This window comes from Mycolicibacterium canariasense (assembly GCF_002101555.1).
In the GTDB taxonomy this organism is placed as follows: Bacteria; Actinomycetota; Actinomycetes; order Mycobacteriales; family Mycobacteriaceae; genus Mycobacterium; species Mycobacterium canariasense.
Genome location: NZ_LQOL01000019.1, coordinates 115,344 through 157,288 on the forward strand (window position 1 = coordinate 115,344; position 41,945 = coordinate 157,288).

At 68.2% G+C, this 41,945-nt stretch carries 40 protein-coding genes (1 of these 40 only partly in view); 18 read left to right on the forward strand and 22 right to left on the reverse strand.

Annotated elements, in window-relative coordinates; genetic code table 11:
* A protein-coding gene (locus AWB94_RS02470; RefSeq protein ID WP_062658863.1) for an FAD-dependent oxidoreductase crosses the window boundary here: on the reverse strand, positions 1–473 show its 5' end (the start). 886 nt of this gene lie to the left of the window's left edge; 473 of the gene's 1,359 nt are visible here — the first part of the coding sequence; its start codon is at positions 471–473; its stop codon lies beyond the left edge, outside the window.
* Positions 470–1,468: a zinc-binding alcohol dehydrogenase family protein gene (locus tag AWB94_RS02475; protein ID WP_062658864.1), complete on the reverse strand. Its 999-nt coding sequence runs from the start codon at positions 1,466–1,468 to the stop codon at positions 470–472. The genes AWB94_RS02470 and AWB94_RS02475 overlap by 4 nt, the downstream gene beginning before the upstream one ends.
* A gap of 158 nt (positions 1,469–1,626) precedes the next feature.
* Between AWB94_RS02475 and AWB94_RS02480 the strand changes: the two genes are divergently transcribed.
* Complete coding sequence (locus AWB94_RS02480; RefSeq protein WP_062658865.1) at positions 1,627–2,010, forward strand: winged helix-turn-helix transcriptional regulator; 384 nt, start codon at positions 1,627–1,629, stop codon at positions 2,008–2,010.
* Between the two features lie 59 nt (positions 2,011–2,069).
* On the opposite strand, the gene AWB94_RS02485 is transcribed toward AWB94_RS02480, so the two are convergent.
* The 5 genes from AWB94_RS02485 to AWB94_RS02505 all read right to left on the reverse strand — a co-directional run bounded on the left by AWB94_RS02485 (position 2,070) and on the right by AWB94_RS02505 (position 6,530).
* Positions 2,070–3,800, reverse strand: a complete 1,731-nt coding sequence (locus tag AWB94_RS02485; RefSeq protein ID WP_062658866.1) for a sodium/solute symporter — start codon at positions 3,798–3,800, stop codon at positions 2,070–2,072.
* Positions 3,797–4,126: a hypothetical protein gene (locus AWB94_RS02490; RefSeq protein ID WP_085122205.1), complete on the reverse strand. Its 330-nt coding sequence runs from the start codon at positions 4,124–4,126 to the stop codon at positions 3,797–3,799. The genes AWB94_RS02485 and AWB94_RS02490 overlap by 4 nt, the downstream gene beginning before the upstream one ends.
* Positions 4,127–4,247: 121 nt before the next feature.
* Entirely contained in the window at positions 4,248–5,015 is a 768-nt protein-coding gene (locus AWB94_RS02495; protein WP_062658867.1) for a LytR/AlgR family response regulator transcription factor, read from the reverse strand.
* Positions 5,012–6,211, reverse strand: a complete 1,200-nt coding sequence (locus AWB94_RS02500) for a sensor histidine kinase (RefSeq protein ID WP_062658868.1) — start codon at positions 6,209–6,211, stop codon at positions 5,012–5,014. Before AWB94_RS02500 ends, AWB94_RS02495 begins: the two co-directional genes overlap by 4 nt.
* 22 nt (positions 6,212–6,233) lie before the next feature.
* Entirely contained in the window at positions 6,234–6,530 is a 297-nt protein-coding gene (locus AWB94_RS02505) for a DUF732 domain-containing protein (RefSeq protein ID WP_062658869.1), read from the reverse strand.
* Positions 6,531–6,615: 85 nt separating this feature from the next.
* Between AWB94_RS02505 and AWB94_RS02510 the strand changes: the two genes are divergently transcribed.
* Positions 6,616–7,197 carry an HhH-GPD-type base excision DNA repair protein gene (locus AWB94_RS02510; RefSeq protein WP_062658870.1) on the forward strand — a complete coding sequence of 194 codons (582 nt, stop codon included), beginning with the start codon at positions 6,616–6,618 and terminating at the stop codon, positions 7,195–7,197.
* A 192-nt stretch (positions 7,198–7,389) separates the two neighbouring features.
* Complete coding sequence (locus AWB94_RS02515; RefSeq protein ID WP_064961369.1) at positions 7,390–7,539, forward strand: DUF1059 domain-containing protein; 150 nt, start codon at positions 7,390–7,392, stop codon at positions 7,537–7,539.
* Between the two features lie 86 nt (positions 7,540–7,625).
* On the opposite strand, the gene AWB94_RS02520 is transcribed toward AWB94_RS02515, so the two are convergent.
* A complete protein-coding gene (locus AWB94_RS02520; protein ID WP_062658871.1) occupies positions 7,626–8,642 on the reverse strand; it encodes an Rv1157c family protein in 1,017 nt (338 codons plus the stop codon).
* A 44-nt stretch (positions 8,643–8,686) separates the two neighbouring features.
* Entirely contained in the window at positions 8,687–9,328 is a 642-nt protein-coding gene (locus tag AWB94_RS02525; RefSeq protein WP_062658872.1) for a hypothetical protein, read from the reverse strand.
* 110 nt (positions 9,329–9,438) lie between these two features.
* On the opposite strand from AWB94_RS02525, the gene AWB94_RS02530 reads away from it, so the two are divergent.
* Positions 9,439–10,692, forward strand: coding sequence for a mannosyltransferase (locus AWB94_RS02530; protein WP_084395404.1), 1,254 nt, complete (start codon positions 9,439–9,441; stop codon positions 10,690–10,692).
* Here the strand turns inward: AWB94_RS02530 and AWB94_RS02535 are convergent.
* The gene (locus AWB94_RS02535; protein ID WP_036396893.1) at positions 10,637–10,921 is read right to left on the reverse strand and encodes a 4a-hydroxytetrahydrobiopterin dehydratase; all 285 of its coding nucleotides are present in this window, start codon (positions 10,919–10,921) and stop codon (positions 10,637–10,639) included. The two genes, AWB94_RS02530 and AWB94_RS02535, sit on opposite strands and share 56 nt — an antisense overlap.
* A gap of 27 nt (positions 10,922–10,948) precedes the next feature.
* Here AWB94_RS02535 and AWB94_RS02540 point away from each other — a divergent pair, with 27 nt between their 5' ends.
* Positions 10,949–11,350, forward strand: a complete 402-nt coding sequence (locus tag AWB94_RS02540; RefSeq protein ID WP_062658911.1) for a (deoxy)nucleoside triphosphate pyrophosphohydrolase — start codon at positions 10,949–10,951, stop codon at positions 11,348–11,350.
* A gap of 246 nt (positions 11,351–11,596) precedes the next feature.
* Here AWB94_RS02540 and AWB94_RS02545 read toward each other — a convergent pair whose 3' ends face one another.
* Entirely contained in the window at positions 11,597–12,727 is a 1,131-nt protein-coding gene (locus tag AWB94_RS02545; RefSeq protein ID WP_062658873.1) for a PrpF domain-containing protein, read from the reverse strand.
* A 143-nt stretch (positions 12,728–12,870) separates the two neighbouring features.
* Positions 12,871–14,265: an SLC13 family permease gene (locus AWB94_RS02550; protein ID WP_062658874.1), complete on the reverse strand. Its 1,395-nt coding sequence runs from the start codon at positions 14,263–14,265 to the stop codon at positions 12,871–12,873.
* A 198-nt stretch (positions 14,266–14,463) separates the two neighbouring features.
* On the opposite strand from AWB94_RS02550, the gene AWB94_RS02555 reads away from it, so the two are divergent.
* Positions 14,464–15,384, forward strand: a complete 921-nt coding sequence (locus tag AWB94_RS02555; protein WP_062658875.1) for a LysR family transcriptional regulator — start codon at positions 14,464–14,466, stop codon at positions 15,382–15,384.
* Between the two features lie 36 nt (positions 15,385–15,420).
* Here the strand turns inward: AWB94_RS02555 and AWB94_RS02560 are convergent, their stop codons facing one another.
* Together AWB94_RS02560 and AWB94_RS34935 are read right to left on the reverse strand one after the other, a co-directional pair.
* On the reverse strand, positions 15,421–15,687 hold the full coding sequence (locus tag AWB94_RS02560) for an FmdB family zinc ribbon protein (RefSeq protein WP_062658876.1): 267 nt from the start codon (positions 15,685–15,687) through the stop codon (positions 15,421–15,423).
* Between the two features lie 71 nt (positions 15,688–15,758).
* Positions 15,759–15,920 (reverse strand): hypothetical protein, encoded by a 162-nt coding sequence (locus tag AWB94_RS34935; RefSeq protein ID WP_165576299.1) that lies wholly within the window; start codon positions 15,918–15,920, stop codon positions 15,759–15,761.
* Positions 15,921–15,973: 53 nt separating this feature from the next.
* Here AWB94_RS34935 and typA point away from each other — a divergent pair, with 53 nt between their 5' ends.
* Entirely contained in the window at positions 15,974–17,878 is a 1,905-nt protein-coding gene (gene typA, locus AWB94_RS02565) for a translational GTPase TypA (protein WP_062658877.1), read from the forward strand.
* A gap of 60 nt (positions 17,879–17,938) precedes the next feature.
* Positions 17,939–19,822 (forward strand): ABC transporter family substrate-binding protein, encoded by a 1,884-nt coding sequence (locus AWB94_RS02570; protein WP_109762507.1) that lies wholly within the window; start codon positions 17,939–17,941, stop codon positions 19,820–19,822.
* On the opposite strand, the gene AWB94_RS02575 is transcribed toward AWB94_RS02570, so the two are convergent.
* Positions 19,809–21,059, reverse strand: a complete 1,251-nt coding sequence (locus tag AWB94_RS02575) for a chloride channel protein (RefSeq protein WP_062658879.1) — start codon at positions 21,057–21,059, stop codon at positions 19,809–19,811. The two genes, AWB94_RS02570 and AWB94_RS02575, sit on opposite strands and share 14 nt — an antisense overlap.
* A gap of 17 nt (positions 21,060–21,076) precedes the next feature.
* On the opposite strand from AWB94_RS02575, the gene mshB reads away from it, so the two are divergent.
* Both mshB and AWB94_RS02585 read left to right on the forward strand, forming a co-directional pair.
* Positions 21,077–21,952, forward strand: a complete 876-nt coding sequence (gene mshB, locus AWB94_RS02580) for an N-acetyl-1-D-myo-inositol-2-amino-2-deoxy-alpha-D-glucopyranoside deacetylase (RefSeq protein ID WP_062658880.1) — start codon at positions 21,077–21,079, stop codon at positions 21,950–21,952.
* Positions 21,953–22,040: 88 nt separating this feature from the next.
* The gene (locus AWB94_RS02585; RefSeq protein WP_062658881.1) at positions 22,041–22,478 is read left to right on the forward strand and encodes a hypothetical protein; all 438 of its coding nucleotides are present in this window, start codon (positions 22,041–22,043) and stop codon (positions 22,476–22,478) included.
* Here AWB94_RS02585 and AWB94_RS02590 read toward each other — a convergent pair.
* Positions 22,475–23,671, reverse strand: a complete 1,197-nt coding sequence (locus AWB94_RS02590) for a hypothetical protein (RefSeq protein ID WP_062658882.1) — start codon at positions 23,669–23,671, stop codon at positions 22,475–22,477. The genes AWB94_RS02585 and AWB94_RS02590 overlap by 4 nt on opposite strands.
* Before the next feature lie 186 nt (positions 23,672–23,857).
* Here AWB94_RS02590 and AWB94_RS02595 point away from each other — a divergent pair, with 186 nt between their 5' ends.
* The 3 genes from AWB94_RS02595 to AWB94_RS02605 all read left to right on the forward strand — a co-directional run bounded on the left by AWB94_RS02595 (position 23,858) and on the right by AWB94_RS02605 (position 27,621).
* Positions 23,858–26,428, forward strand: a complete 2,571-nt coding sequence (locus AWB94_RS02595) for a bifunctional FO biosynthesis protein CofGH (RefSeq protein WP_062658883.1) — start codon at positions 23,858–23,860, stop codon at positions 26,426–26,428.
* A gap of 86 nt (positions 26,429–26,514) precedes the next feature.
* Positions 26,515–26,961: a DUF2231 domain-containing protein gene (locus AWB94_RS02600; protein WP_062658884.1), complete on the forward strand. Its 447-nt coding sequence runs from the start codon at positions 26,515–26,517 to the stop codon at positions 26,959–26,961.
* A 111-nt stretch (positions 26,962–27,072) separates the two neighbouring features.
* Positions 27,073–27,621 (forward strand): YceI family protein, encoded by a 549-nt coding sequence (locus tag AWB94_RS02605; RefSeq protein ID WP_062658885.1) that lies wholly within the window; start codon positions 27,073–27,075, stop codon positions 27,619–27,621.
* A 119-nt stretch (positions 27,622–27,740) separates the two neighbouring features.
* Here the strand turns inward: AWB94_RS02605 and AWB94_RS02610 are convergent, their stop codons facing one another.
* Both AWB94_RS02610 and AWB94_RS02615 read right to left on the reverse strand, forming a co-directional pair.
* Positions 27,741–29,759 (reverse strand): NADPH-dependent 2,4-dienoyl-CoA reductase, encoded by a 2,019-nt coding sequence (locus tag AWB94_RS02610; RefSeq protein ID WP_062658886.1) that lies wholly within the window; start codon positions 29,757–29,759, stop codon positions 27,741–27,743.
* Positions 29,760–29,773: 14 nt separating this feature from the next.
* Positions 29,774–30,319, reverse strand: a complete 546-nt coding sequence (locus AWB94_RS02615) for a PadR family transcriptional regulator (protein ID WP_062658887.1) — start codon at positions 30,317–30,319, stop codon at positions 29,774–29,776.
* Positions 30,320–30,575: 256 nt separating this feature from the next.
* Here AWB94_RS02615 and fdxA point away from each other — a divergent pair, with 256 nt between their 5' ends.
* Complete coding sequence (gene fdxA / locus AWB94_RS02620) at positions 30,576–30,896, forward strand: ferredoxin (protein WP_024450890.1); 321 nt, start codon at positions 30,576–30,578, stop codon at positions 30,894–30,896.
* On the forward strand, positions 30,893–31,999 hold the full coding sequence (gene dapC / locus AWB94_RS02625; protein ID WP_062658888.1) for a succinyldiaminopimelate transaminase: 1,107 nt from the start codon (positions 30,893–30,895) through the stop codon (positions 31,997–31,999). Before fdxA ends, dapC begins: the two co-directional genes overlap by 4 nt.
* A gap of 12 nt (positions 32,000–32,011) precedes the next feature.
* Here the strand turns inward: dapC and AWB94_RS02630 are convergent, their stop codons facing one another.
* A complete protein-coding gene (locus AWB94_RS02630) occupies positions 32,012–32,938 on the reverse strand; it encodes a LysR family transcriptional regulator (protein ID WP_084395405.1) in 927 nt (308 codons plus the stop codon).
* Positions 32,939–33,007: 69 nt separating this feature from the next.
* Between AWB94_RS02630 and AWB94_RS02635 the strand changes: the two genes are divergently transcribed.
* On the forward strand, positions 33,008–36,433 hold the full coding sequence (locus AWB94_RS02635) for a bifunctional proline dehydrogenase/L-glutamate gamma-semialdehyde dehydrogenase (RefSeq protein WP_062658889.1): 3,426 nt from the start codon (positions 33,008–33,010) through the stop codon (positions 36,431–36,433).
* Here AWB94_RS02635 and AWB94_RS02640 read toward each other — a convergent pair.
* Entirely contained in the window at positions 36,430–36,924 is a 495-nt protein-coding gene (locus AWB94_RS02640) for an Rv2253 family sensor-like surface protein (protein WP_062658913.1), read from the reverse strand. The genes AWB94_RS02635 and AWB94_RS02640 overlap by 4 nt on opposite strands.
* Before the next feature lie 414 nt (positions 36,925–37,338).
* On the opposite strand from AWB94_RS02640, the gene AWB94_RS02645 reads away from it, so the two are divergent.
* Entirely contained in the window at positions 37,339–38,220 is an 882-nt protein-coding gene (locus tag AWB94_RS02645; RefSeq protein ID WP_062658890.1) for an alpha/beta fold hydrolase, read from the forward strand.
* Positions 38,221–38,302: 82 nt separating this feature from the next.
* Here the strand turns inward: AWB94_RS02645 and AWB94_RS02650 are convergent, their stop codons facing one another.
* Together AWB94_RS02650 and AWB94_RS02655 are read right to left on the reverse strand one after the other, a co-directional pair.
* Positions 38,303–39,277 carry a zinc-binding alcohol dehydrogenase family protein gene (locus AWB94_RS02650; protein ID WP_201029600.1) on the reverse strand — a complete coding sequence of 325 codons (975 nt, stop codon included), beginning with the start codon at positions 39,275–39,277 and terminating at the stop codon, positions 38,303–38,305.
* Positions 39,278–39,413: 136 nt separating this feature from the next.
* The gene (locus AWB94_RS02655) at positions 39,414–40,127 is read right to left on the reverse strand and encodes a haloacid dehalogenase type II (protein ID WP_062658892.1); all 714 of its coding nucleotides are present in this window, start codon (positions 40,125–40,127) and stop codon (positions 39,414–39,416) included.
* 336 nt (positions 40,128–40,463) lie between these two features.
* Between AWB94_RS02655 and AWB94_RS02660 the strand changes: the two genes are divergently transcribed.
* On the forward strand, positions 40,464–41,810 hold the full coding sequence (locus AWB94_RS02660; RefSeq protein ID WP_062658893.1) for a TetR/AcrR family transcriptional regulator: 1,347 nt from the start codon (positions 40,464–40,466) through the stop codon (positions 41,808–41,810).
* The last annotated feature ends 135 nt before the right edge of the window (positions 41,811–41,945 follow it).

Sequence of the window (41,945 nt, forward strand, 5' to 3'; positions counted from 1 at the left end):
GTGCTGGTGTGCACGCGAGGCGAGGTGGCCAGTCCCGGAATATCGGGAAGTGTTGGGCGCGAACCGGTCCCGATCACGATCCACTTCGCCGACACCGTGACTTCGCCCTCGGCGGTGGTCACCGCCAGGGTGTGCTCGTCGAGGAAGCGGGCCGAACCGGTGAGCACCTCGGCCGTCGGGATGCCGTCGATCATCGTGTAATTCACCGCGCGCAGGCCGGCGGTCAACTCGCCGGTCACGGTGACGGCGCGACGGTACTCGTCGGGATGGGCGGTGTCGGTGCCCAGGTGCTCGGATCGGTAGACCATCGATTTCGTCGGGACGCACCCGATGTTGATGCAGGTGCCCCCGTACATCTGCGCGGACTGCTCGATCATCGCCACCCGCCAGCCCTTGCGGCCCAGCGCGGCGGCCAGCGTCTTGCCGCCCTTCCCGAAACCGATTACCGCGAGGTCGACCTGCCGGTCACTCACCGGTGCACCACCACCTTTCCGATCATGTGCCCCGACTCGACCAGCCGGTGCGCCTCACGCAGCCCCACCGCGCTGAAATCGTCGATTGCGGTGGTGATGGTACTGCGCAGCTCGCCTCGGTCAACCAGGTCGGCGGCCGCGGCGAGCAGACGCTGCTGGGCGATCATGTCGTAGGAGTACAACGCGCGGGTGAACATCAGCTCCCAATGCCAGGCGATGCTCTTCGGTTTCAGCGCCACCAACTCCAACCCCTCGGGTTCGTCGATGGCGGTGATGTGTCCGAACGGCTTGGTGATCGCCGCGTACGTCTCGACGTTGCCGGCCGAGTGCGGGGAGAACACGTAGTCGATTCCCTCGGGTGCGGTGGCCAGCGCCTGCTTCTGCAGGTCGTGGTGGTCGATCACCACGTCGGCGCCCAGGTGCAGCGCCCAGTCCCGCGAGTCGTCCCGGCTGGCGGTGGCGATCACCCGGACCCCGGTCAGTTTCTTGGCCAGCTGGATCATGACCGAGCCGACGCCTCCGGCGGCACCCAGCACCAGCAGGTCGCCGGTGGAGTCGGCGGTCAGGCCGAACCGCTCGAACAGCGCCTCCCATGCGGTGATGGTGGTCAGCGGTAATGCGGCGGAATCCTTGAAGGACAACGACTTCGGCTTACGGGAGACGATGCGCTCGTCCACCGCATGTAGTTCGGCATTGGTGCCGGGCCTGCTGACGTCGCCGGCGTACCAGACCTCGTCGCCCACGGCCAGGGTACCGACCTGCGGGCCGACGGCTTCGATGACACCGGCCGCGTCGAAGCCGAGGATCGTCGGTGTCTCCGACGGCTGCAGGCCGCGGCGCCGCTTGATGTCGACCGGATTCACCGAGACCGCATGCACGCGGACCAGCACATCGTGTGGGCGCAGCTCGGGTACGTCGACCCGCACGTCCTGCAGGGCGTCGGGGTTGTCGATGGGCAGGGCGGTGAAAGCTGCGGTGGCTGTCATGGTGGTCATGGGCGCGACGCTAGACCCACCACCCCGGTGTCCCGCAAGGGCGGTTACTTTCCTTCGGGGAAGCTTTGCACATCAGCGGAATTGGCAGCTGTTCGCCGTGGTTGAGCCCTGAGGACGGTTACTTTCGATATGACACCGATGCAGCTCAGGAGGGTCCGATGGCCAGGCCGTGCCCGACGGGGCATCACGACAAACATGATGTGTACTCGGACAGTTGTCCCTGCCGGGCGCTGCTGGACCTGCTGTCGAACAAATGGTCCGCGCTGATCATCGGGTTACTCGAGGAGCGCGGGGCGGTGCGGTTCTCCGAGCTGCAGGCCCAGCTGCCGGGGGTGGGTGCCAAGATGCTCACCCAGACGCTGCGGCGGCTGGCGGCGGCGTCGTTGGTGAATCGCACCGTGTACGCCGAAGTGCCGCCGCGGGTGGAGTACACATTGACCGATCTCGGCGTCAGCGTGTCCGAGCCCCTAGGGCTGTTGCGGACCTGGGTGGAAGACAATATCGATCGGGTCGAGGCGCTGAACCGGGACTGGAACACTTAGCCCTCTTGGATGGTCTTCGCGCAAGCGCTCATCCGATCCGATGGTCTTCGCGCAAGCGCTCATCCGCGCGGCACACGCTCCACGCCCATGCCCAGCCGCTCCGGCACGTGCATGCGCGCGAAGATCCGCGCGACATCCGGTGTCGCTCGGGTGAATCGGCTGACCACGATCATGGTGGCGAAGGCCAGTGGCACGCTGACGGCGGCGGGATAACCGATCATCACCGCCGGCCAGCCACCGAGGACGTCGTCGTCAACTCCGCCTGAGATGGCCACCACGACCGCGCCGCCACAGACGCCGCCACCGGTGATCAGCCCGCATGCGGCTCCGGTGGCGGTCAGCCCGCGCCACCAGATGCCAAGCACCAGAAGCGGACACAACGTCGACGCAGCGACGGCGAAGGCCAGGCCGACGCTGCGGGACAACTCCAGACCCGACACCACCAGCGACAGCGGAATCGGGATCAGCCCGCCGACCACGGCGGCCACCCGGAAATCCCGCACCCGGCCGCGCAGCACGTCGGTGGCCAACGAGCCGGCGATGCTGACCAACAGACCTGATGACGTGGCCAAGAACGCCGCGATCGCACCGGCGGCCACCAGGGCGCCCAGCAGCTGCCCGGCCACCCCGCCGACGGTGGAGCCCGGAGCGAGCAGCACTGCGGCGTCGGCGCTTCCGGTGATCAGCAACTGTGGCACGTACAGCCGGGAGAACACGCCCAGCAGGATGGGGAACAGGTAGAACACCGACAGCAGGGCGATGACGGCCAGCGCGGTGCGCCGGGCGGCCCGGCCGTCGGGATTGGTGTAGAAGCGCACCAGGACATGCGGCAGACCCATGGTGCCCAGGAATGTCGCGACGATGATGGACACCACCTGATACAGCGGATGCCCGCCGCCCAGGCCGCCGCCGGAGGTGATCCACGCACTGCCGGTGCCCGGGGTGCCGGCCACCACCGGGGTGGCCGCGCCGGCGGCCAGGTTCAGTGTGCTGCCCGCGCCGAGGGTGTGGTCACCGGGGGCACCGATGCTGGCGGCGTTCACGTCTCGTCCGTCCAGCGCGCCGGTGACGGTGATTCCGGCAGGGTCGATCACCTGCACCACCACGTCGGTGTCGATGGTGACGGTGGTGTCATGCTGCACGCGCGGGGGCAGCGGGCCGCCGAGTTCTGCGCGGTCGTGCAGGAACAACGCCAGCAGGGCCAGGGCCGGGATGGCGATGGCGGTCAGCTTGAGCCAGTACTGGAAGGCCTGCACGAAGGTGATCGAGCGCATCCCGCCGCCCACCACATTGCTGATGACGATTCCGCCGACCAGCAGCGGTCCGATCCAGACCGGCACGCCGAGAAGGGTTTTCAGCGCGAGTCCGGCGCCCTGATACTGCGGTGCCAGGTAGAACACGCAGATCACCACCACGACGAGCATGGCGACCTTGCGCAGCCGCGCCGAACCCAACCGGAACTCCGCGAAATCGGGCACGGTGTACGCGCCGGAGCGCCGCAGCGGCGCGGCCACGAACAACAACAGGCCCAGGTAGCCCGCGGTGAACCCCACCGGGTACCACAGCGCGTCGGCGCCGTACTTGGCGATCAGTCCGGCCACGCCGAGAAACGATGCCGCCGAGAGGTATTCACCGGAGATGGCCGCCGCGTTCCAGCGGGGGCCGACGCTGCGCGAGGCGACCAAGAAGTCCGAGGTGGTGCGCGACAGGCGAACTCCGTAGGCGCCGATGGCGACGGTGGCCACCGCCGCGGCCAGCAGCGCGGCCGCCGTCAGCGGGGAGCCGGTCATGGTTCGCTATCGACGACGCGGACGAAGTCGCGCTCGGCTTGTTCGGCCAGCCGCACATACAGCCGGCCGACACCGTAGAGCAGCGGGTAGACCAGTACCGCCAGGATCAGCCAGTTCAGTCGCATCCCGAACACCGTCAGCGTGCCCAGGTGCGGTGCCAGCAGCACCGCCAGCGCGACCGCGGCGATCACGACCAGGCTCAGCCGCAGCGCCAAACCGAGTTGGGCGCGCACCAATCCGCGCACCAGCGCGTCACCCACCTGGGTCTGCTCCTGGACCTCCACCCGGGTGCGCACCATCCGGGCGCCGCGCCGGTGGGCCAGCACCACCCGCTGGCGTTCCGCGGCGGGCCGCGCATTCGATGAGGCGGCGGGCCGCGCGTTCGGTCCCGCGGCGGGCCGCGCGTTCGGTCCCGCGGCGGGCCGCGGGATCGAAGCGTCAGGTCGGTCACTCATCGGCGGGCTTCAGGTTGCGCATCGGATCGCGGACCAGCCGGTCGCGCAGTTCACGAGCCTGCCGGCGGCTCACCGGCAGCTCCACCGCGGGCGAGGTGCCGTTGGCGCGCAACCGGACCAGCACCGCCCCGTCCTGCGTGCGCAGCCCGGTGACCAGCCGCAGCGAAACCAGGTATGACCGATGGATGCGTTGGAAGCCGTGGTCGGCCCAGCGAGTTTCCAAGACGCTCAACGGGATTCGGACCAGGTGCGCCCCGGTGGTCGAGTGCAGGCGCGCGTAGTCGCCCTCGGCTTCCACCCAGCCGATGCTGTCGCGGGGGACCAGTTGGGTGATGCCGCCGAGTTCGGCGGGGATCACGTCGGAATCCTGCTCGCCGGGTATCGCCGTGGTCTGGGCCGTCGCGGCCCGGCGTACGGCCTCGTCGAGGCGGTCCTGGCGGATCGGTTTCAGCAGGTAGTCGGTGGCGCCGACGTCGAACGCAGCCACCGCCTTGTCGTCGTGGGCGGTCACGAAGACGACGGCGGGCCGGTGCGCGAAATTGGTCAAGACGCCGGCCAGTTCGATCCCGGACAGACCCGGCATGTTGATGTCGAGGAACACCGCGTCGATGGTGTGCCGGTTGAGTTCGCGCAGCGCCGAGGTGGCGTCCCCGGCGGTGAACACCTCTGCCACACCGGGATGCCGGCCGAGCAGGTAGGCAAGCTCGTCGAGGGCGGGTGCCTCGTCGTCGACGGCCAGCACCGTCAGCTTCGCAGTCACGCCACCCCACTTCCACTGGCCCGCACCCCGGAGCGGAATTTCGGCACCCGCATGATCACCTTGGTGCCCGCTCCGAGGGCCGTCTCGACCACCAGACCGTAGTCGTTGCCGAACGCCGCACGCAGCCGATGGTCCACATTCGTCAGGCCCACATGCGCGGACTGGTGCGTCTGCTCGGCCAGCGCGTCCCCGTGCCCCGCCCGCAGCGTGTCGGGATCCATTCCGGCGCCGTCGTCCTCGACGGTGATGACGCAATCGGTGCCGGCGTCGCGGGCGATGATCTCCACCGAGCCACCGCCCTGCCCAGCGAGGCCGTGCCGGACCGCGTTCTCCACCAACGGCTGGAGCGCCAGGAACGGCACGACGACATTGAGCACCTCGGGTGCCACCTGCAGCCGCACCGTCAGCGTCGCCCCGAACCGGGCCCGCTCCAGCGTCAGATACCGGTCGATATTGCGCAGCTCCTCGGCCAGGGTGGTGTATTGGCCGGCGGCCCGGAACGAGTAGCGGGTGAAATCGGCGAATTCCAGGATCAATTCGCGGGCGCGGTCGGGATCGGTGCGTACGAACGAGGCGATGGTATTCAGTGCGTTGTAGATGAAGTGCGGGCTGATCTGGGCGCGTAGCGCCAGCACCTCGGCCCGGTCCAGGCGCGCCCGGGATGCGTCGAGCTCGGCCAGCTCCAGCTGACTGGCCGCGTACCGGGCCACCTCTCCGATGGCACCGAGCATGCCCGGCCCCGGATTGCCGGCCGCCACCACCACGAGCGCGCCGAGTACGTCACCGCTTTCGGCGAGCAGCGGCTGGGCCACCACGGCGGTGGTGCCGTTGTTGGTCAGCACCCGCCGGGCGGCGGTCACCGATTCGCGGGCGGTGGTGGCGCAGGCGTCGTCGATATCGGGCTGCCAGATCGCGTCGTGGGTGGCGTCCCGGGCCAGCAACACGCCGTCACCGTCGAACAGCGCCACCCCGTCGGTCCCGGTCAACCCGCGCAGGAAGGGTGCGGCGGTTTGCGCGGACTCGGTGTCCAGCCCGCGTCGCAGGGCCCGCGCCGCCAGTGATGCGGTGTGCAGGGCGGTGTGCACGGCGCGTTCGGTGGGGGTGGCCACGACACGGCGGGTGCGCACGATGAACACGGCGGCGATCGCCGCCAGTGCCGCGGCGGCGGCCAGCGCGAGTGCAACGGGGCCGGACATGTGACGGTTCGTTCAGGTCGGGCTACTGAACCGGGCAGGCGTACTTCCTGGCCACGTCCATCACCCGCTCCTGCGCGCCGGGGCCGATGACGCCCTGGGCGGCCAGTTCCAATCCGATGTAGCCGGGGATGCCACCGATACAGGCCTGGTGCGCCACGCGCCAGGCGGTATCGGGGTTCAGGTTGTAGCCGTTGCGTTGCAGGCCTTGCAGGTACTCGTCGAACGCCGGCGTGCCCTGGTCCGGGATCGCGCCGGCCGGTGCGGCCAGCGCGAGGGCGGTGGCCAGCGCGGCCAGCAGGGGCGCCACCACGCGTTTCATCTCGTCTCCCAAGGGTGTGGACCGCGGTTGTCGTGTCCACGTTCGCACACTCCACCGGCCTGGCGGCGCGCTTTAAACTGACCAGATGCCCACTCTGCAGCTGGTCCAAGACCCCGCGGCCGACGCCCTGCTCGAGTCCAACCCGTTCGCGCTGCTGGTCGGGATGCTGCTGGACCAGCAGATCCCGATGGAGACGGCGTTCGCCGGGCCGAAGAAGATCGCCGACCGGATCGGCGGCGTCGACGCCCGCCAGATCGCCGAGTACAACCCGGACCAGTTCACCGCGTTGTGCTCGGAAACCCCGGCGATCCACCGCTTTCCGGGCTCGATGTCCAAGCGGGTGCAGGCGCTGGCGCAGGCCATCGTCGACGACTACGACGGCGATGTGACGGCCTTGTGGACCGCCGGGGACCCTGACGGCGCCGAGGTGCTGCGCCGGCTCAAGCGGCTGCCCGGTTTCGGCGAGCAGAAGGCCAAGATCTTCCTGGCGCTGCTGGGGAAGCAGTACGGCGTGACGCCGGCGGGCTGGCGGGCTGCCGCGGGCGACTACGGCAAGGCCGGCACGCACATGTCGGTGGCCGATGTGGTGGACGCCGGTTCGCTGCAGGAAGTTCGGGCGTACAAGAAGAAGATGAAGGCTGCCGCGAAGGCTGCGAAGCAGGCCTGAGCCATAGGTCCGGAGGCTGCGAAGCAGGCCTGAGCCATAGGTCCGGAGGCTGCGAAGCAGGCCTGAGCCATAGGTCCGGAAGGCTGCGAAGCAGGCCTGAGCCATAGGTCCGGAAGGCTGCGAAGCAGGCCTGAGCCATTGGTCCGCCAAGGTTGCGAAGTCCTGAGTCGCCCGGTATGAGATGGTGATCACATGGCGAAGACGCATCTGAATTGCCCTTGCGGCGAAGCGATCAGCGGCAGCGACGAGGACGATCTGGTGGAGAAGGCGCAGGAGCACCTCGCGCAGGCGCATCCCGGCCGTGAGTACGACCGCGACATGATCCTGTTCATGGCGTACTGATCGGGCCGCTCACGCGACGACGGTGCACCCAGATCACTCATCGGGCCGGATTTGTGATCTGAATGCACCGTCGCGGTCTGTAGTGCTTACGGCACCACCGTCGAGCCGATGGTCGGCATGAACTGGCACTGCTTCTCGGTCGTGGTCACCTGACCGAAGATCGTCGACATGATGCTGCCCGAACCGGTGTCGACGATCGCCGTCAACGTGGTCGGGCCTTGGGGATTCATGTCCGCGCGCGGCTTGAGGGTCGCGGTGCCGGACTTCCCGGTGGACAGGTTCACCCACGTCACGTTCAGCGGCAGCTTCTGCTCTGCTGCCGGGCCGGGGGTGCCGACCGCGGTGAAGACGTACGCGGTCTGGCCCGGTCCGGGGCCGGGGGTCGGGATCGCCGCCGGGCCGGCCACCGAGATCGCCGTCGCCAGCACATTGCCGCCGTCGGACAGGCAGCCGTTGCTGATCGACGGATACATGAAGTCCTGCTTGGTCGCCGCGTCCGGGCTCAGCACACCCGCCGGAGCCGGAGCCGGAGCGGGAGCCGGGCCGGGGGCTGGGGCCGGAGCGGGTGCGGGGACCGCGTCGGGTGCCGGGGCCGGCGCGGCCAGCGCTGCCGCGTCGGGCACCGGAGCGGGTGCCGGTGCGGCATCGGGCGCCGGTACACCAGCCGGAGCCGGAGCCGGAGCTGGAGCCGGTGCGGGAGCGGCGAGCGAGGCCGCGCCCGGTACCGGGCCGACGGCGTAGGCCGGGTCCACGCCGGGCGGCAGATGCGCTTCCGGTCCGGCGCCGGCCGCGGGCACATGGGCCGCCGGCTCGGCGACGAACTGGTTGACCGCCGCCGCCACATTCTTCGAATCACTGGGTGCCGCCGCGTTTCCGGCGAACGCGGCGGCGGCGGCCATGAGCATCGACGCGGCGCCGGACGGATCGGCCGCCGCCTGCTGAATCGCCGGGCCCAGCGTCTCCATGGCCGGCAGCCCCGGGGCCTGCAGGCTGTTGATCGGCAGCGGTGACGGCACCGCGGGATCAGCGCCGGCGACTCCGCTGCCCAGCACCACCAGCGTCGTGGCCGCGGTACTGGTCAGCAGCGTCCGGATCGATGACATGAATCCCCCTGGATATGTGGTGATGACGGTCGGTCAGTGCCGGGTCACGGCAATGCGGACAGTGCGTTGGTCGGCAGCAGCATCGGCACCAGTCCCGCGGCACCGGGCAGTGCGGACGCGGCCGCCGGGGCGGCAGCAGCCGCCGGGGCACCGAGCGCCGCGGGTGCGGTGGTCGCGGCCGAAGCGGCCTTGGGCAGGAGGCCCGCCAGCGGCGAGCCGGCCGGCATCAGCCCGGCCAGGGCACCCGGGAAGCCCAACTGCTGGGGCAGATCCAGGCCGGCCACCTGAGGCAGGTTCACATCGGCCTCGGGCAACAGCACATTGCCGGTGGGCGCGGGCGCGGCGGCTGCCGCGGGTGTGGCCGCCGACGCCGGGGTCACCGCGGGCAGCTGCGGCAGGGTCAGGTTGGCGCTCGCCGTCGGTGCCGGAGCCGCGGCGGGTGTCGCTGCCGCGGGTGCGGCGGTGGCGGCTCCGCCGCCCGACAGTGCCGAGGCCAGGCCCTGGATGAGCTGTGGCGCCATGGCGAGCTGGTTGGCGAACGGCACGGCGGGTGCGGCCGGCGCGGCCGGAGCCACGGGTGCCGGCGGCACCGGGTCGGCGCCGGCCAGCGGGCTCAGTGCGAGCGCAGCGGCGGCACCGGCCCCGGCAATTACGCTGGAAATAAAGGCTTTTCTGGTAGCTGGCATGGTTCTCCCCAATTCGTTGACGGCAGGCCTGCACCCGAAGGTATCCCGTTACTGGTGTTACTCAAGTGACACGTGTGGCGGTTATTCAACCGTTACGGAGGTGTGCGCCGATGGTGACCGCGCGGCGCGCCGCTACAGTCGTGCCGGTAGACACCACCTCGTCGCGCGCACCCGGCGCGCCGCTCACCCGCCTGGCGCCGGTCGCGCTCGCGCTCAGCATCGCGGCCCGGCTGGCTTGGACGTATCTGGTGCCCAATGGCGCGAACTTCGTCGACCTGCACGTGTACGTGGGTGGCGCGGCGGCGCTGAACCACCCGGGAACGCTCTACGACTACGTGTACGCCGACCAGACCCCGGACTTTCCGCTGCCCTTCACGTATCCGCCGTTCGCCGCGGTGGTGTTCTATCCGCTGCATCTGCTGCCGTTCGGCGTGGTGGCGTTCCTGTGGCAGATCGGCATCATCGCCGCGTTGTACGGCGTGGTGGTGCTGAGCCTTCGGCTGTTGGGCCGGACCGATGCGCGGCCGGCGATGGCGTGGACGGCCGTGGGTATCTGGATCGAGCCGCTGCGCAGCACGTTCGACTACGGGCAGATCAACGTCCTGCTGGTGCTCGCGGTGCTGTACGCCGTCTACAGCTCGCGGTGGTGGGTGTCAGGCCTGCTGGTCGGCCTGGCCGCCGGGGTGAAGCTGACGCCGGCCGTGTCGGGCCTGTACTTCGTGGGCGTGCGGCGCTGGGCGGCCGTCGCATTCTCGGCGCTGGTGTTCGTGGCCACGGTCGGGGTGTCGATCCTGGTGGTCGGTGACCAAGGCCGCTACTACTTCACCGATTTGCTCGGCGATGCCGGCCGCGTCGGCCCGATCGGCACCTCGTTCAACCAGTCGGTGCGCGGCGCGATCTCCCGGATCGTCGGGCATGATGCCGGCTACGGACCGGTGGTCGTGGCCATCTTGGTGGTGGCCGCGGCGCTGGCGGTACTGGCGTGGCGTGCGGTCGACGGTGCCGACGACCGGCTGGCCGGCATCGTGATCGTGCAGTTGTTCGGCTTGCTGCTGTCGCCGATCTCGTGGACCCACCATTGGGTGTGGCTGATCCCGCTGATGATCTGGCTGCTGCACGGCCCATTGCGGGAGCGGCTGGGCGCGCGGGTGTTCGGATGGGGCTGGCTGGCGTTGACGCTCGTCGGCTTGCCGTGGCTGTTGAGCTTCGCGCAACCGACCATCTGGGAGATCGGCCGGCCGTGGTACCTGGCCTGGGCCGGCCTGATCTACCCCGTGGCCACCCTGGCCACGCTGGGGTGGATGGCCGCTACTGGCCGAGAATCCGGTCGATATCGGCCGCCATCGCCAGATCCTTCTCGGTGATCCCACCGGCGGAATGTGTCACCAAAGCGAAAGTTACTGTACGCCAACGTATATCGATATCGGGATGATGGTCGGCCTGCTCGGCGAATTCGGCGACGCGGCGCACCGCGTCGATCCCGTCCAGAAACGCCGGGAACTTGACCGACCGGTGCAGGGCGCCCGCTGCCCGTTCCCACCCGGGAAGATCGGCCAGCGCGGCATCCACCTGTTCGTTCGTCAACACAGCCATGGCATCGACGGTATACCGTCGTCGGCGATGCATGAGCAGATTGTCGTTGCGGGGGCGCTCATTTCGCATGACGTCCTGCTGGTGGCGCAGCGGGCGCGCCCCGCCGAGCTGGCCGGGCTCTGGGAGCTGCCCGGTGGCAAGGTCGCACCGGGGGAGTCCGACGCCCAAGCCCTGGCCCGGGAACTGTACGAAGAACTCGAGATCCGGGTGAGCGTCGGTGCCCGGATCGGGCCGGACGTGAGGCTGCCCAACGGCATGACGCTGCGCGCCTACCGGGTGACACTCACCGACGGCAGCCCTCAGCCGCACGACCATCGCGCACTGCGCTGGGTGTCGGCCGCCGAACTCCGCGACCTACCCTGGGTGCCGGCCGATCGGGCCTGGGTGCCCGATCTGTCGGTCGCGCTGAGCGCCCCCGACCGCCGGTAGGTCCAGGTTTGCCACGCGTACAGCGGGCACACAGTAATTCCCTCGAGCCATGGGCGTGCTGGCATTCGACCGGATCGGCAGCAGTATCCCGCAGCTGGTCCAAATCACTTTTGTGGAACTGTTTTCGGTGATGCCGTTGGCCTTCTTCATCGGGAAGGTCACTGACATCCGCGGTGCCTGGGGGTGCCGGGCACCGGGTGTTGGTGTTGTTGCAGACGCCCTGACAGCCAGTGCCCCGTCGGGGTGTCACACGCCTGCGCCGACGAGCGCCGGTGCGGCGACGAAAAGCTCTGCCGCGGCGATCTTTCGGGCTGCACGGTGCAGGGTCACTGCTGTCAACGCGCCGTCTGCAGCCCTGATGAGGTCGACGTGTAGCACCCCGGCGGCGGTGCCAAGCCGAAGTGAATCGGCCACCGGCGTGCGCATACTTTGCGAGACGGTACTACCGGGTATCGTCGCCGCTGCGGCGACGGCGACGGCGGACGTGAGCCCGATGGCGGGATGCGGGGCGAGCATGGACACCATGCGCACAGAGATGTCGTACTCGTCCGCCCACACCTCGGTGCCGGCACTCGTGCGGTAGTTCCTCGGTGAGCCCACCACACCGACTTTCGGGATGGCGTGACTGATCGGCTCGCCAACCCTGCTCAATCCCATCTTCAGCGAGGCCTGGTGGCGAAGCGCCACCAACAGATCCATCCGATCGGCGATGGCGTCGTTGTCCTCGGCGCCGGTCAAGCCGAGATCGGCGGCGTCGAACAGGGCCGCCGGGGCGCCGGCCACCAGCATCGTCGCGGTGTACCTGCCGTCGGCGACCTGGACGTGGTCGACGGCGTGCCCGGTGCGCAGCACGCCTGCCGGATCGGCGTCCAGGCCGGTGAAGGACAGACCCACCGGCACCCCGAGCGCGTTGGTGCCGGGTACACGTGCGGTCCCTTCGCTCGGGATCACCCCTCCGGGGGTGGCGATCTCCGCGGTGAGGACGGCGCCGGTGTTCTCGTTGCGCATCCGGATCTCGGTCGTCGAGTCGTGGACGGCGACGAGGCCGGACTGCAGGGCGTAGAGACCGATCGCGGTGGCGCAATTGCCGCAGTTGCTTCCCCATTCGACCCGTCGATCACCGATCGCCACCTGAGCGAAGAGGTAGTCGACGTCGATACCGGGCACTTGCGAGCGCCGCACGATGGCGGCCTTCGAGGTCGTCGAACTTCCGCCACCGACCCCGTCGAGTTGGCGGGGATCGCCGGATCCGAATGCAGAGGTGAGGAGCGCTTCGAGGCCGCCGGCGTCGCTCAGTAGGGGGTCGACGTCCACGGCGTTGAACAGCCAGCACTTGCTGGTTCCGCCCCGCATCCAGGTGCCACGGAGAGTGAGCATGTCAGATCAGGCCTTTCCACACGAGAAGTGAGGTGTGATTCCACTGTGAGCGCTCCTGGCGTGTAGCACAATCACGCATTACCGGACTGTGGTTAAGTTCCGCTAAAGCCAGTCGTGCTGACGCAGCTGCCGCGAATGCGTGCTCAGAACAACGCGGGTGCGGCGACCAGGACGAGCCAGCACAGTGCCGGAGCCAGGGCGACGACGATGCCGGCGTTGAGCAACAGCTGGCGGTAGAACCTCGGTCGGGCAATCCCCTGAGCATTCGCCAGTACCAGGGCGCCGTTCGTGGAGAACGGTGAGACGTCGACGACGGTGGCCGAAATCGCCAGTGCGGCAACGACACCGACGACCGGTAGCGCTCCGGTGTGCAGCAGGGGAAGGGCCATCGGGATGATGGCGGTGAGCAGTGCGGTGGAGGAGGCGAACGCCGAGGTGACGCCGATGACGTAGCAGAGGACGGCGGCAACCAGCAGGGGTGCGCCGATGGTCATGGACATCTCGGCGAGGTGGTCGATGGTGCCGATCTCTTGCAGTACCGAAATGTAGGTGATCATGCCGGCCACGAGCAGCACGGTGGACCAGCTGATGCCGGCAATCGCCTCGTTCTGCTTGGACAGGTCGGTGAAGGCCAGAACAGCGCCCGCTGCGATGGAGATGAAACTGATCGGCAGGTGGAACACCAGCACCAGCACCAGCACCACGCCGATGAGAGCCAGCGTGAGCTTCTGTACGCGGGTCACCGGAGTGGGCATCGCGTCCAGCAGGACGCCGGTGCGCACCGGTCGGGTGAGCAGTCCGGTGCCGGTACTTCCCGAGCCGCCGACGATGGCGGTGCCGCGCGGGTCATGGCCAGTGGACACGCCTGCGGACCCGAGGTCGTCGTAATCGGGCCCTTCCGGGGTGCCGGTGGCGCTGAACTCCAGGTGGCGGACCCGGGCCAACGCGGCATATCCGACGACGGTCAGGACCGACAGCAGCAGGTTGATGCCGTAGCTGGCGAAGAACAGCGTCCACGGGTTGATGCTCAGGCCGCTCTTCTCGACGATGTCGCGCACCAGCACGCCGGACACCGAGATCGGGGAGAACGCCCCGGCGTGGGCTCCGTTGATCGTCATGATGCCCATCACCAGCGGGCTCATCTTGGTTCGTGCGGCGAACGACATCGCTGCCGGAGAGATCAACGCCACTGCCGCCGGGCTGAACGTACCGAGTGCTGTCAAGACCGAGGCGCAGAAGAAGAACACCCACGGCACCAGGGTGACGCGGCCGCGCACCCCGCGGATGCAGGCGTTGACCAGCAGGTCGATCGTGCCGTTGCGTTTGGCCATCCCGAAGAAGTAGGTGACGCCGACGATCGTGAGCACGATCGAACTGGGGAACTCGGCCAAGAGCTCCTTGTCGTCGTAGCCGAGCATGAAGTACCCGACGCCGAAGGCGCCGATGAATCCGAGAATGCCGATGTTGATGGGAAAAAATGTGGCGATGACGAACATCGCCACCAGGGCGATCAGCGGGAGTACTTCGACAGAGGTCATCGTTGGTCTCTCAGTTCCGGAGAAGGTCGCGCTGCGCGCAAACCGAGCACCGTTCCGCGCTTTCGGCGGAGCTGCGATGGTTGCGGATCACACCCTTCGTTGATCATTACCCAGATCACACTAAGAACGTGGTGACTTAACGACAATGTCGACTATGTACAGTAGGGTTCAGTTTCTCTTAAACCACGCTGGAGTGTTGTGCTCGATACCAATCGGATGTTCACGTTGCGTGAGGTTGCCACCCACGGATCCATCACCGCGGCCGCGGAGGCTCTGGGTTACACGACGTCTGCCGTCTCACAGCAGATCGCCAAGCTCGAAAAGGAAGCGGGGCAACCCCTTCTCGAACGCCACGCCCGGGGTGTCGCGCTGACCGATGCCGGCCGGTCGGTCGTCCGGCACACCGAGCGCATCCTGGTCGAACTGCATGCCGCGGACGCCGAACTGGCCGAGATCCGGGGCCTCCGAGCGGGTGTCCTGGCCATCGGCACCTTTCCCACCGCCGGCTCGTCGCTGCTGCCCCTCGTGGTCAAGGAGTTCAAGACGCGGCACCCGGGGGTTGAACTGAAGGTGTTCAGTGGCCGTTTCGACCGGCTCGTCGATGCGCTACGCCGACGGGAGACCGAATTGTCCCTGCTCTGGGACTACGAGTGGAACCGGATCAACGACCCGACCCTGACCTACCACCACCTGATGAACGATCCGACCATGCTGCTGGTGTCCGAACATCACCGGCTCGCCGATCGTGATGCGATCAGCATCGGCGAACTCCGTGACGAATCCTGGGTGGTGCGTGCCGAAGACCATCCCGTCGCGCAGACGTTGGAAAAGCTTTGTCAGCAAGGCGGATTCACGCCCCGCACCAGTGTGTTCGCCCATGATTACGGCGAAGTGCAGGCCATGGTCGCGGTTCAGCTCGGCGTGGCGATCGCCCCCCGGTTGGCGGTACTCAATCCGCGGCCCGACGTCCGTTCGATCCGCCTCGCCACGCGCCCGCCCCAACGTCGGATACTCATCGCGCATCTCGCCGAGCGACGGTTGAGTCCCGCCGCGCACGAGGCCATCGCGGTGAGCGCCGCAGCCGCACGCCAACTCGAGGAAGGCTTCGCCGCCGGTTGACGCGCGGCGCCGCACCGAGGACCCGAGCACTCACCCCTAGTACCGCAGCCGGTCACCGACCACCCGCACCTCACCGCCGGGATGCTGGGCGGAGTAGATCGGGTGGATGAGCGCCTGGTGCCGGCAATGCGGGCACGATGCCTGTGGCGCATTGGCCGAGGAGAAGGTCAGATGGTGACATGCCGCACACCGGACCACGAACGCCCCGCCCATCCAGTTGATCAATCCCAGGTAGATCGCCGCCGTCGTCGCCAGTGCCAGCACCACGATCAGTGCCACGGTGAGTGCCTCGTAAACCGTCATGATCGCTACCTCCAACCGTCGGTGACGGACACTTCAACCGTACGCTCGATTCCGCCGGTAGACGCAGGTCATCACGACTTTCTGGCATGTTTGAAGACTTTCTCCAGCTCCTTTCCAGACACCCCGGCGTGGGCGGCCTTCCGCACCTTGTGCAGCACCAGTGGACAGCGCTTGCAGCGCGGCTTGCTCCGGCAGCACTTCTTCTTCGGCTTCGCCGATACCAGCTTCTTCACGGGCTCTTCCGTCGTTTTCGTGATCGGGTACTCACACTGCGACAATCACCGTCGTGGATTCTCGCCCGAACTTTCGCAACGTTGCCATCGTCGCGCACGTCGACCACGGTAAAACCACCCTGGTCGACGCCATGCTGCGGCAGTCCGGTGCGTTGACCCACCGCGGTGACGACGCGACCGAACGCATCATGGACTCCGGTGACCTTGAGAAGGAAAAAGGCATCACCATCCTGGCCAAGAACACCGCGGTGCACCGGCACAACGCCGACGGCACCGTCACGGTGATCAACGTCATCGACACCCCGGGCCACGCCGATTTCGGTGGCGAGGTGGAACGTGGCCTGTCGATGGTGGACGGCGTGGTGCTGTTGGTCGACGCGTCCGAGGGCCCGCTACCCCAGACCCGGTTCGTGCTGCGCAAGGCGCTGGCCGCGCACCTGCCGGTGATCCTGGTGGTGAACAAGACCGACCGGCCCGACGCCCGCATCGCCGAGGTCGTCGAGGAAAGCCACGACCTGCTGCTCGACGTCGCCTCCGACCTGGACGAGGACGCCCAGGCTGCGGCCGAGAAGGCGCTGGACCTGCCGACGCTGTACGCCTCCGGTCGTGCGGGCATCGCCAGCACCGCCCAGCCCGCCAACGGCGAAAACCCCGACGGCGAGAACCTCGACCCGCTGTTCGACGTGCTGATGGAGCACATCCCGCCGCCGCAGGGCGATCCCGAGGCGCCGCTGCAGGCGCTGGTGACCAACCTCGACGCCTCGGCGTTCCTGGGCAGGCTCGCGCTGATCCGCATCTACAAGGGCCGGCTCAAGAAGGGCCAGCAGGTGGCCTGGATGCGCGAGGTCGACGGGCACCCTGTCGTCACCAACGCCAAGATCACCGAACTGCTGGGCACCGTCGGCGTCGAGCGCACGCCCACCGAGCAGGCCGTGGCCGGTGACATCGTCGCGGTGGCAGGTATCCCGGAGATCATGATCGGTGACACCCTGGCCGACCCCGACCACGCGCACGCGCTGCCGCGCATCACCGTCGACGAGCCGGCCATCTCGGTGACCATCGGCACCAACACCTCACCGCTGGCCGGCAAGGTGTCCGGGCACAAGCTCACCGCCCGCATGGTCAAGAGCCGGCTGGACCAAGAGCTCGTCGGCAACGTGTCGATCCGCGTCGTGGACATCGGCCGGCCCGACGCGTGGGAGGTGCAGGGCCGTGGTGAGCTGGCGTTGGCCATCCTGGTGGAGCAGATGCGCCGCGAGGGCTTCGAGCTGACCGTCGGTAAGCCGCAGGTGGTCACCCGGCAGGTCGACGGCAAGTTGCACGAGCCGTTCGAGGCGCTGACCATCGACTGTCCCGAGGAGCACCTCGGCGCCATCACCCAGCTGATGGCCGCCCGCAAGGGCCGCATGGAGCAGATGACCAACCACGCCGCGGGCTGGGTCCGGATGGACTTCATCGTGCCCAGCCGCGGACTCATCGGTTTCCGCACCGACTTCCTGACCATCACCCGTGGCACCGGCATCGCCAACGCGGTGTTCGACGGGTACCGGCCGTGGGCGGGCGAGATCCGCGCCCGGCACACCGGCTCGCTGGTGTCCGACCGGTCCGGTCAGGTCACGCCGTTCGCCATGATCCAGCTGGCCGATCGCGGGACCTTCTTCGTCGAGCCGGGTGAGGACACCTACGAGGGCCAGGTGGTCGGGATCAACCCGCGCGCAGAGGATCTCGACATCAACATCACCCGCGAGAAGAAGCTCACGAACATGCGGTCCTCCACGGCCGACGTGATGGAGACGCTGGCGCGGCCGATGGAACTCGGTCTGGAACAGGCCATGGAGTTCTGCGCCGAGGACGAGTGCGTCGAGGTGACACCGGAAGTGGTGCGGGTGCGCAAGGTCGAGCTGACGGCCAGCCTGCGCGCCCGCGCGAAGGCCCGCGCGAAGCAGCAGCAGGGCTGACAGACGCCCCGGACTACGCGCCCGCTGTCGGCGGCGGCTGCCGGGCGTGCCGATACCCTGTTGGGCGTGCCGACGAACCCACGACGTTTCCGCGCTGTCGCCGGCGCCCTGATCGGAACGTCGTTGGTGTTGGCCGGGTGCACGGTCAGCCCGCCGCCCGCTCCGCAGAGCACCGAGACGACGCAGTCGACGCCTCCGCCCCCGCCCAAGTCGATGCAGATCATCATGGCCATCGACTCGATCGGAGCCGGGTTCAACCCGCATCTGATGTCCGATCAGTCTCCGGTGAACGCCGCGATCTCCGCGCTGGTGCTGCCCAGTTCGTTTCGGCCGGTGCCGGACCCGGCGTCACCCACCGGTTCGCGGTGGGAATTGGACACCAGCCTGTTGGTGTCGGCCGAGGTGACCAGCGAGGCGCCGTTCACCGTCACCTACAAGATCAAGCCCGAGGCGTCCTGGACCGATAATGCACCGATCGCCGCCGACGACTACTGGTATCTGTGGCGGCAGATGGTCAGCCAGCCCGGGGTGGTCGATCCGGCGGGGTACGACCTGATCACCGGGGTGCAGTCGGTCGAGGGCGGCAAGACGGCCGTCGTCACCTTTTCGCAGCCGTACCCGGCGTGGCGGGAACTGTTCAACGACATCCTGCCCGCGCACATCGTCAAGGACGTGCCCGGTGGTTTCGGGGCCGGACTGGTGCGTGCCATGCCGGTGACCGGCGGCCAGTTCCGGGTGGAGAGCATCGATCCGCAGCGCGACGAGATCCTGCTGGCCCGCAACGACCGGTACTGGGGCCAGCCCGCGGCGCCCGACCAGATCCTCTTCCGGCGCGGGGGAGCGCCTGCCGCCCTTGCCGATTCGATCCGCAACGGGGATACCCAGGTGGCTCAGGTGCACGGCGGTCAGGCGGCCTTCGCGCAACTGTCGGCCATCCCGGACGTGCGCACCGCGCGCATCGTCACCCCCCGGGTGATGCAGTTGACGCTGCGCGCCCAGCAGCCCGCGCTTGCCGACCCGCAGGTTCGCAAGGCGCTGTTCGGATTGCTCGATGTCGACCTGTTGGCCTCCGTGGGCGCCGGATCGGATAACACCGTGACACTCGCGCAGGCCCAGGTGCGCTCGCCATCGGATCCCGGCTACGTCCCGACCGCCCCGCCGGCGCTGACCCGGGAAGCCGCGCTGCAACTACTGGCCGACGCCGGTTATCAGGTCGAGCCGGTGACCTCGACCCCGCCGTCGACGCCGGGCACGCCACCGCCCGACGATTCCCGCGGCCAGATTTCCAAGGACGGCCAACCGCTGACCGTCGTGATCGGGGTCGCGGCCAACGATCCCACCTCGGTGGCGGTGGCCAACACCGCGGCCGACCAACTGCGCAGCGTAGGGATCGCCGCCTCGGTGTCGGCACTCGATCCGGTCACGCTCTACGGAGATGCCTTGGCCAACAACAAAGTCGACGCGATCGTCGGCTGGCATCAGGCCGGGGGCGATCTGGCCACCGCGCTCGCGTCGCGCTACGGCTGCCCGGCTCTGCAGGCCACCTCGGTGTCCACGGCGACGCCGTCGCCGAGTATCACGACCACCCCGTCGTCGTCGCCCACGCAGACGGCACCGCCGGCCACCTCGGCTACCCCCACCCCGACCGCGACGGCCCCTCCGCCCAGCGGGGCAGGCGAATTGGTGACGGTGCCCAGCAACCTGACCGGTGTCTGCGACCGCAGCATCCAGCCGCGCATCGAGGCCGCGCTGGCCGGAACCGAGGAGATCGGCAAGGTGATCGACGCCGTCGAGCCGCGACTGTGGAACATGGCGACGGTGCTGCCGATCCTGCAGGACACCACCATCGTCGCCGCCGGCCCCCGGGTCCGCGGGGTCAGTCTCTCCGGTGCGGTCCCGGTCGGAATCGTCGGCGACGCCGGAAAATGGGTCAAACAGCCTTAGCCGCAACGCGTTTCCACAGCGTATGAGCGGCGAAGGCGGCGATCGCGAACACGATCAGCAGCCACTCCGGTGGGCGGGCCAGTTCCCACACGAACACCCCGGCGAACAACGGTGCCCGCTGGGTGATCGCCAGCACCCCCGCGGCGCAGGTCAACGCCGCCGCTGGGACATTCAGCCCGGCGCCGGCGAACTCGTTGAGGGCAAGGGCGACAACCGAACCCGCCGCCGCGCCGGTGGCCAGCGCCGGGGTGATCAGGCCGCCGACCGCGCCCGCCCGCAGGAACAACGCCGTCAGGATCGGCTTGAGCAGCAGGATCACCGCGGCCGCCGGCAACGTCAGCGAGCTGTCCACGGCGACCGCCAGAATGCTGCGGCCGTTGCCCGGCAACTCCGGGTACCAGATGGAGCAGATCCCGGTCAGTAGCCCGGCCGCGGCGATACCGGGGATGAGCAGCCAGGAGGCGGATTGCGCGCGCGGCCGGGCGGCGGCCATCAGCCGGGTGAACGCCAGCCCGATCCCGACCGCCAGCGGGGCGATCACGAGCGCCAGCAGCACGAAACGGTAGGACACCCCGGCCGACGGCCACACCAGGGGATGCTCCAGGTGGGTGACGGGCGCGGCGACGGCCACCGCCAAGCTGGAGGTGATCAACGCGGTGCCGATCACCCGGGGATGCCAGCTGCGCAACAGGATCGTGACGGTGAACAGTGCCCCGCCGATCGGCACGCTATACACCGCGCCCAATCCGGCGCCGGCCGCCGAGGCCAGCAGGATCTCGCGGTCCCACTCGGTCAGGGTCCAGCGGCGGGTGGCGGTGTCGCCGAACACCGCGGCCAGTTGACGAGGCGCGCCTTCGCGGCCGAGCGAGGCTCCGGACCCGACGACGAGCACCTGCAGCACGGCGTCGACGGCCATCGGTATCCGGTCCAGCGGGCGGTGCGCACTGATCGTCGCCGTCAGCGAGGGGACCGGCCGGCGCCGGCGCAGCAGCCACCAGCCCAGGCCGGCCAGCGCACCGCCGATCATCGGTCCGGTGGCCCGTCGGATGCTGCCGGCGGCGCCGACACCGGTGAGCAGGGTGCCCAGGTGATAGTGGTAGGTGAGATGTTCGATGTAGTGCAGCAGCAGGGTGGTGGCGGCACCCGCGACGCCGGCGAGCAGGCCGACCGCCAGGACGCCGCAACCGAACTCCAGAAGGCGGCGCTCACCGGTGTCCTTCGCGTCGGTCGGCGCCACAGGGTAAATCTAGGGGAGTGCAAACACCTCGGCTGCTCTTCGTGCACGCCCACCCTGATGACGAGTCCCTGACCACCGGCGCGACCATCGCGCACTACGCCGCGCAGGGGGCCACGGTGCGCGTGGTCACCTGCACGATGGGCGAGGAAGGCGAGGTGATCGGGGATCGCTGGTCCCAGCTGGCCGTCGACGCCGCCGATCAACTGGGTGGCTACCGGATCTCCGAGCTGAGCACCGCGCTGGCAGCCCTCGGTGCCGGGGAGCCGATCTTCCTCGGTGGCGCGGGGCGCTGGCGCGATTCCGGGATGGCGGGCACGCCGGCGCGGCATCGGCAGCGGTTCGTCGACGCCGATATCGAGGGACCCGTCGCCGCGCTGGTGGCGATCATCCGGGAAATGCGTCCGCACGTCGTGGTGACCTACGACCCCAACGGTGGGTACGGGCACCCGGACCACATCCGTGCGCACGAGGTCACCACCGCCGCCGTTGCGGCAGCGGCCGGCGACGGTCATCCCGGCGAGCCGTGGCAGGTGCCGAAGTTCTACTGGACCGTGCTGGCCCAGTCGGCCATCGCCGCCGGGCTGGCCGCGATCGGGGACCCGCCCGCCGACTGGATCAAGATCAAACCCGAGGACCTCACCTTCGGTTACCCGGACGAGAAGGTGGACGCCGTCATCGACGCCACGGCGCAGTTACCGGCCAAGGCGGCCGCGTTGCGTGCCCATGCCACCCAGGTCAGCGTGGCTCCCGACGGCCGGTCGCTGGCGCTGTCGAACCTCGTCGCGTTGCCGCTGTGGGGGATCGAGCACTACGTGCTGGCCTCGGGGTCGGCAGGCGAGCGCGACGAGAGCGGGGTGGAGACCGATCTGCTCGCCGGAGTGAAACTGGGCTAACGAGTTTGCACACGCGGTAAGCTCCCGGCATGGACCCGGATTTGGATCCCAATCTGCAGCATCAGCAGGACCGCCTCGACAACTTCCAGTGGGTGGTCGGTTCGCTGGTGGCGTTGCTCGACAGCATCCCGACCTGACAACCGAGGACACCGACGGCCCGGCCTGGGTGCCGCCCGTCATGCTTTCGCTGCTGTCGCTCGACGGTGTGCTGTCCGCCGTGCTCGCGGCATTTCTGTTGCCCTGGCGCGTCAGCGGTGCGCCGTTCCCGGTGAGCGTGTTGGTCAGTGGCCTGGTGAATGCGGCCTTGGTGTGGGCTGCGCTGCAGTGGACGCTCTCACCTCGGGTGGGCGCGTTGCCGCTGTGGTGCTGGCTGGCGACCATCGGGGCGTTGACGCTCGGCGGGCCGGGCAGTGACATCGTCTTCGGCTTGACCGCATCCGGTGCGTTGCTGCTGTTGCTGCTCGTGGTGGTTGGCGTGCTGCCGCCACTGATGGTGTTGCGACGGTACGCGCGGGCCCGCCGCTAGTTCGCGTCCGAACCGGCGTGAGTGTCGGCTTTCGGGGCGGACTCGCCGGCCGACGGGCGGTCGCGCTTCTTCTTTTTCGGCTCGGCCTTCTTCGGGGCCGGTTTCTCGGTGTCGGCCTTGTCGGTCTTTTCAGTCCCGGCTTTGGTGCCGGCCTTGTCGGTATCGGCCTTCTGGGTGTCCGGCTTGGTGGTGTCGGGCTTATCGGTGTCGGGCTTGGTGGTAGCCGGCTTGGTTGCCGGTGCGGCGGTGTCGGCGGGTTGGTCGGGCGCGGCGGACTCCGGGGTCTTCGGGCTTTCCGGGGTGGGCGGGCTCTCGGGGCTGGTCGCGGTATCGCCGGGCTCCTTCACCGGCGTGCTGTCGGTGGTCGGCGTCCCGGTGGGTTCGGTCTCGGCCGGCCTGGTTGCGACAGGCTCGGTCTCGACGGGCTGCGTCTCGTGCTCGCTGCCGTGATCCGTCTGCTGCTCGGCCGTCACCGGTGGCTTGCCGTCGGTCGGTTCGGCGGTCGCGGCGAGCGAGACGGCCGTCGTCTTGGCCATCGTGGTGGTTGCCGTCGTGGCGAGCGGCACGGGCGGCAGTGGGGGCAGCCAGCTCAGCGCCCAGTTGATCTCGGCCTGGATGAATCCGCGTCCCGCGGTGACGCTGTCGTTGATCACGTTGCTGATGCCCTGGATCAGGTCGACCTGCCCACCGATGACGTACGCGGTGTTGTACACCGCGCTGGTGAGGATCGGCTCGATCAGGTTGTAGTACACGATGCCGATCTGGGGCGCGAAGATGTTGGCGACCGGGATCCAGCCCACCGCGTACTGGGCGAGGTCGACCCCGTAGTCGACCCAGCCGATGGCCCAGTTGTAGCCGTCGATGATGGCGTTGCTCAGCCCGGGGAACGCCAGCGCCGCGGATTTCGGTGCCACGGTGGCCGCCGCGGGTGCGGCGCTCGGTGCGGCGGTGGTCGTGCCGGCGGTGGCCGTGTGAACGGGAGTGGCCGGGGCGGCGGCGCCGGCGGCCTTGGGGATCAGCGCGATCACCGGCCTGGGCGCCCAGGCCGTCCTCGTCTCGGCGGCCAGCCGGACCTGGGTGTGCACCGGCGCCTGGGGCTGCGCGGGCGGCGTGATCGACGGTGGAATCGCCACGGTGCCGGCGGCGAGTGCGGCCACGCCCGCCATCAGATACGAACGGACAGACACACGCATCGCGGCTCCTGGTTCTTGCGATCGTCGACGCTGCTGAACTTACGCCAGGGTCAACTCCGGAGCGGCTGCATCGGGTCGGCGCGTCTCGGTCGATGGCGCGGACTATCGTGGCCCCTATGCCAGGGGCAGTGGTTTCACATAGTGGGACGCGCGGATGATTCGCGACAACGCACGGGTTACAGGGGAGTGGCTCTGAACCCGCAGCACGGCTCCGATCTGCCCAGCCCGGTGATCCCGCCCAAGCCCAATGCGTCCGCGCTACGCCGCGTCCTACGCCGCGCCCGCGACGGGGTGGCCCTCAACGTCGAGGAAGCCGCCATCGCGATGACGGCCCGCGGTGCCGACCTCGACGATCTGTGCGCCAGTGCCGCGCGCGTCCGCGATGCCGGCCTGGAATCGGCCGACCGGCGTGGTCCCGGCGGCGGTCTGCCGGTCACCTACTCGCGCAAGGTGTTCATCCCGATCACCCACCTGTGCCGGGACACCTGCCACTACTGCACGTTCGTCACCGTGCCCGGCCGCTTGCGGGCCGCGGGCAAGGGCATGTTCATGGAGCCCGACGAGATCCTCGAGGTGGCTCGGCGCGGTGCCGAATTGGGTTGCAAGGAAGCGCTTTTCACCCTCGGTGACCGTCCTGAGGCCCGTTGGGACGAGGCCAAGCAGTGGCTCGACGAACGCGGCTATGACTCCACGCTGGATTACGTGCGCGCGATGGCGATCCGGGTGCTCGAGGAGACCGGCCTGCTGCCACACCTGAACCCCGGGGTGATGAGCTGGTCGGAGCTGTCGCGGCTCAAGCCGGTGGCCCCGTCGATGGGGATGATGCTGGAGACCACGTCGCGACGGTTGTTCGAGACCAAGGGACTGGCCCACTACGGCAGCCCGGACAAGGATCCGGCGGTGCGGCTGCGCACCCTCGACGATGCCGGCCGGTTGTCCATCCCGTTCACCACCGGTCTGCTGGTGGGTATCGGCGAGACCCTGACCGAGCGAGCCGAGACCATGCACGCGATCCGGCGCTCGCACAAGGAGTTCGGGCACGTTCAGGAAGTCATCGTGCAGAACTTCCGGGCCAAGGACCACACCGCGATGGCGTCGACGCCCGACGCCGGCATCGACGACTTCCTGGCCACCATCGCGGTGACCCGGCTGGTGCTCGGGCCGAAGATGCGGATCCAGGCCCCGCCGAACCTGGTCTCCCGGGACGAATGCCTGGCCCTGATCGCTGCCGGGGTCGACGACTGGGGCGGGGTGTCACCGCTGACGCCCGACCACGTCAACCCCGAGCGGCCCTGGCCCGCGCTCGACGATCTCGCTGACGTGACGGCAGAAGCCGGTTATGAACTGGTGCAACGGCTTACCGCCCAGCCGCGGTACGTGCAGGCCGGGGACGCATGGATCGATCCGCGGGTGCGGGGGCACCTCGACGCGCTGGCCGATCCGGACACCGGGTGGGCACGGGATGTGAATCCGGTGGGCCGGCCATGGCAGGAACCCGACGAGGCGGCGGAATCGTTGGGGCGTACCGACCTGCATTCGGCGATCGACAGCGAAGGTCGGCTGACCGAGACGCGCAGCGACCTGGGCAGCGCGTTCGGCGACTGGGAGTCCATCCGGGAGAAGGTGTCCGAGTTGGCGGCCCGGGCGCCCGAACGCATCGACACCGATGTGCTGGCGGCCCTGCGCTCGGCCGAGCGCGATCCCGGTGGTTGCAGCGACGACGAGTATCTGGCCTTGGCGACCGCCGACGGGCCGGCCCTGGATGCGGTTGCCGCCCTTGCCGACGCGCTGCGCCGTGACGTCGTCGGCGACGACGTCACGTTCGTGGTGAACCGCAACATCAACTTCACCAACATCTGCTACACCGGTTGCCGATTCTGCGCGTTCGCCCAGCGCAAGGGCGACGCCGACGCCTACTCGTTGTCCAGCGCCGAGGTCGCCGACCGCGCCTGGGAAGCGCATGTCGCCGGCGCCACCGAGGTGTGCATGCAGGGCGGTATCGATCCGGAATTGCCGGTCACCGGGTACGCCGATCTGGTGCGGGCGGTCAAGGAGCGGGTGCCCTCGATGCACGTGCATGCCTTCTCGCCCATGGAGATCGCCAACGGGGTGACCCGCAGTGGCCTGTCGGTGCGCGAATGGTTGACCGCGTTGCGGGAGGCGGGGCTGGGCTCCATCCCCGGCACGGCCGCCGAGATCCTCGACGACGAGGTGCGCTGGGTGCTCACCAAGGGCAAACTGCCGACCTCGGAGTGGATCGACGTGATCACCACCGCGCATGAGGTGGGGCTGCCGTCGTCGTCGACGATGATGTACGGCCACGTCGACACCCCGAAGCACTGGGTGGGCCACCTCAACGTGCTGCGTGGGATCCAGGATCGCACCGGCGGATTCACCGAGTTCGTCCCGCTGCCGTTCGTTCATCAGTCCTCGCCGCTGTACCTGGCGGGCGGGGCGCGGCCCGGGCCCACGCACCGCGACAATCGGGCGGTGCATGCGTTGGCCCGGATCATGTTGCACGGCAGAATCTCTCATATCCAGACGTCGTGGGTGAAGTTGGGCACCGAGCGCACCCAGGTGATGCTCAACGGCGGCGCCAATGATCTCGGTGGCACGCTGATGGAGGAGACCATCTCGCGGATGGCCGGCTCGGAGAACGGCTCGGCCAAGACCGTCGAAGAGCTGGTCGCCATCGCCGAGGGCATCGGGCGGCCGGCGCGCCAGCGCACCACCACCTACACCCCGCTGGCTGCCTAGCGCTTCTTCGGCGAGCGGCCGTGTCTGCACAGTGACACGCCGTAATTCGTGGCATTTTGCGCAGGTTCGCGTGGGATCCTCGGCCCATGGACACGATCGCCGGGCTGCCCGCCCACCCGCTGCTGGTGCACGCGATCGTCGTGCTGGTTCCGTTGGTGGCACTGCTGGAGATCCTGTGCGCCCTGTGGCCGGCCGCGCGGGACCGGTTGGTGTGGCTGGTGCTGGTGCTGGCCGCCGTGACCGCAGCCCTCGCCCCGCTGACCGTGGAGGCGGGGGAGGCGATGTACGCCGACTTCCCCCAACCGCCTGCTGTGCTCCAGGAGCATGCCGAGCGGGGGAGCTGGATGCCCTACGTCTGCGTAGCACTGCTCGTGGTCGCGGTGTTGTTGGCACTGCTGCATTGGCGCTCCGGCCACGGTCGCGCGGCGGCGGCCGTCGTGGCGTTGTTGACCGTGGTCGTCGGGTTGGCGGCGATCTTCGTGGTGGTCCGGGTCGGGGATTCCGGCGGCCGGGCGGTGTGGGGCGGGAGCTAGCCCCAAGTGATACGGGTCACATTCTCGGCCGTCGCTGAATAATCCGGACCGCGGTCCAGTTAGTTTCGATGAGGGTCCGGGAGGGCCGGTCCCATCGAACAAGGAGCTTTCATGACCGCAGCAGTAGCCACCGACCTGACCGCTGGCACCTGGGCGCTGGACCCGGTGCATTCCTCGGTCAACTTCTCGGTACGCCACCTCATGGTGAGCAAGGTGCGCGGAACGTTCGACTCGTTCACCGGCGCCATCGTCGTCGCCGAGGACGGCACCCCGTCGGTCACCGCGACCATCGACGTGAACTCGGTCAACACCCGCAACGAACAGCGCGACGCCCACCTCAAGGCCGCCGATTTCTTCGACACCGAGAACTTCCCCACCGCGAGCTTCGTCTCCACCGCGGTGCGGGCCGACGGTGACCACTACGTGGTCGACGGCGACTTCACCCTCAAGGGTGTCACCAAGCCGGTGTCGCTGACGCTCGAGTTCAACGGTGTCAACCCGGGCATGGGGCACGGCGCAGTGGCCGGCTTCGAGGCGTCGGTCGTGTTGAACCGCAAGGACTTCGGCATCGCTTTCGATGCGCCCCTGGAGACCGGCGGCGCCGTCGTCGGCGACAAGGTCACCATCACCCTGGAGATCGAGGCGCTCAAGCAGGCCTGAGACCCGAAGGGGTGAGCAGACTCGCCGGCAGTCTGCTCACCCCTCCGGTGAGCGTCCGCCAAATGCCAGCATCTGCGGCGTGTCGGCGTGCAGACACGGGCGCTCGCCGCAGGAAACGGCTACAACCGGGCGGCGAGTTCGGTGCCTTGGCGGATCGCGCGTTTGGCGTCGAGTTCGGCGGCGAAGGCGGCGCCACCGATCACGTGCGGCTGCACGCCACGGGCGCGTAGCCCGTCCTCGAGATCGCGGACAGAATCCTGGCCTGCGCAGACGACGACGTTGTCCACCGCCAGCACTCGCGCTCCGGTGCGCTCGCGCCCGAAGCTGATGTGCAGCCCGGCGTCGTCGATGCGCTCGTAGTTGACCCCGGAAAGCTGTTGCACCCCTTTCGCTTTCAACGTCGCACGGTGTACCCATCCGGACGTCTTGCCCAGCCGGGTGCCCTGGGGGCCCTTGGTGCGCTGCAGCAGGTACACCTCGCGCGCGGGCGGTAGCGGAATCGGCGTCGTCAGCGCGCCGCGCACGGACGGCGCGTCCTGCGGGTCCAGCGCGCCCCACTCGGCCTTCCACTCCTTGACATTCAGCGTCGGAGACTGATCGGTCACCAGGAATTCGCTGACGTCGAACCCGATCCCGCCGGCGCCGATCACCGCGACGGACTTGCCGATCGGCGCGCCGGACAGGGCCTCGGCGTAGGACAACACCATCGGGTGATCGATCCCGGGGATATCGGGCGTGCGCGGTGCCACCCCGGTGGCGAGTACGACATCGTCGAAGCCGATCAACGAGTCCACCGTGGCCCGCACACCCAACCGCACGTCGACGCCGTGCACGTCGAGCATCCGGGTGTAGTACCGCACAGTCTCGTTGAACTCTTCTTTGCCGGGAACCCTTCTGGCCAAGTCGAATTGACCGCCGATGGCGGAACCGGCCTCGAACAGCGTCACCCGGTGGCCGCGCTGCGCGGCGCTCACCGCGGCGGCCAACCCGGCAGGGCCCGCACCCACCACGGCCACCGACCGGGCGTGCCGGGTGGGGCCGAGCACCAGGGTGGTCTCATGTCCGGCGCGCGGGTTCAGCAGGCACGACACCGTCTTGTGCGCGAAGGCGTGGTCCAGGCAGGCCTGATTGCAGGCGATGCAGGTGTTGATCTGGTCGGCGGCGTCCGCTGCGGCCTTGTGTACCCACTCCGGGTCGGCCAGCAGGGGTCGCGCCATCGAGATCAGTTGCACGTGGGTGTCGGCGAGAATCTGCTCGGCGGCCTGGGGCATATTGATCCGGTTGGACGCGACCACCGGAACGGTGACGTGTTCGGCCAGCGCGCTGCTGGTCCCGACGAAGGCGCCACTCGGCACCGAGGTGACGATGGTGGGCACCCTGGCCTCATGCCAGCCGATCCCGGTGTTGAGGATGGTGGCGCCGGCCGCCTCGATTTCGGTTGCCAACGCGATGATCTCGTCCCACGTCTGGCCGTCCTCGACGAAGTCGGCCAGCGAGATCCGGTAGACGATGATGAAGTCGGGGCCCACGGCCTCGCGGACGCGACGCACGATCTCGACCGGGAAGCGGCGCCGCTTCTCCGGTGTGCCGCCCCAGGCGTCGCTGCGCTTGTTGGTGCGGGGCGCGAGGAACTGGTTGAGCAGATAGCCCTCGCTGCCCATGATCTCGACGCCGTCGTAACCGGCCTCGCGGGCCAGCAGGGCCGCACGCACGAAATCGGCGATGGTGCCGGCGACATCGCGCAGTGCGCGCGGACGGAACGGGTTGATGGGCGCCTTGACCGCCGACGCGCTGACCGAAAAGGGATGGTAGGCATAGCGTCCGGCGTGCAGCAGTTGCAGCGCGATCTTGCCGCCCGCATCGTGCACCGCCCGGGTGATGGTGCGATGCCGGCGCGCGTCGGCGCTCGAGCGCATTTCCGCGGCGAACGGTAACAACCAGCCGGTCCGGTTGGGGGCATAGCCACCGGTGATGATCAGCCCGACACCGCCGCGTGCACGTTCGGCGAAATACGCGGCCAGCCGGTCGGTATCGCGGGCACGGTCCTCCAGACCGGTGTGCATGGAACCCATCACCACCCGGTTGGGCAAGGTGGTGAAGCCGAGATCCAACGGCGACAACAGGTTCGGATAGTTCACAACGCCTCCAACGCCTACAGGGCCTCTAGAACTTCGGAAAGCCATTCGATCGCGCCTTCCTCGGCGCGCATCCCGCCGCGCAGCACCAGGTACTGGTGCAAGGCGGTCCCGGTCAGTCCGGCGGGGTCGGCGAACTCCCGTTTCTGATAGCCGCGGTAGGTGTCCAGCAGCGCGGCACGCTCGGCGCGCAGCGCTTCGGCCTGAGCGCGGATGGCAGCGGCATCCCCGTAGGCGGCGGCGCGGATCTTGACGGCCAGATCTCGGGTGCGGTGGTCAGCAACCGTGCTGCCCCCGCCGGCCAGGGGCGCGGCGATCCAGCGTGCCAACTCGGCCCGGCCGGCTGCGGACACCGAATACACCTTCTTGTCCGGGCGGCCGCGTTGCTCGACGACGTGGACCGACACCCAGCCGTCACTCTCCATGGTGCGCAGCGTCCGATAGATCTGCTGATGGGTGGCCGCCCAGAAATACCCGATGGAGCGATCGAAACGGCGGGCCAATTCGTACCCGGATCCAGCCTGCTCGCACAACGCCACCAGGATCGCGTGCTGCAGTGCCATGACCGCAGCGTAGGCGGTACCGGCGGTCCTATGCAACTAGGTGCAAAGACGTGACAAACGCGGCGTGTGGTGTCTAGTCGAGGTGTATCTGCAACGTCTAGTATCAGTAACCACGCGTGCGCCCGGACGGGCCGCGCGGAAAGTTAGGACACACTGAGACGCGCGTGCAGGTATCGGCATCGCATACTTGCCGCAGACTCAATGAGTCCGAACCGGACATACCCGACCAGCAGCCCACTGGACAGGAGAGACATCAGTGACGTACGTCATTGCCGAACCCTGCGTTGACGTCAAAGACAAGGCATGCATCGAGGAGTGCCCTGTCGACTGCATCTACGAGGGTGCACGCATGCTGTACATCCACCCCGACGAGTGCGTGGACTGCGGCGCCTGCGAGCCGGTATGCCCGGTCGAGGCCATCTACTACGAGGACGACGTGCCCGACCAGTGGGGCGGCTACACGCAGAGCAATGCGGACTTCTTCGCCGAGCTGGGGTCCCCGGGCGGAGCGTCGAAGGTCGGTCAGACCGACAACGATCCGCAGGCCATCAAGGATCTCGAGCCCAAGGGCGAGTGAGCACGGTCCGTTCGGTCAAGTCCGCTGCGCTGCCGGTTTTCCCGTGGGACACACTGGCCGACGCGGCGGCTACTGCCCGCGCACATCCTGACGGCATCGTCGACCTGTCGGTCGGCACGCCCGTCGACGAGGTGGCGCCGCTGATTCGCGACGCACTGGCCGCAGCCAGCGCTTCGCCGGGCTACCCGGCCACGGCGGGTACCGCCACGCTGCGGCTGTCCGCCGTCGCCGCCCTGGAGCGCCGCTACGGCGTGACCGGGCTGGCCGAATCCGCGGTGCTGCCGGTGATCGGCACCAAAGAGCTGATCGCCTGGTTACCGACGTTGCTCGGGCTCGGTGCCGCCGACACGGTGGTCATCCCCGAGTTGGCGTATCCCACCTACGACGTCGGTGCGCGGCTGGCCGGCGCCCAGGTGGTGGCGGCCGATTCGCTGACTCAGCTGGGCCCGCAGAATCCGGCGCTGGTGTACCTGAACTCGCCGAGCAACCCGACCGGGCGGGTGCTGGGCGTCGACCATCTCCGCAAGGTGGTCGGCTGGGCGCGTGAGCGCGGAGCCATCGTGGCGTCCGACGAGTGCTACCTGGGCCTGGCCTGGGACGCGCAGCCGCTCAGTGTGCTGCACCCGTCGGTGTCCGATGGTGACCACACCGGCCTGTTGGCGGTGCATTCGCTGTCCAAGACGTCATCGTTGGCCGGCTACCGGGCCGGGTTTGTCGCCGGAGATCAAGCGCTGGTGCGCGAATTGCTCGAGGTGCGCAAGCACGCCGGGATGATCGTCCCGACACCGGTGCAGGCGGCGATGGTCGCCGCCCTCGACGATGACGCGCACGAGGTCGAGCAGCGTGACCGCTACGCCCGCCGCCGCGACGTGCTGGCGGCCGCGATCCGCAACGCCGGATTCACGATCGACCATTCCGAGGCGGGCCTGTACCTGTGGGCCACGCGCGGGGAACCGTGCCGCGACACCGTGGCGTGGCTGGCCGAGCGCGGCATCCTGGTGGCACCCGGCGAGTTCTACGGGCCGGCGGGTGCCCAGCATGTGCGGATCGCGTTGACGGCCACGGACGAACGGATCACCGCTGCGGTGCAGCGATTGAGCTAGCGCTGGCCTCACTCAGTCCACGTCGAGATGCTCGGGCACCACCGAGGCGAGTGCCTGCCGGCAGGCCACGATGGCCGGGGTGGCGCTGATGGCGGTCCGGGTCGCGGTGAACACCGCACGCCGACGCGCGTCGACGTCGACCACGCGCACGTTCGGTCGGCGGCGGACCCGCATCAGGTCGGGCAGGATCGCGACCGCGTTGCCGTTCTCGATCAGCGCGATCTGGGCTTCCAGGTCGTCGGTCTCGAAGCGCACATCGGGCTCGAAACCGGCTCTCCGACATAGCTGTTCGGCCCAGTGGCGCGACGCGGTACCTTCGGGCTCCATCGTCCACGGCAGCTCGGCGGCATCGGCGACCGAGGAAACGCCGTCCCACGGGTCCCCGGCGGGCGGGACGGCCAGCCGCAGCAGGTCGGTGGTCAGCGGCGCGCGGTGCAGGTCGGGATACGCCCGGGCGGCATGCCCGGGGTACTCCTCTGCGATCACCAGATCGAACTCGCGCATCCACGTCTCGTAGAGCGCCTGCTCGGGTTCACGCTGCGACATCGTCACCCGCAGCCGCGGATGGCGGGTCGCCAATTCGGTGAGCATCTGTGGCATGAAGGCCGAGGCTGCCGATTGGAAGACGGCCAACCGGACGGTGCCCGACGCCTCGTCGCTCTGCACGGCCACATCGGAGGCCGCCAGTTCCAGGCGCGCCAGGATGACCGCGGTGTGCTCGACCAGCACCTCGGCCGCGGGTGTCAGCCGCAAACGGCGGCCGACCTTTTCCAGCAGCGGGACGCCGACCTCGCGTTCCAGCTGGTTGAGTGACTGGGAGACGGCGGACGGGCTTTGGTGCAGCGCCTCGGCGACATCGGACAAGGTGCCGCGCCGGCTCAATTCATGCAGCAATCGCAGCCTGCGGACATCGAGCAGATCGGCGCGTTGATGTTTCATTTCTGCTTAAACTTTCGTGTCAGAAATCATTGCTTTATTTTAAGTGTCTTGGCGGCCGATGATGGGCAGATGACCGACGTGACCAGTAAGGAAGACCTGCTGACCGAGGTGCTGGGCCAGGTTCGCAGCTGGCTCGACGACGCCGCCGGCCAACCGGTGGCACCGGCGGGCCGGCAGTTGGCGAAGCTGCTGCGCGACCCGCACGGCCTGGACTTCACCGTCGGGTTCGTCGACCGGGTGGTCCGGCCCGAAGACCGTCGGGTCGCCGCGGCGAACCTCCGCGAGCTTGCCCGCACCGCACCGGGCTTCTTGCCGGCGCATCTACGGCTGCTGGTCAAACTCGGTGCGCTGGTCTCGGTGATCGCCCCCGGCCTGGTCATCCCGGTCGCCCGAAAAGCGCTGCGCACGATGGTCGGTCATTTGTTGGTCGACGCGACCGACGCCCGGCTCGGGCGCTCGATCGCGCGGATCCGCCGCCGTGGCGTCGCCCTGAACATCAACCTGCTCGGCGAGGCCGTGTTGGGTCAGGCCGAAGCGGCGCGACGGCTCAACGGCACCGAACGGCTGCTCGGCAGGTCCGATGTCGACTACGTGTCGATCAAGGTGTCGGCCACCGTTCCGCCGCACTCGCCGTGGGCGTTCGACGAAGCCGTCGACCACATCGAAGCAAGCCTGCTGCCGTTGTTCACCCTGGCGGCCACCTCGCCGACGGCGAAGTTCATCAACCTCGACATGGAGGAGTACCGCGACCTCGAGCTGACCATCGCGGTGTTCACCCGGCTGCTCGACCGGCCCGAACTGCTGCACCTGGAAGCCGGCATCGTGCTGCAGGCGTACCTGCCGGACGCGTTGAGCGCGATGATGCGCCTGCAGGATTGGGCGCGGGCCCGGCGCGAGCGTGGCGGCGCGGGAATCAAAGTTCGGTTGGTGAAGGGGGCCAACCTGCCGATGGAGCACGTGGAGGCGGCGCTGCACGGCTGGCCCGCCGCGACGTGGCCGACCAAACAGGACACCGACACCAACTACAAGCGGGTGCTCGACTACGCGCTGCAACCCGAGCGCACCGCCAACGTCCGCATCGGCGTCGCCGGGCACAACCTGTTCGACATCGCCTATGCCTGGGTGCTGGCCGGGCAACGCGGCGTCCGGGATCGGATCGAGTTCGAGATGCTCCTCGGCATGGCCGAGGCCCAGGCCGAAGCGGTCCGGCGCACCGTCGGCGGCCTGCTGCTCTACGTACCGGTGGTGCACCCCAAGGACTTCGACGTCGCCATCGCCTACCTGGTGCGCCGGCTGGAGGAGGGTGCCAGCCAGGACAACTTCATGTCCGCGGTCTTCGAGCTGCATGACGACACAAGTCTTTTCGAACGTGAGAAGCAGCGGTTCGTCGCCTCCCTGGCCCAGCTCGACACCGCGGTCCCGCTGCCGAACCGGCGTCAGGACCGGCGCACCGAGGATCCGCACGTGGCCGTCTGCCCGGTGGGCAGCTTCGCCAACGTCGCCGACACCGATCCGGCGTTGCCCGGCAACCGGGCGTGGGGGCGGGCGATCAGCGAGCGGATGGCCGCCTCGTCGGCCGGCCGGGAGCTGTTGTCCCGGTACACCATTGACACGCCGGAGGCATTGGACCGCGTCATCACCGATACCGTCGCCGCCGGCGCGACGTGGGCGCGGTTGTCCGGGAGGGAACGGGCGTCCGTGCTGCGCCGCGCCGCCGGGACGCTGCAAGCAGCCCGCGCGGTCCTGTTGGAGGTGATGGCCGTCGAATGCGGAAAGACCCTCGATCAGGGCGATCCTGAGGTCTCCGAAGCCATCGACTTCGCCAACTACTACGCGTCACTCGCGCAGGAGCTGGACACCGTGGACGGTGCCGTCGCCGTGCCGGTCGGCCTCACGGTGGTGACGCCGCCGTGGAATTTCCCGGTGGCGATCCCCGCCGGATCGGTGTTGGCCGCATTGGCGGCGGGCAGTCCGGTGATCGTCAAACCGGCCACTCAGGCGCGGCGCTGCGGATCACTCATGGTGCAGGCGCTGTGGGATGCGGGAGTCCCGCGAGAGGTCCTGCGGTTGGTCCATGTCGACGAAAGTGACCTCGGCACCCGGCTGGTGTCCGACGAGCGGGTCGGCCGGTTGATCCTGACCGGGGCTTTCGACACCGCGCAACTGTTCCGCAGTTTCCGGCCGGATCTGCCGCTGCTGGCCGAGACCAGCGGCAAGAACGCCATCGTGATCACCCCGCACGCCGACCTCGATCTCGCGGTCAAGGACCTGGTGTCTTCGGCCTTCGGGCATGCCGGGCAGAAGTGTTCGGCGGCCTCGTTGGGCATCCTGGTGGGCTCGGTGGCCCGCTCGGCGCGGTTCCGCGACCAGCTGGTCGATGCCGTCACCTCGCTGAAGGTCGGCTACCCGACGGATCCCACCGCGCAGATGGGGCCGGTCATCGAGCCGGCGGACGGCAAGCTGCTGCGCGCACTCACGCAGCTGGCTCCGGGGGAGCAGTGGTTGGTGGCACCCCGCCGCCTCGACGAGACCGGCCGGCTCTGGTCCCCGGGGGTGAAGACCGGCGTCCGCCCCGGTTCGGAGTTCCACCTCACCGAATACTTCGGCCCGGTGCTGGGTCTCATCGCGGCCGACGATCTCGATCAGGCGATCGCGATCCAGAATCAGGTGGACTACGGGCTGACGGCGGGACTGCACAGCCTGGACCGTGACGAGATCGAACACTGGATCGACCAGGTGCAGGCCGGCAACGCCTACGTCAATCGCTCGACCGTCGGGGCGATCGTGCGCCGTCAGCCCTTCGGCGGGTGGAAGAAATCGGCCGTCGGCGCCGGTACCAAGGCCGGCGGGCCCAACTACCTGATCGGGCTGTCCGACTGGCGGCCCGCCCCGGCCACGCGGGGCGCAGCCCTCTCACCGGCAGCGTCCCGATTATTTTCGGCCGCAGCAGGTCTGACGCCCGATGAGCGCGGGTTCCTGGAGCGCGCCTTCGCCTCCGACGAGCTCGCCTGGGCCGAGGAATTCGCCGTCGCGCGCGACGTGTCCGGCTTGCAGGTGGAGCAGAATGTGCTCCGCTATCTTCCGGTGCCCGTGACCGTGCGCGCGACCGACGGCGACACCGCTGCCCTGCTGCGGGTGGTGGGTGCCGGAATTCGCGCCGGTGCCCCGGTGACCGTGTCCAGTCGGGAGCCGCTGCATCCGGCGGCGGCCGAGGCGCTACGGGTCGCGGGCGTCACCTACCGGGTCGACGATGCGAATTCCTGGCGGGAACTGTTGCGCGACAACGCCCCCGCGCGGGTGCGGCTGCTCGGTGGCGACCGCGCGGAGTTCGCCCGCGACAGTGCGGGCCGGGTCGATACCGCGCTGTACGCCCAGCCGGTTGTCGAGGCCGGTCGGATCGAGTTGCTGACCTTCGTGCACGAACAGGCGGTCGCGGTGACCGCCCACCGCTTCGGCTCCCCGACGCCGCTGGCGCAGGGCCTGTTCGACAGTTAGGGGACCGGGAACGCGGCGACCGGCATCAGCACGTTGCCCCGGCACGCGTCGCTGAGGATGTCGGTGTACCAACTGCCGCGCAGCGATCCGTCGGGCTGCGGTGTGTAGGACACCCACGACGTCGCCGGGCTGTACACCCGCGGGTACTGCTCACCGGTGTAACACTCCCATTGCCAGTCGTAGCTGAAGGTCCACTTGGTGCCGTCCCACTTGTAGCGCTGAGGTTGCGGGATGGTCGGGTTCGACGGCGCCGGCCCGTCGATCACCGTCGCTACGCATACGTTGCCGCAGGCCGTCGAAAACGTGTAGACCGCACCGAAATCCGGCTCGGCCTGGCGCGCGGCGATGCTGGTGCCGTTCTTCTGCGAGGCGTAGCTGACCACTTGATAGCGGCCGTTCAACGGCTGGCCCACGGCTCCGGCCGTCGCCGCATTACCCAGACATGCCACCAGCGCGAGCGTCACGACGACGCACACTCGACGGACCGACATCACTCCCTGCTTCTCTTCGAACTCTGACGAGTCCACGGTAGGAGCAGACACCGACATCTCAGCGATCCCACAGCGCGCTGGCGTCAATTAGTGATCGCATCGTGACGGATCGGTCACTGTGAACGTCGAAGGAGGGGCCTCGAGCCCCCCTGCGGACGGCCCGAGCAGCGGAATGGCCAACGCGCGATGGTGACGATCATCGCAATCAGGACCCGGCTGTCAGTCATCGATCTCCGATCAGTGGGTCTGTCCACCCACTATGGATGGCGGGGGATCTCGACTGTCGACAGACGTCGGCGGATCAGATTATCGGTATTGCAGTTCGGCGCGAGCTCTGGCGCGAACGACGTCCGGGTGACAATAATGGGTGGAGTAACCCATAGATGTGGGATCTGGCGTTGAGGAGGCTCGAGCGTGGCTGCGGTTCATCATCGTTTCGCGACCGTCGAAGGTCATCGCCTGTTCTACCGTGAGGCCGGCGATGTACGGGCCCCCGCCGTCGTCCTGTTGCACGGTTTTCCCACCAGCTCCTCCATGTTCCGGCACCTGATCCCGGCTCTGGCCAACGACTATCACGTCATCGCACCGGACCATCTCGGCTTCGGACTCTCGGACGCGCCGGCCGCCGAGTCCTTCGACTACACCTTCGACGCGTTGACGAGATTGACCGCCGGACTGCTGCAAACCCTGGATGTCGACCGGTACGCGATGTACGTCCAGGACTACGGTGCGCCGATCGGCTGGAGGCTGGCGCTCGCGGACCCATCGGCGGTAACGGCGATCATCACTCAGAACGGCAACGCCTACGACGCCGGTTTCGTCGACGAATTCTGGAAGGCGGTATGGGCTTATCACGCAGATCCGTGCCCTGAGACCGAAGCTCCGCTGCGGGGCTTCCTGACACTCGACGCCACGCGCTGGCAGTACCTGACCGGCGTGCCGGACGAGACGCTGGTTGATCCGGACGCCTGGGCGCATGATTTCGCACTGCTGACCAGGCCGGGCAACGACGCCATCCAGCTGGCGTTGTTCGCCGACTATGCGACGAATCGCCCGCTCTATCCGCACGTCCACAGCTACTTTCGCCAGAGCGGGGTTCCGCTGCTTGCCGTATGGGGCAGTGGTGACCCCATTTTTGGGCCGGCGGGAGCTCACGCGTTCAGTGCCGACCTGCCGAGCGCCGAGGTGCACCTGCTCGACGGCGGGCACTTTCTCCTCGAATCGGCCTTGGACGAGGTGGTGCCGCTCATCTCGCGGTTCCTGTCCGCGCATGTGGGAGAGGCCGTCCGGCAGTGATGTGAAGGGCGTTGCCGGTCGATCACATCGCCCGGCAACGCCGACAGATCGCCGATCAGGCAGGCAGCGGGTTCTTCATCGGCTAATCGAGAACCACGACCATCTTGCCGCTGGCCGCACCGGATTCCATCAGACGGTGGGCATCCCTGATGTCGTCGAAGGAGAACACCCGAACCGGAGCCGCATCCAGTTCGCCGGCTTTCACTTGGGCGGCAATATCGCTGAGGGGCACGTCTGAGACGGGGAAGCCCGGCGTTCCGAAGACGAAACTGCCGAAGAAGGTCAGGTGCACTCCGCTGGCCATCCTGGCCAGCGGGTTGAAATCCGGAATGGGCGCCAGGCCTCCCAGCCAGCCGGCGAGGCAGGCGCGCCCACCACGGCGCAACAGGTCGAGCGAATCGAGAATGGTGCTGTTGCCGACCAAGTCGAGCACGGCGTCGACCGCCTTCGCTTCCGGCAGCCGCGCGGCCAGGTCCTGGCCTTCCAGCTCTGCGCGCTCGGCTCCCAGATCGGTCAGGACAACGAACTGGTCCGCCTTGCGAGTGGTGGCGATGACGCGCGCTCCTGCGTTGACCGCCAACTTCAGCGCGGCTTGACCGAAGGACGACGTCGCTCCACGAATCACGAGCAGTTGACCCGAGTCGAGTTCGAGGTTGCGGAACAAGCATGTCCACGCTGTGGCATAGGTTTCCGGGAGCGCCGCAAGCTGTGCCCACGGGAGGTCGACGTCGATGCGTGCGACATTCGCGGTACGGACCCGGGTGTACTCGGCGTAACTGCCGTTGATGGTTCGCCCGAGCCCGCCCATCAGGGCAGCCACCCGATCGCCGACGTTGAACGTACCGTCCGGGCAGGAGTCGACCACCCCGACGCACTCGATGCCGCTGACTTCGGCGGCCTCGGCCCATTCCCCGCGGCGCATGTGCATCTCGGCATGGTTGATGCCGAATGCTTTCACGGCGATCACCACTTCTCCGTGCTTGGGCAAGGGTTTTGGGATCTCGGTGTGAACCAATTTGTCGATCCCGCCGAAACCGTCCAGCACGACGGCCCGCATCGTGTCTCCGCCCGGCCGTTCCCGGACCACGGCTGGACCGTCCGGGGCGATGTCTGCCACGCTGGCGGGATCGGTCGGAATGGCCTGTGTCATATTACTTCTCGCAATCATGATCGATGAGTGGATATTCGCTACGTCAGTCCACGAGCTGGTCGGCGAGTTCGACAATGGTGCCGGCGACGGCGTCCGGTTGAGGTATCCCGTCCCCGACCAGTGCAGCGTTGCCGGGGCGTGTGATCAGTGCCGTTTGCATGCCGGCGCCGCGCGCGCCGATCACGTCCCAGGTGTGTGCGGCCACCATCATGCATTCCGGGGGAGCAACGCCGACGTCCGCGGCCACCCGTTGATACAGCTGGGGAGCGGGCTTGAACACCTTGAGCGCATCGACGGTGAATTGACGCTCGAAGTACGTGCCCAATCCGGCATTGTCCAGAGGTGTCGGAATATCGGCGCGTAGCGGCGAATTCGTCAATGTGACAAGGCGATAGCCGTGGTCACGCAAGCGGCGGAGGCCCGGTTCGACATCGGGGTGCGCCGGCATTGCGCGCATCCCCTCTTCGAGTGCTCGCATATCGTCGTCCTCCAGGGTGAGGCCCCGGGTGGTCGCGATCATTTTCATCGTCGCGCGCCCCAGGGCGAAGAAGTCCAGGTAGTAGCCCGACAACGTCAGGGTCATCGAGTACAGGACGAGTTCGGCGAACCAGGTGCGAAGGGTGGCCGCATCACCGAAGACCTCCTCGAAGTACGGTTGCAGTGAATCGATGTCGAGCAGGGTCTCGTTGACGTCGAAGACGAGGATGTGTGGAGCGTCGCCGGCATCTCTGGTATTCGGAGGTCCGGTGGTGGACACGTCTCTCCTTCGGGCGTTGTCGGGAACGGTTTGGTGGCTTGTCCCGAGTATGGGTTACGCCACCCAATATGTCTACGGCCATATCGCTGTGAATTTCCGTGGTATCTGCCCCCATTGGGTGACGATTACCCATTGGATGCGACCCGATGACGAGGTTGGGCCGGTATCGCGCCGCGCCCACCTCGGTGCCTGCGCCGGTGCGAGCGGGCGAGCGGCGACTCTGCGTCCAGGCCGCGGTTGCGTACTTGGTCGGGCGCTGGGTTGCAGTCATCCGCCGCGACATGCTGGAGTGTTCGCACCAAGGTGAGGGTGCGCTGCGGTATTTTGCATAGTGAGATGAGTTCCGCGGATGCTCCGAATACACGCGGTTTCACCGCCAAGGGCGTCGCGACCAGAGACAGGATTCTCCGGTGTGCAGCGGATGTCCTGCTCGACGGTGGTCTGACGGCGTTCAGCCTGGACAGGGTGCGCCAGGCGGCGAGGGTCAGTGGCTCTCAGCTCAACCACTACTTCGGCGACCGCAACGAGCTCATTCGTGCCGTATTGAGACGTCAGACCGGTATCGTCCTGGACTTCCATCGCCAGGCCGCTCTGGGTGGCCTCGACACTTTCGCGGATTGGGAGCGGTGGGCCGATCTCAACGTCCGCTACCTGCGGAAGATCGGCTATCGCGGCACAGCCACCTATCACGCCTTGGCGGGCCAACTCGCCAAGACCGACGAGGGCACCCGAAAGACCTTCGCCGACGGCTACTGGCGCTGGGTGGCACTTCTGGAGGACTGTTTCGCCCGCATGAAGAGCCGCGGGTTACTGGTCGCGTCCGCTGACCCGGACCATCTCGCACTCGTCGTGGTGGCCGTCCACCAGGGCGCCGGAGTGCTGGCATTCACCTATCGCCAGGAATGGCCGTTGGTCGACGCGACCCAGTTCATCGTCAACTACCTTCGTCTGTTCGCCAAGGACCCGCAGGAACGTCGTCCTCGGCCGGTCCGGCGCACGGCACCCCGGGCCCGGCCGCGGAGATCCGAGCAGCGGCCCGAAGCGCGTCGGCTGACGAGGAAGGGCCTTGCGACACGGGCGCGGATCATCGAAGGAGCTGCGGAGCTGGTCCTGCGCAGAGGTGTCAACGGTACGAGCCTCGATGATGTTCGGTCAGCCGTCGGTGTCAGCGGATCCCAGATGTCGCACTACTTTTCCGACAAGCAAGATTTGTTGCGGCAGATCATTTCCGCCAGGACCGAGTTCGTCGTCGACTTCCATACACAACCACAGCTCGGCCGGTTGGACACCCTGGCGTCGCTTCGGTCATGGGCTGAGCTGTGTTGGGCACAGTCGGGCCTCAGCTACCTTCGGAACGGCTGCGTGTACGGGTCGTTGACCGGTGAACTGCTCGAAGCAGACGATGTTGTGCTCGACGATCTCGCCGATGGGTACGACCGCTGGCTCGGTCTGTTCCGCGACGGCTTACACGCGATGGTCGAGCGACATGAACTGCGTGACGATGCCGATCCCCGTCATCTCGCGGCTGCGCTGGTCGTCGCGCACCAGGGCGGGACGATGCTCACGCATATCACCGGGTCCCCGGAGCCGTTCAAACAGGCCGTGGAGGCGGCACTTGGCTATGTCGCCAGTTTCGCTGTGCCGGAGCCGAAGTCGCGCCGGTCGGCGCGCACGTCGCGCTGACACGGTCTGTGGACGGGTCATTCACAGCTGACTGATCCGGGCAACCTTGGGCTATACCGGCTCTTCATGATTGAGGGTGTAGAACGGTCAGCTGCTGTCGGCCTGTGATTGGGGTGTCTGGTTGGCTGGGTGTGT

Bases quoted from the DNA above. Each gene is read 5' to 3' on its own strand.
- AWB94_RS02515 (WP_064961369.1), top strand. From the start codon at position 7,390: ATGGCGAAGACGCATCTGAATTGCCCTTGCGGCGAAGCGATCAGCGGC.
- AWB94_RS02525 (WP_062658872.1), bottom strand. From the start codon at position 9,328: ATGCCAGCTACCAGAAAAGCCTTTATTTCCAGCGTAATTGCCGGGGCC.
- AWB94_RS02485 (WP_062658866.1), bottom strand. From the start codon at position 3,800: ATGACCGGCTCCCCGCTGACGGCGGCCGCGCTGCTGGCCGCGGCGGTG.
- AWB94_RS02560 (WP_062658876.1), bottom strand. From the start codon at position 15,687: ATGACGGTTTACGAGGCACTCACCGTGGCACTGATCGTGGTGCTGGCA.
- AWB94_RS02600 (WP_062658884.1), top strand. From the start codon at position 26,515: ATGGACACGATCGCCGGGCTGCCCGCCCACCCGCTGCTGGTGCACGCG.
- AWB94_RS02520 (WP_062658871.1), bottom strand. From the start codon at position 8,642: ATGTCATCGATCCGGACGCTGCTGACCAGTACCGCGGCCACGACGCTG.
- AWB94_RS02540 (WP_062658911.1), top strand. From the start codon at position 10,949: ATGCATGAGCAGATTGTCGTTGCGGGGGCGCTCATTTCGCATGACGTC.
- AWB94_RS02605 (WP_062658885.1), top strand. From the start codon at position 27,073: ATGACCGCAGCAGTAGCCACCGACCTGACCGCTGGCACCTGGGCGCTG.
- AWB94_RS02660 (WP_062658893.1), top strand. From the start codon at position 40,464: ATGAGTTCCGCGGATGCTCCGAATACACGCGGTTTCACCGCCAAGGGC.
- AWB94_RS02640 (WP_062658913.1), bottom strand. From the start codon at position 36,924: ATGTCGGTCCGTCGAGTGTGCGTCGTCGTGACGCTCGCGCTGGTGGCA.
- AWB94_RS02630 (WP_084395405.1), bottom strand. From the start codon at position 32,938: ATGAAACATCAACGCGCCGATCTGCTCGATGTCCGCAGGCTGCGATTG.
- AWB94_RS02505 (WP_062658869.1), bottom strand. From the start codon at position 6,530: ATGAAACGCGTGGTGGCGCCCCTGCTGGCCGCGCTGGCCACCGCCCTC.
- AWB94_RS02615 (WP_062658887.1), bottom strand. From the start codon at position 30,319: ATGGCACTGCAGCACGCGATCCTGGTGGCGTTGTGCGAGCAGGCTGGA.
- AWB94_RS02500 (WP_062658868.1), bottom strand. From the start codon at position 6,211: ATGTCCGGCCCCGTTGCACTCGCGCTGGCCGCCGCCGCGGCACTGGCG.
- AWB94_RS02590 (WP_062658882.1), bottom strand. From the start codon at position 23,671: ATGCGTGTGTCTGTCCGTTCGTATCTGATGGCGGGCGTGGCCGCACTC.
- AWB94_RS02510 (WP_062658870.1), top strand. From the start codon at position 6,616: ATGCCCACTCTGCAGCTGGTCCAAGACCCCGCGGCCGACGCCCTGCTC.
- AWB94_RS02545 (WP_062658873.1), bottom strand. From the start codon at position 12,727: ATGCTCACTCTCCGTGGCACCTGGATGCGGGGCGGAACCAGCAAGTGC.
- AWB94_RS02635 (WP_062658889.1), top strand. From the start codon at position 33,008: ATGACCGACGTGACCAGTAAGGAAGACCTGCTGACCGAGGTGCTGGGC.
- AWB94_RS02480 (WP_062658865.1), top strand. From the start codon at position 1,627: ATGGCCAGGCCGTGCCCGACGGGGCATCACGACAAACATGATGTGTAC.
- AWB94_RS02475 (WP_062658864.1), bottom strand. From the start codon at position 1,468: ATGACCACCATGACAGCCACCGCAGCTTTCACCGCCCTGCCCATCGAC.
- AWB94_RS02650 (WP_201029600.1), bottom strand. From the start codon at position 39,277: ATGCGGGCCGTCGTGCTGGACGGTTTCGGCGGGATCGACAAATTGGTT.
- AWB94_RS02535 (WP_036396893.1), bottom strand. From the start codon at position 10,921: ATGGCTGTGTTGACGAACGAACAGGTGGATGCCGCGCTGGCCGATCTT.
- AWB94_RS02550 (WP_062658874.1), bottom strand. From the start codon at position 14,265: ATGACCTCTGTCGAAGTACTCCCGCTGATCGCCCTGGTGGCGATGTTC.
- AWB94_RS02530 (WP_084395404.1), top strand. From the start codon at position 9,439: ATGGTGACCGCGCGGCGCGCCGCTACAGTCGTGCCGGTAGACACCACC.